Here is a 57671-nt window from a genome sequence, read left to right as displayed (position 1 = left end):
TCTGTTGCAGATAGACTGATGTTTGAGTAGGTTTTGGAGTCGATCTTTTGTTTCCCGTCAACTACTCCGCCGTCTAACTCAAGCTTTAAACTTTTCTTTGTTATCTCAACCATTTTCTCACCTCCCTATACTTTATATATATGAAAAGGGAGTTATATGTACTACGCTTAATCAGAAATTGGGCATAAAAAAACCTCGGAAAGCCCGAGGTTTTTTGTGGTGATTATTGTTGTGCTATTTATTTTGCATAAACAGTGATTTGTTTGTTAAGTCCATCTATGAATGCATGAACAACGAAACTATCGCCTGCTGCTAAACCAGTTGCTGTTAAAGTATTTCCGGATACAGTAACTTTATTGCTTCCTGTTACTGCAAAGCTAAATCCTGATGTCTTAGCTACTCCATATTGATCAGCAGCAACAAATTTTAATGCTGAACTTGTTGTTAAATCAATACTTACAGATCCAGGTGTTGCTATGCTTAATTCTACAGCGCCTTCAACTGTTACTCCGTTTGATTTAGCAGTGAGAGATTGTGCTTTTGGTGTAGCGTCACTGTATACAACTTCTTTTGTTAAAGTATAGCTGTTTGTACCAGCTTCTACCAAAACTGTAATAGTTGATTTTACATCTGCTCCACTAGTATTAATTACTTTTGCTGTATACAAACCTGTTCCGCTAATTTCTAATCCATTTGTAGCTGTAACTAATTTAATCATACTTTGAGGTACTGCTACCTTGTTGCCATTGACAAGTCCATAAATTTTTACTTGTTGATTATACTTAGTATCTGCTCCACCTGTATAGAATTTATTTAAATCTTCAATTCCAAATGATGTTATAGCAGCTTTATCCACTACTGTTATTGTTACATCCATTTCGTCTAGAACTTCAGCACTCTTGAACAATTTAACAGTATAAACATCAGATCCAGCTGTTGCTGTTGCAGAAATCACATCTGCTGCCATTGAAGTTGATGTTCCTGACTTTTTAGCTACTTCATATTTATATCCATTAGCATCAGCTGTAGTACCTACTTCTATTTCTTCACCATATTGGTCTAGGAATACTACATTTCCAACTATTTTTGTATTCATGGTTGTATCATTTGCTAACATTGATACGAAATCAGCACTCATCCCTTTTATCGATGCAGGAACAGGTTGTGCTACTGCTGTCAATGTTAGAGTTTGAGTTTTACCAGTACCAGTAACTACTATTACTGATATTGGTGATGCTGAAGGTGTTATTTGAATTGTTACAACACCAGTTGTATAATTTGTTTTTGTTGTTAAAGTTGCATTTGTTACAGATATAGTGGTGTTCCCATTTAATTTTAACTGAGTACTACCTGAACCAACAATTTGTACATCTTTAAGAGCAATCTCATTGCCATATGTGTCTATCACAGTTACAGGTAATGTTGTTGCCTTATTGATTTTTAATTCAGTATCAGGGCTTCCTACAGTAACTACATCTATCTTTGCATCAGGAAGTACATTTATAGTAGCACTTGCTGTCTTCCCTGTAGTTTGTGCAACTACTGTTAAAACAACTGTCCCTGATGATGCTGTTCCAGTAGCAGTTTGTAACTCAATTACAGTTCTACCATCTGCTAAATCCTTAAATCCTTTAGGATTTAATATTTGTGCATTTGAAGTGTAGATATTAACTCCTGTCAATTCATTTGCTTTTAATAAATTACCATATTGGTCTTTTATTTCAACAGGAACATAATATTTAGATAAATTGTTATTCAAGTTCGTTACATTTATTGGTTTAGCAGCTAATGTTGTATCATCAGTTTTAAGTTCACCAATCTTTATTTCAGCTACTTGTGCCCCTTGAGCAACTTTCATAGTCTTAGTAGCTATAACACCTGTTTGTGGATCAACTATAGTAACAACAACAGTTTCTCCAACTACAAATGTGCCAGAAGTTACATTTAATACCAACTGTCCTGAAACAATTGATCCAGTACCTTTAGATGAAGAAACATTTCCGCTAAATCCTGATATTTCTTCTCCGTATTGATTTAATGCTACAACTCCTGCTTTAACTTGAGTATTTGTAGGAGCATTAGAAATTACCAAAACATCTCCCTTAATTTCTACAGAAGTAAGTTTTGCAGCTTCTACTTTTAATGTAGCTGTTAAAGCTTCGTCGGTTAATCCAGTTACTTTTACAGTATAATCTCCAGCAACCATGTTAGTATTAAATTCAACTACTGCTGATTTATTATCATCTGCCCATGTAACAGATTTTACTGAAGGTTTTACTGTCCCTCTAGTAACTTCAATAACTGCTTTTGTCTTATCTACTGCTTTGTTAAATGTTACAGTGATTTTCTTAGCTCCTGTTGCTTTTGCTGTCATAGCAAATTCTGCAGGCATTTCAATTTCTAAAGTTTCAGCTAATGTCTTTTCACTGTCTTTAACTTTTGTATTAAGTGCTGTTACTGTCATAACTGACATGTTTCCTCTTGGCAATTTTGCTGTAGCTTCAAGAGTTACACCTTCTAATAGACCTAAGTCTTTAGCTTTTGTATAAGCATCTTTCCACTCAACATCTGTATAGCCAAGTGCTCTTAATAATACTTGAGCGTAATCTTGTACAGTTATTTCGTCAGTAAATCCAAATTTTGCATCGTTATACCCTTTGTAATATCCTTCTGCTTGTGCCCATCCTAGGAAAGGTTCATAATATTTGATTGTTACGTCTTTCCATGTTGGAGCTGTTGGATATTTTTCTGCTACCTCTTCTTCGCCTAGAAGTCTAGCTAGCATTACTACTGCGTCTCTTCTTAAAAGAGTCTTGTCTAGCATTAAATTGCCGTTTTGATCTCCTTTAAGAACGCCTAATTGCTCTAGAAGTTTCCCTGCTTCCTCTTGTGGAGTTGCAGCTTGTGCATACACAGGAATCATTCCTAGAACCATTACTAAAGCTAACACCAATGATAGGGTTCTCTTCATGTTCTAATTACCTCCTTATAATTTTGTTTAAATTTGTACTGTTAAGTACAGTAACTCGCACTTTACAGTTATTATAACATCTACTTTAGCTGCGGTCAATAAAATGTAAATATATTGCAGCATGTACTAAAGTAGTTACTATACTTTGATTATACACCAAATTTTAAGTTTTAGTATTACAAATTTGTTACATTTGAGTCATTCAGTTGTTTAAGTAATCAATCGCTTTCTCAAGCTGAATGTCAAAAGTTTCATTTTCTACTATTAAATCTGGTGTCACTCCCACTCTATCTATCTTTACCCACTTTGGGCTAAAATATTCAGCTACGGTTAATTTAATCGCATCCTCTTTTGGAAGTTGGACTATGTTTTGTACTGTGCCTTTTCCATAAGTCTTTGTTCCTATGATGTAGCCTGCTTTTGTGTCTTTGACTGCTGCTGCAACGATTTCTGAGGCACTAGCACTCTTTTCGTTTACTAATACTACGAGCTTATATTTGCTTTCTTCTAAATTAGAATAATGGCTTTGTACATTTCCATATTTATCTTTTATATGAACAATTGGTCCTTTTGGAACAAAAAGGCTAGCAACTTTTACTGCTTCATCTAAATATCCCCCAGGGTTATCTCTTAAGTCAAGTATTACTTTATTAGTTCCAACAGTATCTATATATTTAAGCGCTTCCTTTACTTTTTCACTCGCTTTGTCACTAAAGCTGTTTAATTTTATATAACCTACTCCTTTGAACACATCGTATTCTACTGGTGAGATCTCAATTTTTTCTCTTCTTACTTTAATGACCTTTAATTCATTTTCTCTTTTTATCTCAATTCGAACTATATTCCCAGCTTTCCCACGCAATAGAGAAGTTACTTCTTCCAAGCTAAGTCCTTCTACTTTTTGGTAGTTGACACTTATTATAACATCTCCTGCTTTTAGTCCTTGAGCTTTTGCAGGTGTATCATCTAAGACTCTATCAATTACAACATTGTTTTTTTCAAACTTTAAGACTATGCCTATTCCTGAAAATGATTGATTTAAACTGTTTATAAACTCTTCATACTCTTCTTTAGAGTAGTAGTCGCTGTACGGATCTAAGTTTTGCAGTAGACCTTTTAATATGTTGTTTTGGTGAGTTTCATAGTCTATGTCTTTAATGTAATAAGCATTTATATATTCAACTATAAAATCAACATATTCATAGTCTACTGATGTTTGAGCAAAACTAAAACTTGGCAGTAGAAGTGTTAGTGTGAGTAAAAGAACTAATATTTTATTTGTCTTCTTTTTCATTAATATCATCCCTTTATTTGATGTATTCCATGAAATAGTTATTTTTTAATATATAATCTGATAGATCTATCTCCCTTATACCCCTTGAGGTAACATCCATAAACTTATTTATGTCTTCTTCTCTTCTTGTAAATCTATTTATGACTTTACTGTTTTCATACACTCCATCTCTTGAGAATTGAAACATATAGTCCTGTGATATAAATGAACCCTTGTATAAATAGGTTTGAGGAAATACATAGTTTTCTCTGATTGGATTGTTTAAATCCATTCCAAAAGTTATTCCTTTTGTATTTTCATACCCCATGATATTTGCTATGGTTGGGTAAAAATCTAGTTGGCTGCCAACAGTCGTGATAGTTTTCCCCAAGTTTTCATTTGGTACATGTATGATAAGTGGTATATTCATCATCATGTCATAATCGTAGGGTCTACCTAATAAATAATTTAATATCTCTTCTTCTGTTTCAAGTCCTGCATTTATAGCAAAGTGATCTCCGTAAATCACTATAACTGAATCATCGTAAAGTCCGTTGTCTTTTAAGTTTTGAATGAATTCTGCGATAGCTTCATCTGTATAGTGAATGGATTGAAGGTAATTAGCTGTTAAAGAGTCTTTGTGCTCTTCTTTGATGTTTATTTTTTGGTATTCTTCTGGCATTTCATATGGGTTGTGACTTGTCAAGGTGACTAAAAATGCAAAGAATGGGTTTTCATCTTTTTGATCTAATTGGTTTAAATAAAACATTGATTGATTAAAAAAGTCTTTATCTGTTATTCCAAAGCCAATTTCTTCAGTAAAGTTAAAATTATCTTCTGCTATAAATCTTTCAAACCCTTGATTGATATAAGCTTCATCTCTATTCCAAAAATCTCTTTTGTATCCGTGAAATGCCCATGCAGTGTAGCCATTGTCCCTCATCAGCCAAGGCAGTCCGTAGAATTTATTGTCAGCGTATTGAAAATAAGTCGGTTTTTCCATGGATGGATAGAGTGAATTTAAAGATACAAATTCAGCATCTGAAGTATTTCCTTTGCCTATTAGTTGAAAATAGTTGTTGTAATATAAGCTGTGAGGCGATGATGCTAATTTATTCAGATTAGGTGTTATCTCTTGTCCGTCATAGTCCCTGAACATGACAAAATTTGCTAGAGATTCTACTTGTATGACGATGAGGTTTTTACCCTTTCCAATCCCATGATAGTTCTGCCCTTCATTTTTCATCCTTTTTTCGATTTGTTTGAGGCCATCTTCTATGGTCTGTTCCTCAGCTAGAGATTTTCTATCAGATTTTACTATGTGATAGAAATCCACAGCTTGGTGAGAGTAAAACTCTTGGTTGATAACTGATTTTAATTCACCTATGCCAAATAAATATATCAATATACTCAAGACAAATACTGATGATGTTTTAAATATGTTCTTATAATCCTCTGATTTTAATGCTCCTTTTCCCTTAAATACTTTTTCTTTCTTGTTTAAGTAATAGTAGACAAATGGTATGTCTAACAGCAATATTATCTTACTAAAATCCAAAAGATGTTTTATGCTGTTTTTTACTGTGTTTAACTGTCTTGCTTGAGACAATACATTTATTGATAGGAGTGTATTAAAATATGAAAAATACACTGCATTTGCAAACATCAATATTGAAATCAGACTATAAAATACCACTATATTTCTCTTCTTTTTATCCCCACTTTTCCATGATATAAGTGAAAAAATGGCACATGAGATAAAAAAGGTTAGCACGATAATATAAGTTTCATTATTATCTATTTTAATCGCATTTGCATAAATAATGGATTTTATCAACATCATCAACTCTAGCATTTAAATCCCTCCTCAAAAACCGTTAATCATCGAGCAATCTATCTATGTAGTTTGATTTTAAAACATAATTTGATAGATTGATTTCTTCCAAAGCTCTTTCACTTAGTTCTCTAAATTTTTCTATGTCTATTTCTTCTCTTGTCTTTCTATTAAATGCCCTGCTGTTTTCAAACAGAGCTTTATCTCTTACGAACATCTCATCTTTTAAAATTACTGATCCTTCTTTGATGTAGCCCATTGGAAAAACATAGCTTTCATCAGTTTTATTGTTTAAGTCCTTGCCAAACATTATCCCCTTTTCATTTTTTATACCCATTATATTTAATATGGTTGGCAAAAAATCTAATTGACTTCCAACAGTTGGTATGGTGTTATTTAAATCTTCCCCGGGCACATGGATTAACAGAGGTATGTTCATCATAGTGTCGTAGTCGTATCTTTCTTTTGTTATTTTTTCTGCATTTACTTTTTCTTCCTCATCATATGCTGCAATCCCAAAGTGGTCTCCGTAAATGGCTATTACTGAGTTTTCATATAAACCTTCTTCTTTTAAGTTTTCGATAAATCTGCCTAGTTCCATATCTGCATAGTGAATTGCATGAATGTAGTTTCCTGTGAGGCTACCTTCTAATTCACCTAAGTCTGTGTACTTCTCGTTTGGTGGCATCTTAAATGGAGTATGGCTTGTAAGTGTAATTAAAAATGCAAAAAATGGGTTTTCGTCTATGTTGTCTAGCTCTTTGATGTATTCCAGTGACTGCTTAAAAAATTCCCTATCGGGTATGCCAAATCCTATGTAGTTGTCAAATACAAAGTCATCTTGAGCAATAAATCTTTGAAAACCTTCTGCTTTATATGCTTTATCTCTGTTCCAAAAATCTCTTTCATATCCATGAAAGGCCCATGAAGTATACCCATTGTCTCTTAATATCCATGGCAGGCCATAGTATGAGTTGCTGTGATAAAGGTTGTTAGTTGGCTCTGTTAAAGATGGATATAGAGAATTTAAAGTAGCTACTTCTGCATCTGATGTATTTCCCTTCCCGACTAGTTGAAAGTAATTGTCATAATATAGAGTGCCAGCGTCTTTAACGAGCTTATTTAAGTTTGGAGTTATCTCAAAGCCGTCAATTTCTTTAAACAGCACAAAGTTTTGAAGGGCTTCTACTTGTATAACTATCAAGTTTTTTCCTTCCCCGATGCCAGTGTATTCATTTGTAGGATATTCTTTTTCTAATAGTTCTTTTAGTTTTTGCTCTTCTACAGATACATCTTGAACTTCATCGTCTTTTTTTATTAAGCTTATGGCATCATTAGCATAAAAAGAATAGATTTCATCAGCTACAACTGCTTTTATTTGCCCTTTTGAAAACATGTATACAAAAAGCATGACGACGATAACTGCAGAAATTCTCAAGAGTTTTTTTGTTCTGTTTTCGTTAATCGCAAAAACTTTATGTGGTAGTTTTTTCTTGTTTAAAAGCCACAAATATATACCTATAACCGGTATGTCAAGTAAAAGCGTTAATTTTTCAAAGCTAATTAATTGTTGAATACTTTCTTTAACTTCTACAACAAGCCCTACTTGTTTAAAGACATCTAAGGAAATAAGTCTATTAAAATAGCTAAAGTACATCGCATTTGCAAACAATATTATTGAAAATATAGTGTAAAACAAAAATAGCAATAAGTATTTTTTGTTAGTCTTTAAACTCAATATAGCATATATCAATGATAGTGTTATTAAAGATGTTAAAAGAACTATTATAACTCTATTATTATTAACCTTAATTATATTTGTATATAGAATTGTCTTAAAAATAACAAATAATTCTATCAATATTTCACCTCAAAAATTAAAAGAGTAATTGTGTTTCCAGTTACTCTTTAATAGTTTAGCACTAGGCTATATTTATTTCAAGTTTTTGAAATCTAAAGTTTTATTTTTGTGTCTTCTTCTAATAGGATGTGTTTCAACTTTATGGGTAAAGCTTTTTCATCATCGGCTTCATAGTAATTAATTAGAAATCGATTTTCTAAGCTTGAAACCGCTCCATGCTTAACATCGCTTAGTAAAATCAAAAATTTTTCATTCCTCCAAATTGTAAATACATCGCTTTTCCTAAAAGTTCTAGTAATTAGATTTGAAGTGAAATCCTGCCATATTTTCTTAAGTGAATCATATTTTTTAAAATCGTCGAGTTCTACAATCAAAAGATAATTCCCTTCATTTAGTGCTTTTCTTCTAATTTTAGTTACCTGATAAATAACTTTAAATTCTTCTTCATCTAATTTCATTGCACCTTCTAAATATTTTAATTTTTCAATCCCGATTGATTCATTATTTTTGTTTTCTTTTTGGTGCTTTTCAAAGATATCTTCCAAGCGATTTATGGTGTCTATGGTAAATATACCTGTGCCTTTCATAAATTCATTTTGTAGATATTTTATATGATCTACTGCTTGTTTTATTTCTCCATTAGCCAATAGGCTTTCGATAAGATACTGATGTAGCTTTTCTTCATATGCTTCCTTAGATAATGCTTTTTGGCAAATATTTATAATTTCATCATTCATTCTTGATTTTTTATATTGTTCCACTACATTTTCTACTGCATTTACATACAATTTTCTAAAATAATTTCTTATTGGCACTAACCATAGTTCATATCCAAAGTTATCTAAATACTGGTTTTCATATATCTTAAATGCTTTGTTGTACAATATGAAAGCTTCGTTGAAATCTTCAGTGAGATTTCTATTAGCTTCATCTATCAATTTTTCAAAAATATCACTATCTACTATAACATTTCCATTGGTCTTTAATGTGTAGTATCCATTTACAAAATCTATCGTCATAGTATCTTCATCTATTGAAGCTTCTTTAAGTCCTTTTTTTAATCTAAAAATCTGTCCTTTGATCACATTTTTAGTATCCATTGAGTCATATTCGTCCCACAGAGTTTCATAAATAGTTTCAGGCAATATTTTCTGATTTTTAAAAGTAATAAAATATTGAAGGAGCTTCATAATTTTATAGCTTCTTTTTAGATTATCTATGATTGATTTTTCATCAACTAATACATCAAACTCGCCAAAAGTTTTTATATAAAGCTCCATCAGTATCACCTCTGTTATTTTAATATACCCTTTTTTATTGAAAAACACTATCATTTTTAGTCGAAAATTTAGTCGAAAACAAAAAAACTTTCACATATAATCTGTGAAAGTTTTTTGGTCGTATTATTTATTTATTAAATTTCTCTTTACTATTTCATTTACTATAAATGTCGCTACATCTTCTGCATATGATCCACTGCCAAAACCTGCATCATAGCCGAGTTCTTTTGCAAGTTCATAAGTAATTCTTGGACCTCCACAGACGAGTACAACCTTGTCCCTAATGCCTTCTGCTTCTAAAAGTTCAACAAGTTCAGTTAAATTTGGAATATGAACTTCTTTCTGGGTTACTACTTGAGATACAAGGATTGCATCAGCATTTAGTTCTATGGCTTTAGCTACCAGTTCTTCATTTGGCACTTGGCTACCTAAATTGTATGCTTCAATGCCTTCGTATCTTTCAAGTCCATAGTGTCCAGCATAGCCTTTCATGTTCATGATGGCGTCTATTCCAACTGTATGAGCGTCTGTCCCTGTGCATGCTCCTACAACTACTATATTTCTCTTGATATTCTCTTTGATGAAGTTTTCTATGTCTTCTTTTTCCATGACCTCAACGTCTACTTTAGGAACTTCAATTGATGTAAAGTCCACAGTTTGCCTTGTCTTAGCATACATTATAAAATAAGTGTACTCTACCCCTAAGTCATGTGCATATACCACTGAGGCTTCTTCAAAACCCATTTTCAAGACGATTTGCCTAGCTGCTTCTTTAGCCTCATCTCCATATGGCACTGGAAGTGTAAAGCTTAGCTGCATAACTCCATCGTTTAAAGTGTCACCATAAGGCATTACTTTTGTTAAATCCACCTTTTGAGCTTCAGTCATTACTTGTCACCTCCAAGCATCAATTCAATGAATGGGTTAAAGTAGCCAGAGTCTTTTTTGCAAACTCCATCTAATCCTTTCCCACCATCTCTCATTCTCTTAACTCCGCCAAATTTACCCTGTTCTATTGTTTGGAACAATCCTTCTTTTTCAATTTGAGCCAATAAATCACAAGCTTTATCCAATACTTCACTAGCTCTTTGCTGGATTCTTCCATTTTCTTTAAACTCTATTTCTTCACTTAAATGTCTTGCGTTGTTGAAGATGTATTTAGCATTTTCAATTGAAAGATATCTATCATGCAAATGAGGTGTGTGTATTGCTTCAGTTAACATCCCAAGTAATTGTATACCTTGGTTAGTCATGATTGAAACCATGTTGAACATTGCATTTTGAACATGACCTTTAAAGATATTTCCTGTCATGAATTTAGTAGGTGGCATGTATTTTAATGGTGCATTAGGGAAAATCTCTCTTGCCATTTCAGCTTGTGCTAATTCAAGTAAAAATCCATCCTCTAGTGAAGGATCCATTTCAAATGCATGACCTAATCCCATTTGTTCTTCTTTTAAACCTGCTTTTAAAGCGAATTGTTCATTGATAAATTGGGATGCCAATACCGTATGAGCGGCTTCTACTGCATCATCTGTTGTTAGGTAATTGTCTTCTCCTGTGTTTATTATTATGCCAGCAAACCCATTGATTACCCTTGAGAAAAATTGATCTATTAGAGTTCTTTGCATATTTATATCTCTAAATAGTATTCCATATAGTGCATCATTTAGCATCATATCAAGTCTTTCTACTGCACCCATAGCTGCTATTTCTGGCATGCAAAGTCCTGAGCAGTAGTTAGTAAGCCTAATGTATCTGCCTATTTCTTCGCCAACTTCGTCTAATGCTCTTCTCATGAGCCTGAAGTTTTCTTGAGTTGCATATGTGCCTCCAAATCCTTCTGTTGTAGCTCCATATGGTACATAATCAAGCAATGACTGCCCTGTGGTTCTTATTACGGCGATTACATCTGCGCCTTGTTTTGCGGCTGCTTTAGCTTGAATGATGTCTTCATAAATATTACCTGTAGCTACTATTACATATAGGTATGGTTTTGGCCCTTCGCCGAGCGTATTTAGGAAGTGCTCCCTTGTCTTTCTTACATTTTTAATTTTTTCAACAGATTCTTTAGCGATCTTATATATTTCTTCTTTTATCTTTCCTTCATCTTTTGCAGGAAGTCTTGTAATGTCTAATTCTCCTTTGGAAATCTTTTCTGCTATTTCTTGGGGAGTTATTTGTAAATTAGCAATTGCATTTCCCATCCAGTAGGCTGCTCCTCTTTGGAGTCCTCCTCCTTCTTTGATATTGTCTACTACAACATTTGGCAATGGCTTTCCTATCTCATCTACTCCATCTACTCCAAGCAATCTCACTACTGTTCTTTCAGTTGCCACAGTAGTATGCTGATCTATGAACTTTTGAACTTCATCTGCTATGTTTTTAGCAGATTGTCTTGATTTATTAATCTTTTCTACATCAAGATTTAGTTTTCCCACTTTAACACTCCTTTCACGTACTTCGCTTTAAATTTTTCTCAGCTAAAGAAATTATCTCATCATCTAAGCCCATTATACGAGCTATATTTAATGCATCTTTTGGTATAGGGGTGTCTTTGTCCACTTTTCTTAGCCTATAATCCATGTATTTATTTATGATTTCGAAACCTTCTTCTGTACTAATTTCCTCTTTTAATTTTTTTATGTCTAAATTTGACAGTCCAACAACTTGTAAATGGACTACATCTTCTAAATCTGCTACGTTGTCATAATGCGTAGTTAAAATTGTTATCGCCTGTTTGTCTTTTAAATACTCAACTATGGCTTTAGATATGGCATAGCCTTCTTCTGGGTTTGTTCCTCTTGCCAATTCATCAATTAGTATTAGTCCTCTTTCGTCGGCTCTTGTTATTGCCTCTTTTACTACTTTTACTTCTCCACCAAAAGTAGATAAGCCGCTATCTGTTGATTGCATATCGCCAATAGATGACTTTATGTATTCGCTAAGTCCTAGAGTCATCTTTTTTGCTGTTACAAACAACCCATATTGAGCCATAGCAGAAAGCAGCCCAACAAGTTTTAAAGTGATGGTTTTTCCTCCCATGTTCGCACCTGTGATGCAAGTTACACCTTTTTTTAAGGAAATTGAAATCGGTGTGAATTTCAAGTTCTTTTTTAAAAGCATTTCCGCAACTTTGGGGTGAATCCCATCTTCTATTTCAATTATATGTTCCTTCACTATTTCAGGTTTTACACAATTGTAGTCAACAGCAAATTTAGCTTTTGCTATCAATAGATCCAATTTCCCTATGCTTGAGATATTTTTATAAATTTCCTTTTGATGTTTTTTGATTTCTTTTGTGAGGATTTCTCTAATCCTCATCTCCTCTAATTCTTCTTTTTTCCTAAGTAAATTTAAGTCCTTTTCTAATTCGTCTATCGTATCAGAAGCTTTTATGCTGAATTTAACATTTAAATAAGTTTCCGATACATAGTTTAGTTGAGGAGATTCTTTTATTCTATCTAGTACTTCTTTTTTGTCTTTAGAGATAATAACAGTATTGTCAGGTCTTACATCTACTTCTAATTCCTCTTTAATCTTATCTCTGATAGATTTTTGCTCTTTTTTTAATAGTTTATCTATCTCCCTTTTTTTATATCTGATTTTTCCAAGTTCTTCAGAGTATGAATCATATATATAAAAAGATGAGATTTTTGTATTTTCTGGGTCTAATAGTTTTTCCAGTGGCTCGATAGGTTTTATTTTAGTTTCAGCATATACAGGTATGTTGTTTTCATCTATGAATTCACTTAACTCTCTCAAGAAAAACAGCATTGATTTAATCTCAAAAAACTCAACATCATTTAATATAAAGCCGTCATTAGCTCTTTTAATGGATTGCCTCAAATCTTTAAAATGACTTAAAATATTGTTAAATCCACTTCTGATAGATGTGTTTTTAATATGAGGTATAAAAGACTCGAGCATCAAAAACTGCTGGGAAAGAGCTTCCTCTTCCCCAGGTTTATAGCAATGCATTCTAGATTTAAAAATATTTCCATAGGGAGTTATACAGTCTATTTTGTCATAAACATACTGAAAATCCAATGCATCAATTGTCTTTTGATCCATAAACATAGTTTAACCCCCGATCATAATATCTATAACTGGAATGTCTTTTATATAGCTTTTCATTTTTTTTAGCAGTTCTTCTGGTTCAAAGTAATAGCCATATGGAGAGTAAGGATTTACCGTTACTCCAATTAAATTGATCGGGTAAACTACTTCTAGCTTTAAACCCATTCTAAGAAAATGTAAATAATCCTTGGGGGGGATAAATATTTTAGTTCCATCTGATACTGCAATGGTCAAATTCTTATAATGGTGTGTCGAGCTTAGTAGTTCACTTATGGTCGATTTAACTAGAGAACCTGGTATCAAAAGGTATCTTGAATTTTCCTTTATGTGCTCTGATATTTCACGTCCCATCCCCAGAGCTGTTTTATACTTCAACCTTTCGATTTTAAAATCCTCATCTACTATTGCTATTGTACTTTCTTCCAAAAGACTCTTTAAAATATTTTCATATTTATTTTCTACTTTTTTAAGTCTTAATAGGCTAATAGTATGAAGTGTTTCTTCCACCACTCTGTTTAAATCTCTTGATATGGCAGCTCCAGTTGCTAGTATCGTAGCATCTGATATAGCAGGAGCTGCTTGAGATTTTCTGTCAAGGCTACCATCTATGATTACAAATTTAGCTCCTAAATTTAACATGTCCTCTGAAACTTTTTTCATTTCCTTTAGAGTCTGTGGTCCTGCTAGTTGAATGTACCCAGCAGATCTTACTTTTCCAATGACTACTTCTCCTAATGGCGTTCGATAGTTTGTAGTCATCATTATCTCCACATTTGCATCACTTAAGAGTAGAAGACTTTGAGCAGTCGCAACATAGGTGTTTTCAGATACCCAAATCTTTGGTTTTTCAGTTTCTGTGACTATGTCCAAACTTTCTCCGTCTCTGCCAATTGAGCTTATCCCTATTGGTATGTCTTCTTCGTAAGCTTCAGATATTATCTCGTTTAGAGTGGTAGTCTTTCCAGCATTTTTGCTCATTCCAATTATTGATATTATCTTGTATTGTTCTTTAATTAAATCTAATAGTTGCATGACTATTTGTTGTGTTTCTTACTTCTTTCATGTCTTTCTAAATAGCTTGGCTCGAGATTTTTTACTTCATTGCCTTCAAGAAGTCCAGCTACTCCAGTGGATTTAGATTCTTTTTTGCCTTGGCATACATCGCAGTGGCATTCTTCTTCAAGGTGATTTGGCTCAACATAAGTTGTGATTACTCCTTCGTAGTTTCTTAAAACTACTTTAGTTGGAGATTGAGAAATCAAGTATTGTGGCATTACTGGAATCTTTCCTCCTCCTCCAGGAGCATCAACTACAAATGTTGGTACAGCATAACCTGATGTATGTCCTCTTAAAGCTTCAATGATTTCGATTCCCTTTGATACTTTGGTTCTGAAGTGTTCAATTCCCATTGATAAATCACATTGATAAATGTAATAAGGTCTAACTCTCATCTTAACGAGCCCATGAACTAAGTCTTTCATGATATGTGGGCAGTCGTTTACACCTCTTAAAAGTACTGATTGGTTCCCTAAAGGTATGCCTGCATCTGCTAATTTTCTACAAGCTTCCATTGATTCAGGTGTAATCTCTTTTGGATGATTAAAGTGTGTATTTAACCATATTGGATGATATTTCTTCAACATGTTCACTAAATCATCAGTAATTCTTTGTGGCATAACAACTGGAACTCTACTACCAATTCTGATTATCTCAACATGAGGTATTTCTCTCAATTTGCTGATGATGTATTCAAGTCTATCATCTCCAATTAATAGTGCATCTCCACCTGATAACAATACATCTCTAACTTGTGGTGTATTTCTGATGTATTCAATGCTAGCATCTATTCTTTCCATTGAAGCTGGAGAGTCCTTTTGTCCTGCAAATCTTCTCCTTGTACAATGCCTGCAATACATTGAGCATTGGTCTGTTATTAGGAACAATACTCTGTCTGGATATCTATGTGTAAGCCCAGGAACTGGTGAATCAGCATCTTCATGAAGAGGATCTTCCATGTCTGCGCCTGATATGTGAGTTTCTGCTATTGTTGGCACAGCTTGCATTCTAACAGGACAATGTGGATCATCTGGATCCATTAATGATGCATAGTATGGAGTGATACCCATTCTGAATTTTTTAAGTACTTCATTTATGTCTTGTTTTTCTTGTTCAGTCAAATTTATGATTTGACTTAAAGTTTCAACATCAGAAACTCTATTTCTTACTTGCCATTTCCAGTCATTCCATTCATTTTCTGTTACATCTTTCCACAACGGAATCTCGTTGTATTTTCTCATTTTAATACCTCCAAATATTTTTACTAAGCATAAAGCTCTGTGAATATTTTTCTTAAGGTTTCTGATTCTCTCATTAAGTTAAGTGCTATTTCAGCATGTCCTTTAGTGTATCCGTTTCCAATGATCATAGTAACGTCTTTACCTACTCCTTCAGCTCCTAAAGCAGCTTTTGTAAAGCTTGTTGCCATTGAGAAGAAATATACTAACCCCTCATCTTTAGTTGCAAGGATTGATGACATTTCAGTGTTTGGAATGTTTACAGTATTTATTACTATGTCTGCCATTTCCCCATTTGTTGCTTCTGCAACTTTTTCCATGATTTCTACTGCATCTTGTGCATTAGCCTTGATGTATACATCAGCTAAATTTGCTTGTTTTACCCTGTTTATAGTTTCATCTCTACTGCCTATGCAGATAACTTTTCCAGTAACTCCTGCTCTTTTCTTTGCTTCATATAAGCAGAGCATTCCTGATTTACCTGTTCCGCCTAATACTACTACCGTATCTCCAGGTTTAACTAATTTTGCAGTTTGTGCTGGTGCTCCAGCAACGTCTAAAACTGAAAGTGCTAGATTTTCTGGTATGTCCTCTGGTAATTTTGCGTATATTCCTGATTCAAATAATATTGCTTTGCCTTTGATGTCAACTTGATCTATGTCTTTTCTCACTTCAAGTATTTCGTCTATCCTAAGAGGAGTAAGCGATAAAGAAACTAAAGTTGCGATTTTATCTCCTACTTTTAAATCGGTCTTACCTTCTAAAGCTGGTCCAATTTGTTCAACAGTACCAATTAACATTCCACCTGACCCTGTAACTGGATTTTGATGTTTCCCTCTCTCAGCAACTATACTCATCATGATTTTTTTGATTTCTTCGACATCACCTTTTGCTTGCTCTTCTATTTGAGTAAAGCTAGCTGAGTCAACATTTAAAGTTTTTACATCGATAAGTATCTCATTGTCATAAATTTCCATAGTATTGTCAATCTTTAATGCTGGTTGTGGTAGTACACCTTTTGGCTCAATAACTCTGTGTACTCCATATGGGCTTCCTTTTTTCATTGGCATCTCCTCCTCATATTTTTTTACACTATTATTTAATGCAATTTTCATGCCAATAAATCTTTGTTAAAAAAATAGCTATTTTGCTCACTTCGTATTTTAATAAATCAGGAAAAGGTTTTTATTGCCGAATTTTAGGCATTACGTATAAAAAAAAGAGCCTCAAAGGCTCATCTCAACTCAATGTTATACTTTTGGATTTTGTATTGTAGGGTTTGTCTTGGTATATTTAACGCTTCACTTGCTTTGGATATATTTCCATCTGTCGCTTGCAATGCTTCTAATATCAAATTTCTTTCTGTTTCACTTAGAACTTGGTTTAAATCCAATTCAAACTTTCTCTTATTCTTTTTGTTAGCAATCCTTTTCATCTTTTCAGGTAGGTGTTCTATATCTATTATATCTACATCGTAGATGCTCATGACTCCTTCAATGAGGTGTTCTAATTCACGCACATTGCCTTCCCAATCATAGCTTTTCAACAGATCTAAAGCCTTTTTAGATATGCCTTTAGTTTCCTTGTTTAAAAGCATATTGTACTTTTCTATAAAATGATTGGTTAGCGTTTCTATGTCATCTTTTCTTTCTCTTAGTGGCGGTATCTCTAAAGTGATTACATTTAGTCTATAAAAGAGGTCTTTTCTTAGCATCTTCTTTTCTATGGCTTCCTCAGGCTGAATATTTAGTGCTGTGATTATCCTAACATCTACATTTTTAACTTTTGTATCTCCAACTCTTCTTACATTGCCATCTTGAAGCACTCTCAAAAGTTTGGGTTGAAGTTCAAGGGGCATGGAATTTATTTCATCTAGGAACAATGTCCCGCCATTAGCTAATTCAAATAGTCCAGGTCTGTCCTCAGCACCCGTAAACCCACCCTTTGATGTTCCAAATAGTATTCCTTCCAAGAGGTTTGAAGGTAAAGCTGCACAGTTTTGAGCTATGAAAGGTCCATGTCTTCTCTTGCTCCCACTGTGAATAGAATGAACAAAGAGTTCCTTTCCAGTTCCAGTTTCTCCTGATATCATCACAGGTACGTCAGATTCAGAAGCTTTTTTAGCTAAAGCTTTTAACTTCAATATCTCTTTGTTGTTGCCTACAATATCATAAAACGTGTATTTTGCGTATTCATTGGTTGGGCTAATTTTATCGTTTTTCTTAAACAGTTGACTCTGCAAGTCTACCACTTTTTCTGAGAGTTCTCTAACTTGGGTTATATCTCTTGAAATCTCTATCGCTCCCAGTATTTTACCCTTGCTCTTAATTGGGATAGTCGAATTTATTGTAGTTATCTTCTCCCCCTTATAGTTTACAAAAGTTTGCTCTTTTCTGAGTATTGGTTCCCCAGTCCTAATCGCAGTAAGTAAAGTACTCGTTTCTTCATCTAGCGAAGGGTATATCTCTAATAAGTGCTTGCCAATGGCTTTTTTTAGTTCTACTCCGTCAATCATCTGAGCAAAAGCGTTGTAATATATGCTCTTACCAGAGGCATCTATGATGTGTATCCCTTCCTCTAAATAATCTAATACTTCAAAAATATTTTCCCTTAAAAACGTATCTTTCATAATATCCCTCCGTGCCGAATTTTAGGCATTTACCGCCGAATATTAGGCAGGTATTGCCTGCCCAAATAGTTGCAATTGCTATTACTTTTATGAATTTATACCGTCAAAGTATGGAAGCAATATGGATAAATTTTCTCCATTTTTCCCTTTGTGTATTCTAATTTTTCAACATCTTCGTATATAGCAAATACGCTCGCTCCACTTCCGCTCATCAAAGCCCCTATCGCTCCATTTTTAAGCATGTAATCTTTGATATCCCTGATAATCGGAAATTCCTTAAATACTACTTCTTCCATCTTGTTTTCTAACTTATTAGCTACACTAAATAAATCATCTGCCTCTATTGCTTTGATAAGTCCCTCTATGTCAATTCTTTTGTTATCGATCTTTATTTTGCTGTAAACATATGGTGTTGAAATCTCAAATCCCGGGTTTACAAGCAGTATGTGTTTATTTTTAAATGGTTTAACCTCTTTTAATTTTTCGCCTTTGCCTTCTGCTAGTTTTGTACCACCAACTAAGCAAAAAGCAACGTCTGAACCTAGTTCTTCTCCTATTTGCATGAGCTTTTCTATGGGTAAGTCTAGCTTCCAAATCTCATTTAGCATGAGTAAAGTAGCAGCTGCATTGGTACTTCCTCCAGCGAGTCCTGCAGAAAGAGGTATGTTTTTGATTATTTCTACTTCTACCCCTACATTTGTGTTAGCTATCTGAGCCATCTTTTCGTATGCTTTATAGACTAAATTGGATTTATCGACTGGCAAATTTTTATTGTTAGTGTGTAATTTAAATCCAGTTTTGATTTCTTTAAATATCAATTTATCGCAAAGTGATATCTCTTGCATTATCGATCGAATTTCATGATACCCATCTTCTCTTTTTTTCAATACATCAAGTGCAAGGTTAACTTTTGCGTGTGCATCTATCTCGTAAACCACTGTATCTCTCCTCGCATTGTTTTATATAATTATATCATATATTTTTATTTTTTAAAATGAAAAAGGGCCTGCTTTGAACAGGTCCTTATACTATATTTATGTCATTGAAACATTTTTAATCTTCTAAAATTGTGATTTCCACAGTAGATGTTAGCACATCAGAATAAGTGTAACTTACCATTCTGGTGTTGTCATAGTCATTATTGATTCTCACTACGAAAAGACTTGGATATGCAGATTCTAGTATTCCCTCTCTGATAGTTGTCTTCTTTCTACCTTTGTTTGCTTTAAGCCTTACTTTTTTCCCAATGCATTCCTCTAAATCTTCTCTGATTTTAGTTATACTATCCATACCTATCAAAACCACCTTCCAAAAAAATCTCCCTTAAATGGGGCAGAAGGAGTGTAGGGACACTCATCATAGGTATAGTATAACATGAAAATATAAAAATGTCAAACGTTTAATATTATACTATTTATACCCTGATGTTGTCAACAATAACCGTTGCTTATTTTGTTAAGAATTGTTAATAATTTAAATGTGCAAAATCAATTTTGCGAAGTAGAAGTATATTGTCAAACTTGTTGCATCAGCGATTGTTGTGATAAGTGGTCCAGCCATAATTGCTGGGTCAATTTTAAATTTCTTTGCTACTAAAGGCAATGTACCCCCTAATAGTTTTGAAATCACTATCGTCACAATCAGGGTTAATGAAACTAAAAGCGCTATATTAAAGTCAATTTTTACTAAATAATACAGTCTCAGGAAATTTACAAAAGCAAGAACAATGCCCACAACTATAGAAATCCTGAATTCTTTCCATAAGACTTTTAGAAAATCTCCCATCTCGATTTCACCTGTTGCCAGCCCTCTTATTACCAATGTAGATGATTGGCTCCCAGAATTACCAGCGGTATCCATAAGCATTGGGATAAATGAATTTAATACTATCATAGCTGTTAAGACTTCTTCTGCTCCACTTATTATACTTCCTGAAATGGTAGCTGATACCATTAAAATCAATAGCCAAAATATCCTGTGTCTTGCTAATTCAAACACACTTGACTCTAGATAAGCTTCGTCAGATGGTGCCATAGCTGCCATCTTTTGAAAGTCTTCAGTTGCTTCCTGCTCCATTACATCCATTATATCATCTACAGTTATAATCCCTGTGAGTCTATTTTCATTGTCAACTACCGGAAGTGCTAAAAATCCATATTTTCTAAATATATTGGCAACTGTCTCTTGATCGTCATGAGTGTTTACATAAATGACATCTCTTTCCATGATGTCCTCAATTATTTGATCTAGATCAGATGTAACCAGTTTTCTAAGGGAAATTATGCCTTCTAGCTTTCTATTTTCATCGGTTACATAGCATGTGTAAACCGTTTCTTTAGTAAGTCCTGTCTCTTTTATATGCTGTAAGGCTTCTTTTACCGTCATCTTTTTCTTTAAATCCACATATTCAATAGTCATTATGCTTCCCGCAGAATCTTCGGGATATTTCAAAAATTGATTTATCAAGTCTCTCTCATCTTTGTTGGACTGTAGAAGTATCTTATTTACTACATTTGCTGGCATCTCTTCTAAAAGGTCTATCATGTCGTCAAAGTACAATTCTTCTACGATGTATTTGAGTTCCTTGTCTGTTATGACATTGATAATTTCTTTTTGCCTTTCTATAGTTAGATGTGCAAATACATCAACAGCTAGGCCTTTAGGAAGCATTCTAAAAAGTAAAACCGCAGTCTGAGCTTCAATTTCATTTAAAATATCGGCTAGATCTACTTCATTCATATCTTTGAGAATTTCTTTTAGCTCTACGTATTTCTTACTCGCAACTAAGTCTAAAATCATCTCTAATTCTTTTTCTTTGTCCATAGTATTCCTCCTTATTCGAATTTTGAGGAACCACAGACAATGGCTGTGGTTCCAGTTATTAAGCTTTTACCTTCGGGCAGCGGACTAGAATCCACAGCCATCACTCCTTTCAAAATAAAATGCAACTATATTATAGCACAAAAAAAAGGTGGGGTACCCACCTTTTTTTGTTTAACAACTTGTTTGTTCTTTCAAACCATTTGGCAAAATACTAAAACCTCGTCTTAGCCAATTGTCACTATAGTCTATGGTGAATGAATCAAAATTTTCAAAAGCCAAATCCTCTATATAAAATTTAAATCCATCAGCCTCAACTTCTGTATCTTCTGCTTTTGGCTCGTCCAGAGCCATTCCAAAACTTGGACCACTTCAACCATAGCCTGCTAAAAAAATTCTCAATACTTTGTCTTTGTTTTTTCTACTTTCAAGGACTTTATTTAATTCCTCTTTAGCAGAATCTGTTAAAATAATTTCCATTTCATCACTCCTATACCCCTATATGGTATATTAATAATAAATCTTTATTTTTGTTTTGTCAAGTTATTTATACTCTTTTACCTGGAAGTACTGCATCTACTATGCCTAATACTAAAGCCCCAATGATAGCTCCAACTATAGTGATATTGTATCCATCAACAAAATATCTTGTTAGATATAAAACAACTGCTGTTACAACAAAACCTACTGCACCTGCCCCAAATGGAGAAGCATTAACTCCTACAATTTTTACAGTTAACCAGTTTAATATCCCAATTACTATAGCCGCAACTATTAAAGTCCCTATTCCAGATGTGCTAAACCCCGGTGTAAAAAATGCGGTTATCCCCAAGACTACAGCTGATACTATTATCTTAATAATTAAATCGAAAATACCTGTATTGTTTTTTGAATCGCTCATATTATCGCCTCCTAAGTATATTATTCCCATATATTGATTTTTGAAACAATTTCCATTTAAAAAAACACTAGCCAAAATTAAATTTATATGCTAGTATTATAGTATGAATTAAAGGGGGTTTTGTTTATGGAAATTAAAAAAGATATGCTAATTGGTGAAGTTATCAGGAAAAAACCTGAAGCAATAGAAATACTTCTAAGACATGGAATGGGCTGTATTGGTTGCCCTTCAAGCCAAATGGAAAGTCTTGAAGAAGCTGCTATGGTTCACGGACTAGATTTAAACAACTTAATGAAAGATTTGAATGCATAAAAATACGGGGTAGAATTTCTACCCCGTATTTTTATGCTCCTAAAAGAGAGTCTATTCTATCTTTGTCAAATCCTACGATTTCTTCCCCATCGATTATAACAACAGGTACTCCCATATGCCCCATTGACATAAGTTCTCTTCTAGCTTGATTATCAGTTGAAACATTTTTTTCAACATAGTCAACGCCTTTTTCTTTTAGATGATTTTTTACCATAGTACAATATGGGCATGTACTGCTTGTATATACTACAACATTTTTCATAATTATCTCCTCCAAAATATAATAAATACTTTTAACAATTATATTATACCCCTATGGGGTATACTTGTCAACACAGTCTTTTTTTACCCTGAAATCCTAATTTCAAACTCATATCCAATAATTTAGTCAAATTTAAATATTCTTCTATTGATAAATCCTCTGCTCTTCTGTTTTCATCTATATCAGCTAAAGTCAAGAGTTCTCTTATATCATCTTTCTGTACATTTAAGTCTTCATAACTCGATAGCGCATTTATTATAGTTTTTCTTCTCTTTGAAAAAGCAGCTTTTACAATTTTAAAGAAAAGTTCTCGATTTACATCGTATTTTTTATTTAATTCCATCTTTACTACAGCGCTGTCGACTTTAGGTTTAGGCATAAAAACAGTGTTAGGAACTTTAAACTCAATTTTCGGTTCAGAGTAAAACCTAATGAAAATAGACAATGAACTGTAATCCTTTGACCCAGGTTTTGCAGTCATTCTGAGTGCTACTTCTTTTTGAACCATTACAGTTATTAAATCTATTGGAAGATCATTTTCAAATAGCATTTCTAATATGGGCGTAGTAACATAATACGGAAGATTAGCAACCACAGAGATCCTCTCTCCATCGAATTCTCTTTCAATTATTTCTTTCAAGTCGAGTTTTAAAACATCAGAAAAAATAACTTTTATGTTTTCAAAGCCAGATAGAGTTTCTTCTAGTATAGGCTTTAATCTCTCGTCCATCTCAACAGCAACTACTCTTTTGGCATTCAGTGCTAACTCTTCAGTGAGTGTACCTACACCCGGTCCTATTTCAAGTACATTTGTATTTTTATCTACTCCTGCTGCAATGCTTATTTTTCTTACTATATTCCCATCGATTAAAAAGTTTTGTCCTAGTGCTTTTGAAAAATTAAACCCATGTCGTTCTAAAATATCTTTTATCTGATTAGGTGAATAAAGCCTTTTAGTCTGCATCGTTATCTATCCTTTTTAAAGCGTCTATGAATTCTTCTTGTGTTATCCCAAAAGCATTTAATCTTAAAAGAAATGTCTTTGAATTTGCATAGCCAATTCCTAATGTGTTCCCAAGTTTTTCTCTTCTTTTCTTTGCATTTTTTCCGTTTGATAGATTGTTTGCTATCATATCCTTTACTGTAAACCTATCTTTTTTTTCAATCAATGTTGGTCTTACTTTTTTTATAGCTTCTATGATGTCATCTTTATTAGCATTTTCTATACCGATATCTCCATCTTTTAAAGCTTTTTCTTGAGATAAAAATGCATGTTTTGCATTTGGAAATAATTCTTTTAATTCTCGCCTTATCTTTTCCCCTTGATAGTCAGGATCCGTAAAGATTATTATCCCTTTTTCTCTGTCTATTTTCTTTAATATGTTGATGAACTTTTTACCATACGCAAAGCCATTTGTAGCAATGCATTCACATTCGATTGCAGATTTAACTTTCGCTATGTCATCTTTTCCTTCTACTACGATGACTTCTTTAATCATTTATATCACCAATTTTTATATCAAATAACTTTTTAGCATTTGCGCTAGTAATCTTTGCTATTTCTTCTAAGTCAACCTCTTTAATTTTAGCTATTTCTTCTGCTGTGTATTTAATGTATTTGGGTTCATTTCTCTTACCTCTAAAAGGTTCAGGTGCTAAATATGGGCAGTCTGTTTCTATGAGCAGGCTTTCTAATGGCACGTATTTAGCTACCTCTTTTGTGACCCTCGCATTTTTAAACGTGACAACTCCCCCAATTGCTATATAAAATCCGAGTTTGACATACTCTTTTGCAATTTCTACGCTGCTTGAAAAGCAATGCATGACACCCCTTAAATTTGAGCTTTTTTCAGACTTTATTATGTCTAAAGTGTCTTTTACTGCTTCTCTTGAGTGAATGACTATTGGCAAATCAAGTTTTTTTGCCAATCTTATCTGTTCTATGAAATACTCTTTTTGAAGCTGCTTAGGAGAGTTTTCATAGTAATAGTCCAGACCTATTTCCCCAATAGCCACAGTTTTTTCGTGTCTAGCTAATTTCTCTATCTCATCTAGACCTACTCCTAGACCTACTCCAACAAGTTCACTGACCGAATGTGGATGAACCCCAACAACAGAGTATATGTTGTCATAGGTTTGAGCTAAGTTTAAAGTGCTTTTACTTGATGCTATATCTGCTCCGATATTTATTACTATGTCAATTTGATCTGTTTTTAAATTTTTTATTACTGTTTCTCTATCATCGTCAAATCTTTCATCGTCTAAATGTGCATGACTATCAATAAACATATTTCTTCTCCCTATTACGATATGCTCGCTCCATCTTCAATTTCTTCTAATGTTGAGAGCAAAGTTAAATTTCCTTTTTCATCTTCAGCTGCCAGTATCATTCCTTTTGATTCTATTCCTCTTAATTTAACTGGTTTTAAATTTGCTACGACTATCACTTTTTTACCTACTAGATCTTCAGGTTTATAATATTCTTTGATCCCTGAAACTACAGTTCTAGTCTCGTCACCAATCTTTAGAGTCAATACCAATAGTTTGTCAGCCTTTGGATGATTTGTACAATCTATTACTTTTGCGACCTTTAATTTTACTTTAGCAAAATCATCTATAGTTATAGTTTCTTCTTCGTTTTCTAGTATTTTTTCTTCTTTTTTTTCTTCTTTGATCTCTTTATTTTCTTCCATTTTTTTCTTCTCCTTTAAAGCTTTTCTTTTTTCTATTAAATCAGAGTTTGCTTTTTCAAGCTTTACTAATTCTTTTTCAATGTCTAATCTTGGAAACATTATCTGTTGTTTATTTATTTTTAAACCAGATTCTAGTTTCCCCCAAACGCTCGCATCTTCCCATACTAAGCTCTCTATTACTCCAAGTTGATTTAGGATTGTTTTCGAGGTATTTGTCATAAATGGATTTATGAGAATTGCAACAGTTCTTAAACTTTCAGCTAAATTGTATAGAACAGTGTCTAGCCTTTCTTTGTTGTTCTCCTTAGCTAATATCCATGGCATGGTTTCGTCTACGTATTTATTTGTCCTTCTTATGAGCTTCCATATTTCTTCAAGTGCATTCGAAAAATTAAATACTTCCATATATTCATCAACTTTTTTATACGTTTCTTTTGCCAAGTCTTTGAGTTCATTATCTATCCCATCTTCTAGTGATGGCTTTGGTATAAATGAATCATTGTATTTTTCTATCATCGCGATGGTTCTGCTGACGAGATTTCCTAAATCATTTGCCAGATCTGAATTGAGCCTTTGCAAAAATTTCTCCCTAGAAAATGAACCATCTTGTCCAAATGAAAATTCTCTTAATAAAAAATATTTAAATGCATCTACTCCATAAAGCTCTATGATTGGTTCAGGATAGATGACATTGCCCTTTGATTTTGACATCTTGTCATCATCAAACAAAATCCAACCGTGTCCAAATACTTTTTTAGGCAATGGCAAATCCAATGCCATCAGCAATGCTGGCCAAATTATGGTGTGAAATCTCACTATTTCTTTTCCAACAAGGTGAACATCAGCAGGCCAGAATTTTTTAAAGTTCTCATCGTTGTCAGTTCCATACCCTAAAGCTGTGATATAACAAGATAATGCATCTATCCATACGTATATTACATGCTTTTCGTCAAATGGTACTTTTATACCCCAGTCAAATGTGCTTCGAGATACGCTTAAGTCTTCGAGCCCATCTTTTAGAAAATTATTTATCATCTCATTTTTCCTAGATTCAGGCTGAATAAAATCTGGGTTTTCCTCATAGAGTTTCAAAAGTCTATCTCTGTATTTTGAAAGTCTGAAAAAGTAAGTTTCTTCTCTTTCTATATGAGTTTCTCTCCCACAATCAGGGCATTTATTTCCGTCTACTAATTGACTCTTTGACCAAAAGGACTCACATGGAGTGCAATAATAACCTTCATAGAAGGATTTATATATTTCATCTTTTTCGTATAATTTTGTAAATATTTTCTGCACGCTCTTTTCATGATCTGGATCAGTAGATCTTCTAAAGGAATCATAATCAATCTCAAGTAATTCCCAAAGTTTTTTTATGTCTTTTACTATGCCATCTACGTATTCCTTCGGACTGACTTCATTTTCTTTGGCTTTTTCTTGTATCTTTTGTCCGTGTTCATCAGTTCCTGTCGTAAAAAATACTTCATAACCTTTTAATTTTTTGTATTTCTTTATAGTATCTGCAGCAATAGTTGTATAAGTATGCCCTATATGAAGATTGTCGCTTGGATAATAAATCGGTGTAGTGAGATAATATTTATTCATTTCCATCTCCCTTTCTTAGCCTTAATAAAAAAACCTTCAATCTCAATAGAGACGAAGGATTCGCCATCGTATTAATATCTATAATTATAGCCAATTTATGAGCTTTGTCAAGATAATGAACAGTCTTATTCTTTAGAATATTACGTCTATTTCCTCAAAAATTTGACAAGTTTTGAATAATCGTTTAGAATACTAAAATAGTCTAAAAAAGTTACAAAAGGGTTACAAATTTTAATCTTTTTGTAAAAAAATAAAGGAGGAAAATATGGACAGATTGAAAACTGATTCTTTCAGTAAAATCACCGTCCTCGTACTCTTAGCTATAGCAATGTTTCTGTCTTTGGGAATGACATTTTTGCAAAGAAGTGATGTCACTCTAAATGTAGATGGTGAAGTTAGAACTTTATCCACTTACTCACAGACAGTAAAAGAGTTAATTGATGAAGAGGGAATTGTTGTTGAAGAAGGTGCTTATGTAAGTCCTTCACTAGACACAGAGCTTGAAAACAACTTAGAGATTATCATAAAAAATCCAAAGGATTATACAATTAGAGTAGATGGTAAGAGCATAAAAATAACGACCATTGAAACAATCACTAAAGACATCTTAAGAGAGGCTAATATAACTTTAAATCCGCAGGATGAAACCGATCCTGCACTAAATTCTATTGTTAAAGACAATGGAAATATCAACGTTTACAGAATAGAAGAGAAAATAATAACTACAGATACAAAATTACCTTTTGAAAAACAAGTTATCTCTAATTCTAAAATGGAGATGGGAGCCTTAAAAACACTTCAAAAGGGAAAAGAAGGTTTGAAGAGAACTCAAGTAAAGGAAAAATACGTAGATGGTATCCTCGTATCTAGTGTAATCATCAGTGACAAGATCATCGAAGAACCAGTGACTCAAGTCGTTGAAAAGGGTACAAAAAATGTCATTGCTACATCACGTGGCAGTACAAGATTTAAAAAGTCAATTGTTATGACTGCCACAGCATATGATAATTCATATGCAAGTACAGGAAAATATCCTGGTCAAGCCGGTTACGGTTTAACTGCTTCAGGCACTTATGCTCGTCCTGGAACAGTTGCTGTAGATCCAAGAGTAATCCCTCTAGGCACAAGGCTCTACATAGAGTCACTCGATGGATCGAAAGATTATGGATTTGCTATAGCTGAAGATGTAGGAGGAGCCATTAAAGGCAATAAGATAGATTTATTCTTTGAAACATCTTGGGAAGTTAAAAATTTTGGTAGAAGACAAGTAAAAGTTTATATTTTAGAGTAAAAAGTTCGGGATTTCTCCCGAGCTTTTTATTTAATTACATTTACTTTGTATACATATGTTGATATTCCTAGTGTTTGAACTCCATGAGGATGATTTAGTTTTGTTTTGTTTCTGACAATTCCATTTTCATCAAAGATTAAATCAACTGTCATATCTATAAATTCGTCTTTGTATTTTTCAATAATATGCTTTTTTAAAATTTGATAAGTGAGCAGACATGGGTTTAAGTTGCCATTGTGTACTACCAATATATAGTTTTGATCTTCTCTTATGGTGTAAGCAACTGTAGGACAGTACTCTACATGATCAAAAAACTTCAAGTTTTTTCTTATCTCCTCTGCATCATCTAATCTAAAAGCTATATGAGATTTTCTAAATTCAATTAAATCTTTTATATAATTAAATACGTCTATGTTCTTTACTTTAAGTGACCAGTCTATTGCATTGATGCTCAAGGGAGCATTGTAAGTGTTGTGATGCCCATTTTTACTTCTCAAAAATTCGTTTCCTTCGTGTATAAAAGGTATCCCTTGAGATAAAAAAAGTATGGAATGAATAAATTTGTTGTAGGTTTTTATCTCTTCTTCAGTCTTTTGCGGGAATACTTTTAAAAGTTTATCTTGTAAAATCAAGTTGTCATGAGAGTTTACATAGTTAATAGTTTCGCGAGCTTTTTGAGTAAAGCCTATTCGAGATGGGTCATAAAATATGTTTCCAGCAATACCTGTTTCTACATTTCTTTTTTCATCTAAATTTCCTTGTGCAAATCCCAGTAAATAACCGTCATTATCTCCCTTTATAGCATTTCTAAAATTGTCATTAAACAATGCGAAAGCTTTCCTTGACTGAGTTCCTTTAGATGTCGTCTTGTTTGATGGCAATGGAGTTCTATCAGCCATCCAAGGCTCACCGTAAATCAAAATGTCTGGTTTTAGTTTTCTCAACTCCTCTACTGCCATTTCAATAGTGTCAATGTCAATTAAAGCCATTAAATCGAATCTAAAGCCATCCACCCTAAACTCTTTTACCCAGTATTTTAGGCTGTCAATGATGAATTTCCTAGCCATAGGCTTTTGTGAATCAAATTCATTCCCACAACCTGATCCATTTGAAAAACTGCCATCAGGCCACTGCCTAAAATAATAGTTAGTAGCCAATACATTAAAATTTGAAGTCTTTCCCCTAAAAGTGTGATTGTATACTACATCTAAAACAACTTTAATCCCTTTTTTATGAAAAGCCATGACGGTTTCTTTCAATTCATAAATCCTTTTTTTAGGATCATCTGGATGAAGGGTAATACTCCCTTCCACTGTATTGTACAATTCAGGGTCATAGCCCCAATTGTAGTTATCATCATCAAATACAAAATCTCTTTCTTCTCTTACTGTGAGATAATCATATACAGGCATTAAATGGACATGGGTTATCCCAAGTTCTGCTAGATGGTCTAAGCCAGTTTTATAGCCATTGTAATTTGTGTTTTCCTCGGTCATCCCGTACAATGAGGCTTTGTGTTTTACATTTGAAGTTTCATGTGTGGTGAAATCTTTAACATGAAGTTCGTATATTATTGAATCCGTTGGTTTTGTTAACGGTGGTTCTTTGTGCTCTAAAAAACCTTCTGGATTTGTCTTTGATAAATCTATTACACATGATCTATTTGAATTAACACTTGAGGCAATCGAATAGGGATCAGTTACTTCAAATTCATTTTCGACAATATATGTGTAATAGTATCCATCTAAATCTCCTGAAACTTCGGTTTCAAAAACTCCGTCAAAATCTTTAATCATGCTGTAGTCGCTACTCTCTAAACTAAGTGCATCTTTAAAAAGTCTTAGTTTTATATTGTTTTTATCTGGAGCAAATACTCTAAAAATAGTGCTATCAGTGGTGTATATTGCTCCTAATTCTTTATTAGAAATCATTTCCAAACTGTGTTACTCCTTCCATGTTTAAAATATATCATCGAATTGGCTTTTTACTACTGCGTCCGAGGAATATTCTTTAATTAAAGCAATACTAGAAATTGTCTTAGAATACCATTTCCTTTTGTTCAAGAAATGATGATCGATTTCTTGCCTTGTTGATCTGTAATCTTCAAAGTCTTTTAAAACTAAATTTATATCGTTAAATTTAATCAATAAATCAAACAACTCTTTAAATTCGTCTGGTTTAAAAAGCCCATAAGCACCATTTAAAGTATCTATGCTCTTTCTTAAAGCGATGTTTTTATAGTAATATTCTTGAGAATTGTAGCTTCTATTCTCATATATTTCTTGCACTTCTCTTTCTTCAGTTCCAAAAATATAGATGATGTTTTTTGTTGAATCTAAAAAGTCTAAATTGTATTTGTTTTTTGAGCCAATTGCGAGGCTTCCATTGATCATACTTATGAGTTTAAAGGCGTTTACTTTCTCTTTAGTAGGCGTCGCAAGGGACTGCACTAAATCAATTCCTGTGTATAAAGTGCCAATGCTTTTCAATGCATAATCATCTAAGAAAAACAACTTCAACTTATCCTTAATTGTCAAATCCTTGTTGATTTTTAGTGATAATTTATATATTAGTTTTATAATAAGTTTCCCGACGACATCATTGGAGTCTGCTTTTCCTGCAATAAAGAACACTTTTGGTATAGTGTCTATATTTGGATTGTCTATTAGCCTCAAATATTCATTTATTATATAAATAGTTTCTAGTAATTGCCTGTTTTTTTCATCAATTTGAATGATATGAGCATCAAACAATGCATAAGGGTTAATCTTGATCCGATAATAATCAAATATTTTTTGCGATAATTTAAATTTATGATTTTGCTTTATTTTCCCGATTTCTTCAATAAAATCAGGTTCATCAACAAAATCCAAGATTGACTCTATTTTATTGATGTCTTTAGATAAATCCCCTTTTATTGACTCATTTATGAATTCAAAAAGTTCTGGGTTGGCGAATTGCAAATATTTTCTGTGAGATATAGCAATTATAGGGTTTATAGTATCTATCTTGGTGTTTGTGGCTTTTGCTAAATTTATGAGCCTTACCTCTCCGTCCCAGAGAATTGATTCTTTTTTTATCTCTCCATTGGGGTTATTGGTGGTGATTTTTTTAATGTACCTGTGATGAATTTCATCTAAAATCATCCAGACTCTGGGAAGTACTTTCATCAATAAATTTCCCTCTGCTTGCAAATAATCTTCTTTTAATTTGATGTAAGTGAAAGTATTTTGAGTTATCTCCCAAGCTTCATCCCACTCTAAGTTGTACTCATCTAATAATATCCTCATAAATTCTGGTAGAGCTATCAATAAATTTGAATCTGCTAACAATACCCTAAATTTTGATGAAAAATCGCCAATGTATTCATTTGTGGTCAAATATTCCCTTATAGCATCTTTTAAACTAGATGATACTAAAATATACCTTTGAATTAGCTTTTCTTCTCTATCTGATTGTGTAGTCGATTTAGGCAATAGCCTATTTGTATGATTCAAGTCATCAAATAGTCTTATCTTTAAGTAAAATTCACTGTCTTTAGATATATATGGCAAATCATAACTCCTGATATTTAATTTGCTTGTGTTTAGTTGATTAAATCGGTATTTCCCATCTTGAAACTTGGTTTCCACCTGCCCGTAGATGTCGACTGAGTATTTGTATTCTTTCTTATAAAGCCAATTCTTCCCCCTGCTCCACCAATCGTCTATCTCTTCGTGTTGTCCATTTTCGTCTACGAGCTGCTTAAAGTATCCATCTCTGTAAAGCAGTCCATAACCTATGCAATTTATTTTTAAGTTAGCAAAGCTATCCATCAATGAATCTGTGTATATTCCCATGTAGCTTTTCCCTAATTCTATGCTTTTATCTTCCTCTAATAGGGATTTGAGGTTTATAATTTCTTTAGATAATGCGTTTTGAATGTCACTTGAAACATTCATGTAGTTGATGTGCTTAAATAATAAATCTCCAGGAAAATACTCTAAGGATAGAAAGATATTGGTCTTTTTATCTATCATTTTCTTTTGAGTATCGTAGATGTTTTTACCTATTGTCTGCCTTAGATAATAGCATGTTGCTCTGTATATTTCAGCAATTGAAGCTTCTTCAATCATCGTTGCTTGGTGCTGATAGAGTATGTCTTGTATATCATTTCTTATAGTGTTTAAATCCTTTTGCATCCATTCACCTTCTATTTTTTTAGAAGAGATTCGAACAATTTGATGTACTCAATCGACGAATTCTCCCAATCATGTTTAGCAGTCATTGCTTGTACGACTAAGTTGTTCCAGTTTTCTTTATCTTTATATAAACTGATTGCTTCTTTTACTGAAAATAAAAGCTCATGAGCATTGTAATTTGCAAAACTGAATCCAGTTCCTTCTCCAGTGTATTTATTGTAAGGAATTACTGTGTCTTTTAGCCCGCCAGTTTCTCTTACTACAGGGATTGTCCCATATCTCATGGCTATTAGCTGTGATATGCCACAAGGCTCAAATAGAGATGGCATGAGAAAAATATCTGAACCTGCATATACTAAGTGAGATTCTCTCTGATTAAAATATATGTGTGCACTCAATTTTTTCTCGTATTTCCAAGCATACATTTTAAACATGTCTTCGTATTCTCTTTCTCCAGTTCCTAAAACTACAAACTGAACATCTTCTTTTAAAATTTCTTCTAATATATATCTAATTAGATCAAATCCTTTTGAACTTACCAATCTAGATACTATTGATATAAGAGGTATATTTTCGTCTTGAGGTAAATTATATAGCTTTTGCAATTCTAATTTATTTTTCTTCTTGTTTTCTAAATTGTTGATATTATAGTTAAAAGGAATATTTTTGTCAGTTTCAGGGTTATATATGTCATAGTCTATTCCATTTACTATGCCTACCAGTTTATGTTCGTGTTTTCTTATGATTCCTTGGAGATTTTCTCCATAAAAATCATATCTGATTTCTTCTGCATAAGTCTTTGATACAGTAGTCAGTGCATCAGAATAAACAATCCCTGCTTTCAAGAAATTTATTTTATCAAAGAACTCCACTCCATCCGTTGTAAAATACTCAAAACTTAATCCGGCTATTGAAAGCACTTCTTTGTCAAAAACTCCTTGGTATTTTAAATTGTGTATAGTAAACACACTTTTTATATCTTTGTAGTATGGATCTCCCTTGGCAAAGTCCTTGATATAAAGTGGAATTAATCCAGTATGCCAATCATTTGCATGCACGATATCTGGCTTTAAGTCTAGCTCTTTTAACATCTGACAAACTGCTTTGTTGAAAAATGTAAATCTCTCACCATCGTCAAAATACCCATAAATGCCATCTCTTTTAAAGTAATATTCATTATCTATAAAATACACATCTAGTTCATCATCTTCATATTTCAAGATGCCTGCATAAACATGCCTCCATTGTAAATCTACATAGAAGTGCTTTACTTTCACCATTTTTTCTCTGTATTTGTCATCTATTTGAGAATATAATGGTAGAACTAATGATATTTTTTGTCCTTTTTTTCTAATAGCTTTAGGTAAAGACCCTGCAACATCAGCTAACCCTCCAGTTTTTATAAACGGTGCTGCTTCTGATGATACATATACGATATTCATACTGCTTCAATCCCTTCCAATTATCTGATTTTTCTCAACTACATATGGTATGGATCTAGTGCCCGCTATCCTTATACCTTCTGTGATTATGACTTGTTTGTCTATGATTGAGTTTACTACGGAAGCATTCTCTAATATCTCTGATTTTTGCATGATGATAGAGTTCCTAACTATAGCATTTTTTGCTACTCTTACTCCTCTAAATATGACTGAGTTCTCAACTTTTCCCTCAATTATACATCCATTTGCAATTAATGAATTTTGTACCTGTGCACTTTCTGTGTATATAGTTGAGGGTTCATCTTTAGTCTTTGTAAGCACAACTCCATTTTCTTGAAAAACTGCGTTTGATATACTTCTTTTTAACAAATTCATATTTGCATCATAATATGTTTTTAGATTTCTAATATTTTCGACATGTCCTTTAAATTCGTAGCTATTTATCTTGTATTTGTGCCTGTTCTTAATGATCGCTTCTTGAATGTAGTCTGCATCTCCTTTTTCAATTGACTCTTTTACGAGTTTTATAAATACATCTTTTTTGATATACCCCATTCTCAAATACATGTTAAAGTCAATTTCCGTTCCAAGATTTAGTCCAATGTTGATCATATCCCCGTCTTCTGAAATACTCATTTTTTCACAATTTATATAATTTCCTAATGGATCGTGTATTTTCTTATAAAACAATGTTATGTCAGCATCAGTTTCTAGAAAATGCTCCATTGCATCGTCTAAATCTACTTTAGCTATAATATTGGGTTCATTTATCAGTATTACTTTTTCTTTAGAATATTCAATAAACTCTAAAGTACTGTAAAACTGTGGGATATCGCCATATCTACTTATAGTGTAACCTTGTGTTATAGGTGGCACAATGTATAGACCATTTATTCTCCTGTTTAAATCCCATGGTTTTCCGTCTCCTAAATGATCCATAGTGGATCTGATTTTCTCACCAGTGTATACCGCAACAGTTCTAATCCCGTGATTTACCATATTTGATAGGCTAAAGTCAATCAGTCTATATCTTCCACCATAAGGTAGCATATAAACTGGCCTGTGCTTACAGAGTACTCCGAAATTATTTTCTATGTTTGCAGTGCTTATAATACCTAGGCTTCTTACCATTTTTCCCCCTCCCTATTCTGCTACTACCTTGTCATTTGTTACCATGTAAATCTTATTTCCATTTTCCATACCTATTTCTTTGCCACTCTCAACTATTACACCTTCCATGACTACTGCATTGTAAACTTTTGCATCTCTTTTAATAACTGAATTAGATAGCACGACTGAATTTTTTACGACTGCTCCTTTTTCAACTATTACGTCTCCAAAAAGCACACTCTTTTCTACTGTACCTTCAATATAACATCCTTCATTTATCATAGAGTTTACAACTTTAGATGATTTGTGAATATATTGAGGAGGTAGATTTCTTGTTCTCGTATATATTCTCCAATCTCTATCATAAAGATTTAAAGTATTATCAGGATTTAATAAATCCATATTCGCTTCCCAATAGCTCTTTACTGTACCTACGTCTTTCCAATAACCTTTAAATTCCCATGTGTACATTTTTTTGTTATCTCTCAGCATAAGAGGAAGGACATTTTTCCCAAAATCGTTGTCTGAATTCTTGTCTTCATTGTCTTTAACTAAATATTCCCTAAGAGTTGGCCAATTGAACATGTATATTCCCATGCTTGCTAAATTGCTCTTTGCTTTTTTAGGTTTTTCTTCAAATTCGACTATTTTATTGTCCTCATCCACGTTTATGATTCCAAATCTCACTGTATCTTCCCATGGGACTGTAAGTACAGCGAGAGTAACATCAGCATCTTTTTGCTGATGAGCTTCTAATAAATCAATGTAATTCATCTTGTAGATATGGTCTCCTGAAAGAATTAAAACATATTCAGGGTCTAATTCATCAATAAAGTTCATGTTTTCATAAATTGCATTTGCTGTCCCTTTATACCATCTTCCACCTTTTTCTGACATAAATGGCTGAAGTATTCTTAAACCTCCTACATTTCTGTCATAGTCCCATGCTGATCCTATACCAATGTGAGAGTTTAATATAAATGGCTTATATTGAGTCAATACTCCGATATCTTCAATCCCAGAGTTTGCTGCATTGCTGAGTGCAAAGTCGATGATCCTATACTTTCCACCAAAAGGTACAGCTGGCTTTGCTAAGTTTTTAGTTAGTTCTTTTAATCTAGTGCCTTGTCCTCCTGCTAAAAGCATCGCAACGATTTTGCCTTTTTTCATAGTATCACTCCTCAGTTTTTTCTCTTAATTTCAAGTAGATTCCCCCAAGAGGAGGCAGGTCTACTCTTATGCTTTGATCTCTGCCGTGAAATGGCTCATTTTTAGTCCTGTAACTTTTTACCCTCTTAGTATTTCCTCCATACCTTTGGTGATCACTTGTGAATAATGTTTGATAAACTCCTTCTTCAAGCACTCCAATTGGGTAGTTTTCTCTTGGAACAGGTGTAAAGTTAAATATTGCGATAAGCCTCTCCCCTTTTTTATTTATTCTTTCAAACGAGATTATACTCTCTAAATAATTTTCGTGTTCAATCCATGTAAAGCCTTCATAACTATCATCTATGTCATAAAGACAGGATTCCTCTTTATATAGTTTGTTTAAATCTTGTACAAATTTCTGTAGTTTTTGGTGTTTTTCATAACCCAACAGATGCCACTCTAGGCTCTCGTAAAATCTCCATTCAATGAACTGTCCGAATTCTCCTCCCATAAACAAGAGTTTTTTACCTGGATGAGCGTACATGTATTGATATAAAAGTCTTAGATTTGCAAATTTATCTTCATAATAACCTGGCATTCTATCGATTAAAGACTTCTTCCCATGGACAACTTCATCATGACTTAAAGGCAGAATGTAGTTTTCTGAAAATGCATACATCATGCTAAAAGTGAGAGCATTGTGATGGTCTTTTCTAAAGAGAGGATCAAGTTCCATGTATTTTAATATGTCATTCATCCAGCCCATGTTCCATTTGAAATTAAATCCAAGTCCACCTTCATCGACTGGATATGTAACTTTTGGCCACGCAGTCGATTCCTCTGCGATCATCATTGTATCTGGGTAGTACTTGAAAACTGAAGAATTTAATTTCTTTATAAATTCTATAGCTTCTAAATTTTCCCTTCCTCCATAAATGTTTTTTAAATCCTTTCCTCCAAAGTCTAAGTAGAGCATATATGCAACAGCATCTATCCTAATCCCATCTATGTGATAATAGTCATGCCAGTAGATAGCATTGGATATCAAAAATGAATGGACTTCAGGTTTAGTGTAATCAAAGTTCAGAGTACCCCATTGTTCGTTTTCTGCTTTAGCTCTATCTAATGATTCATATAGATATGTCCCGTCAAATCTAGCCAATCCAAAATCATCTTTGCAAAAGTGAGCAGGTACCCAGTCTAATATAACGCCTATGTCGTTTTTGTGACATTCGTCAACAAAATACATAAAATCTTTAGGTGTTCCAAAGCGACTTGTTGGTGCGAAATACCCTGTGGTCTGATACCCCCACGAAGCATCGAGAGGGTGTTCTGTTATAGGCAATAACTCTATATGTGTATAGCCCATTTTTTTAACATAATTCACTAACTCTTTAGCCAACTCTCTGTAAGAGTAAACTACCCCTCCTTCTTTTTGTTTCCAAGATAGTAAATGGACTTCATAGATCGAAATGGGTCTGTTGTATAAATTTTTCCCTCTGTTTTTTAGCCATTGTCTATCATTCCATTTGTATCCTTTTATATCAAATACTTTTGAGTCAGTAAATGGTCTTGTATCTGAATGAAAAGCAAAGGGATCAGCTTTATATCTTACCTCTCCTTGCTCTGTTATAATTCTGTATTTGTATTTGTCATATTCTTCTACTCCTTCAACTGCTATATGCCAAAGACCGCTGTTACTTATTCTCTGCATTGGAAGGGAGGTTTCGTCCCAATCGTTAAAATCTCCAGTCAAATATATTTCTCTCGCTCTAGGTGCCCACACTACAAATCGGTATCCATGAAAATACCTCTTATTATATGGGTGTGCTCCCATAAATTCATAAGCTTTGTAAAAGGTACCTTCGTGAAATAAATAGGCGTCCAGTTCCCCTTCTTTAGGATAGTGATATTTTAAATCCCTCATTTTTCACAGCCTCCTTAGTGACAATTAAAATTAAAGTTTGGTATACATATACCCAAAAGGAGTGTTTTCTCTTCCTATTAGGTTGTTTTTATAAAGATTTTCTAACTTTTGTATTAATTCATCTTGTGTAAAAGTGATTTTTTCATCTCTTTCTATTTCAATGATTGTATTTAAAAGATCTGTTCCCAAGATAGGGAGTTTATCTGATATTATTCTCATAAATTTTTCGTCACCTTCATTTTTTTTCTGTTTTAATTCATCAAATGGGTTTTGAGTATGAGGGCTTATTGTATATGCAGCTCTTATTCTTGCAAAAATCGTACGTCCCACAACCGCTGAAGATATAAAAACATCGCCTGTCCTTAAATAGGGTAATCTTTTAGCTTCTTCACTTGTTATATCAGTTTCTTCTTTTATCGTATCTATGTCCGATGCACGCACAGTCCTGAAAATGAGTTTTGTGTTTAATTGTGCAGTAATAGTCTCATCTAAAAGCGTAGGTCTTTGAGTAGCAAGAGCTAAAAACACACCGTATTTTCTTCCTTCTTGAGAGATTTCTTTCAATATAGATTTTGAAGGGGACTCATATCCCTTTGGTGCAAAATTATGTGCTTCATCAGTTACCACAATGAATGGCGGAAAATAATCTGCTGCAGCTTTTTTATATTGAGCATCTTTGTATTCTCTTCTCTTATGGTAGATATTGTTTAATATATATGTGCTATATACTTGTAAAATTCTCGTGCTCCCTTGTATGATAACTAAGAATCCTTCCTTTAAATAATTCTCTATATCTCTTGAATCTTTTGAAAATATCCCCTCATTGTATAACCTTCTCAATCTCCATAAAATGCCTTTTACAGAGTTATATGGACAAGTTTTGTCATATTGTATGAAAAGGTCTTTCCTTACTTCCCAAGCCTCTTTTTCATCATTATTTTTAGCATTTTCTATTCTTTGTTGTATCCTCTGGACAGAGCCTTCTTCCTGTGCTTCTGTGAGTGCTTGTAATCTGTTAGAAAAACTCAAGTATGAATCTTTGTTTTTAAATAGTACATCCACGACATTGTTCATGGCATCTGATAAAGGACTTGAAGCATCTAGTAAATTTTTTAAATCTCCAGCAGTTAAATCTTCAAATTTAACTCCTACGTGTACTCCTACTTGAAGGCATTTAAAGCTGCCATTAAAATCTCTTTTCTCATCTTTAAAATAATCTGGGCAGTCCGAAAAATCCATTTCGTAGTGAGGGTCTAATACAATTGTCGGAATTTCTTTTTGCATAAGTTCTTCTAATAGCACTCTAAGCCCAAAAGATTTTCCCGATCCAGAACCGCCAAACACCCCGATGTGTGGGTACTGATGCATTGATTTTAAATCCATTATAAAGGGAATTTCTCGTTGTTTTACTAGCCCTCTTTCTTCAAAAGTGTAGAGAAGATCTTTAAATTCATCTTCGCATTCGTCATATAGACTGTCTGTATTTCTGATAACCCCTAAGACTAGTCCTTCTTCTTTTTTAGTTCTAAGCATCAAGTTTTTTATTTCGCTAAATTTAGGTATTCGCACATCAGAACCAGTTTCAACAGGGTATAGCGCTTCTTCTAGTAACCTCAGTTTAGCAATATATATTGTTTCTTCATCCACATCGTATCCAAGCGCTTTCATGCTTTCTATAACTGAGGCATCTACGAAATCCCCATACACATTTAGTGGTATATATCTGTTAAAAGTCTGAGCTTCTACTACCTCAGCTATTAGATCTCCTTGTTTATCTTCCACCACTAAAAACTCATTTATCCTGAAATTTCTATCCTTTGAGCCCACATAAAATTCTTGCTGTGTTGTTATGCCCAATACTTTCATTATTTCACCCCTTAAAGATTTCTCTTGTCTCTTTCTGACACAAACAATCTCTCGTATATATCTTTATCTAAGTATCTCTCTAGAAGAGCTTCAATTAGATCATCGGTTATTTTTACTTCTTTATCTACAATATCAAGAAATAGTGGAACCCCTCTCGAATTTTCCGGAGTTAAAGTTAGTATGAGCTTTGCCATATCAAATAAGAGATTTTTTTGTTCCTCTATTATATCAATTCCGACAACGTTAGGGCTTAATGAACTCCTTATAAATCCAGAGCTAAATCCACTTTGTTCCTTCTTGTTTAATTCGTCGTATATAGTTAACATCTCTTTGTATTGGAGAAGGCCAAAAAGTATTTCTCTATCATATAATGGCCCCTTTAAGTCTTTATACTTACTTTTTAACTCTTCACCTATTATTTTAGTTTTGATATCTTTTATCGTTCCAAATAAAATCACATCATTTAATAAGCAATATTCAACTAACTCTTTCCAAAGCTCTTTTGCGTAGATCGTATATCGTATAAGTCCCCCATCCATCACTAAAGCGTAAGGTGCCCTTTTTTTTACGCTTTGAAGTGCTGTTTTTACTTCGATTTGAGCTAATCTCCTATTCTTTTCATCGGTTTCTTCTTCATCTTGAAGTGGATTTTCCTTTATTTCTGATAATATAGGCGTGTATATATCAGTGAGATACACATCTTCTACATCTTGGTTTGTCGATTTAGCGAGTCCTTGATATAACTCTATGTAGTGAGGAAAACTACCCCCTTTTCTATTTGTAGAGCCATCTACAGCGACTATTCCACCTTTGTCTTTTATTTTAGACAATTCTCTGTCACTGAGTTTTTCTAATTTTATTATTGAACCAATATTTTCTTCTAAAAAAGTTTTCATATCAAAGTCATTATTTAATATTGGAGAATATTTTCTTGCGATAGCCCCATTTAAGTCTGTAAGTTTTGTTTTTAACTCATTGTTTATAGAAAACATATCCACACCTACTTTAATATATTATTACGAAAAAGCATTGACTTTATTTTACAAATATGTTAATATTATAGTAAGAAGTTATGTAAATCCACAGGAGGTGGTAATATGAAATCAACAGGTATAGTTAGAAAAGTTGATGAGCTCGGCAGAATTGTAATTCCAATAGAGCTGAGAAGAACTTTAGACATAGCCGTCAAGGATTCTTTGGAAATCTTTGTAGAAGATGACAAAATAATCTTAAGAAAATTCTCTCCTTCTTGTGTTTTCTGTAATGAAACTAAAGATGTCATCGAGTATAGAGGCAAAAATGTATGCCCAAATTGCATTAAAGAATTATCCAAAAAGTAGGTCATAAAGCACTTAGAAATAAGTGCTCTTTTTTTATTTGTCTAAACTCACTTTATACACTTTATTTTTTGGCAAGTTGAATTCCTTGGCTACCATTTCAACCGCTTTTTTGTTTGATACACCTTCTGCTCTTAACTTTTCTAATTCAGCTTTTATATCGATTTCTTTTGCTTCACTTTTATAGCCTTCTACTACTACTACTATTTCACCTTTTAATTCTCTGTCTTTAATATCTAAGAGAATTTCACTTATTTTACCCCTTAGTGTTTCTTCGTACACTTTAGTCAACTCTCTCGATAAAGAAATCGATCTGTCCCCAAATATTTCTTTCATGTCTTCTAAAAATTCAATTATCCTATGCGGTGCCTCATAAAACACTGTTGTCCTTTGTTCTTCTTTTATTTCTATTAGTCTTTTCTTTCTCTCATTGGCCTTTGATGGTAAAAAACCTTCAAAGCAAAATCTATTTGTAGGTAATCCAGATTTTACTAATGCCAATAGAAATGCACTTGGTCCGGGTAACACGATCACATTTATATTTTCTTCAATGGCTAGCCTTATGAGTTCTTCGCCTGGGTCAGATATACCAGGCATACCTGCATCTGAAATTAGAGCAATATCTAAGCCCTCTTTTAATTTATTGATTAAATAATCACTTTTTTGTGTGATATTGTACTTGTGGTAGCTAGTCATTGGTTTTTTTATTTCAAAATGATTTAATAGCTTTATAGAATGTCTCGTATCCTCTGCTGCTATCAAGTCAACTTTTTTCAAAGTATCTATTATTCTAAATGTCATGTCTGTTAAGTTCCCAATAGGGGTTGGACAAATATATAATGTTCCTGCCATTTTTATCTCCTATTTATACATTTCCAGTAATTCTTTAGTGTATTTCCCATCCTCATCATATACTGATAATTCATTTAATATTTTTAATTCTTTATTGCCTCCTTTTACGCCTTCAACTAAGAAAAGGTTTGGGCTTAAAGAGGGCTTTGGTTTTACCATTCTCATGCACTTAGGTTCAATTTTATAATGCCTCATAAAGTAAATCACATCTACCATTCTATTTGGTCTATGTATCATAAAAATTTTTCCGTTTGGTTTTAATAAATAATTAGCGATTTCAATTAGTTTTTCCAGTGATATGTAAATCTCATGTCTAGCTACTGCATGATTTTTACTTTCATTTATCAAAGCATTCCCCAATTTCATATAAGGCGGATTAGTGATTATGGTGTCAGCACATGATTTAGGAAATAGACTGGGTAAATTGTTGATATCTTCATTTATCAATTCTATTTTATCAGTTAAGTTGTTAATCTCAATGCTCTTTTTTGCGAGTTCATAAACTTCTTTTTGTATTTCTATCCCATATATCTTTTCTATTTCAATTTTGTTTGCAATTCTCAATGGTATAATACCATTTCCTGTGCCTAAGTCAAATACTACCCCTTTTGGCTTTGAAAAGCTTGAAAGAATTATGGAGTCAACTCCAAATGAGAAACTATCTCTATCTTGATATATCTTATGATTTGTTCCTGGCACATAATCCAATTGTATATTTCTTAAATCTTTTTTTAAATTCATATTTCTCTCCTATACACAAAAAGACCCAAACGGGTCTTTTAGTTTAATAAGTACTACTCTGGTTGTGGTGCATCAACTGGGCAAACACTAGCACAAGTTCCACAATCAGTGCATTTTGCTGGGTCTATAACATAGATGTCGCCAGGGCTTATTGCTCCTTCTGGGCATTCTGGTTCGCATGCCCCACAAGCGATGCAGTCTTCATTAATTACATATGCCATTTTTTTACACCTCCAAAATGATTTATTATCTGACTATATTCTAACAGAAAAGCAATAAAATTAAAAGTATATTATTCTTCTAATAATTTAATTTCTTCATCTGTTTTCTCATCTGCTTTCCTATAACTTTGATCAAATTTATCAGTGATTTCAATATCTTTTAAATCAAAATGTAATAAATCTTCTGTGCCATCTTCTAATTTCACTTTGGCCTTTACTTTACTTTGTATGGTTTGCCTATCTACTACTACTCCTTCACCTAGTTCGGTTTTTATGATTTGGCCGATTTCAGGCATACCTTTCAGTATATCTTTATATGCTTCTTCTTCATACTTTAAGCAGCACATAAGTCTCCCACATAGTCCTGATATCTTTGTAGGATTCAAAGACAAGCTCTGCTCTTTAGCCATATTAATTGAAACCGGTGTAAATTCAGATAAAAATCTAGAGCAGCATACAGGTTGTCCACATGGCCCGAGTCCACCTACCATCTTAGATTCATCTCTGACTCCAATTTGTCTTAGTTCAATTCTCATCCTGAAAATAGAAGCTAAATCTTTAACTAATTCCCTAAAATCTACTCTTCCATCAGCCGTAAAATAGAATATAACTTTATTTTCATCAAAAGTGAACTCAGCGTCTATCAATTTCATATCTAAACCATGTTCTTTTGACTTCTCTTCGCATATCTTCAAAGCTTCTTTGGCTTTTTGTCTGTTCTCTCTATATTTTTCGAAGTCCTCATCTGTTGCAATTCTGAGTACTTTTTTAAGCGGTGCTACTATTTCAGATTCATCAACCATCTTTGAGCCAATAACAGCTAGTCCAAATTCTATTCCTCGAGCTGTTTCAACTATGACAAAATCATTCATTTTTATATCTAAATCATCTGGATCGAAATAATAAATCTTGCCAGATTTTTTAAATCGAACTCCAACTACTTTTACCATCAATACTCCTCCTGTATGTTAAAAAATAATGTCTCTATCAAGAGCTCTCTATTTACATTTAAATCAATGCTCTCTTTGGCATAATATATCTTCTCTATTATATCATTTATTTTCCCAAATTCCAAAATTGAATGTTTTTTAATGAACTCTAATTTGTCTTTATTTATCAAAAGTTTGTCATCTTGAGTAAATTTGTAAAAATAAATATCCCTAAGGTGTAAAAGAAGTATTAATAGTACATCATTTGCAATTTCTTTTGTTTTAGTGAATCTTTCGCTCAACTCAAACACCATGTATTCTCGTCCAAAAATACAGTTATCTACTAAGTTTATTACATCATCCCTTAGCTTAATGAACTCCTCTGATTTAATAAGCTCAAAAGCTCTGCCAATAGACCCTTGAGAGAAGTCTGCTATAAGCTTAGCTCTTTCTAGAGGAACATTTTCTCTTTTTATCAGATATTCTACCATGTCATTAACATTGATAGATTTAAAATGAATTTTCTCGGCTCGAGATAGTATTGTGTTTAAGAGCAGTTTAGAGTTGGAGCTTACAAGTATTAGATTTATGTAAGTTGGCGGTTCTTCTAAAGTCTTTAGAAGTGCATTTTGACTTTCTTTATTCATCTTTTCAGCATCGTCAATTAAAATGACTTTTTTAGCTGATTCAAATGGACTAAAGGAAATCTCTTTAATCAAATTTTCTATTTCATTTTTTCTTATCATGCCATTTGTAGGAGAAATCTCCAAATAATCAGGGTGAGACCCAGATTCAAATTTTCTGCAAGAGCTGCAAACTTCGCATGGTCCTTCATATTTTTTACTCTTACATAATATATGTTTTGCAAATACCTTTGCAGTGGTCTTTTTGCCTATTCCTTTTTCGCCTTCAAAGAGGTAAAAATGGCTTACATGATCATTTTTTATAGCTCTTTGAAGGCTTTCTATCTCTATTTTATGCCCAACAATATCATCGTAATTCATTCTCTCACCATTAAAACTTTCTATAGTCCTCAACAGGTATGATAAATAAATTTGCGGCTACTTTTACTTCTCCTTTGTCTGATTTTACATTGTTTTTATTAGAGTGCTTTCTGAATATCTCCTCTACAAAATCGACTTTGTCATCTTCAGAGCCAATCAAAAGTGTGGTGTTCCCTGATTTTAAAAATCCTCCCGTGGATGCTAATTTTGTAACTCTAAATTTATTATCTGTTAACTCCCTTATTACTTTATTTGCATGTTCATCCTGTATTATAGCTATGATTAGTTTCATAATATTCCTCCTAGACTCGCATGTATTTTTCCACTTCCACTATAAATACAGTTGCTCCTCCTACTCTAACTTCCAGTGGGTAAGGCATATAAGTGTCTCCTGGCATAGTCACAGTGAGAAGTGATGTGGTTATATCGCGTGTCTTGCAATTATCTTCTATTATCTTTAATACTTCATCTACTTTATCATCTTCTACTCCACTTAAAAGTGTTGTATTTCCTGCTTTTAAAAACCCTCCTGTGGATGCTAGTTTTGTAACCCTAAAGTCTTTATCCATGAGCTCTTCTATTAAGCTAGGTGCATCTTGATCTTGAACTATGGCGATTATAAGTTTCATTCTAATCCCTTCCTTTCCTTAAGAAGTGTATCTATAAGTTTTACTACATCCTCATACACCTCTTTGATTGGTTTTTTAGCATCAATTATCTCGACATTCTCGGGATACATTTTGATTATCTCTTTATAGCCTTCATAAACTCTTTGATGAAATTCATTCCCTAATAGTTCCAACCTGTCCCCACCGCTTTTTGTCTTTCTAATAATGGTAAGAGTCGGATTGCAATCAAAAAATATGATTAAATCAGGTTTTATTCCTCTGAGTCCAAATTCATTTATCATCTTCACTCTTTCTACTCCAAGTCCTCTGCCTATACCTTGGTATGCTAGACTTGAAAATAAAAATCTATCGCACACAACAACTTTTCCTTCTTCTAAGCTTGGTAATATCTTTTCATGTACATGTTGAGCACGAGAGGCTGCAAATAGAAGAGCTTCTGTTTCTGCACCCATTGCCGAATTTTTATTGTCAACTATTATATCCCGAATTTTCTCACCAATTTGAGTTCCGCCAGGTTCTCTGGTTATGGTATAATTTGTACCCAGTTTTTTAAAATACTCTCCAAGTAAATTGGCAATAGTTGACTTTCCTGAGCCATCTGGTCCTTCAAGTGTAATAAATAAGCCTTCCATTTAAACAGCTCCTATTCTACAACCACTATGCTATCCTTGTTTTCTCCCATAAGTCCGACTACTTCTATGCCGTTTTCCATCAAGAAATATAGATGTTCTGATATCTCTTTAGTTATTTCTTCTCCTGGAACCATCAATGGAATCCCAGGTGGATATGGGATAACAGGAGCTGCAGCAATCTTACCAACTGCATCTTCTATTTTTAATTGTTGTTTTGAACTAAAGTATGCTTCATAAGGTAATGTCCTAACCTTAGGAGTTGGCATTTTTATGCTTACTCTGTTGATTTCTTGATATGGTTCATTTTTAGCTATTTCTTCAATGGCCTTTATTGCTTTTTCAAAATCCTCTTCTGTATTCATAGCACTTGTTAATATTAATGCATAGTAATAGTCTGCCATCTCTAGCCTTATATTATGCTCCTTGTACATCTTCTTTTTTAAATTTGCTCCAGTCATTCCATCTATACTTATGAGTAGTTTGGTATTGTCCTTAGCATAGATTGTTTCATCATTTATATCGCCAGTAAATACATTTACTCTGTCTATTTTCTTTAATCTTTCTATTGTCTCATCAATTTTTCTTATCGTATAATCAAGCTTTTGTCTTCCTTCGCCGTCCATATACGCAATTGATATCTCATTTGACAATGTGAATAAATACGATGGGCTAGTAGTTGTAAACAATTGAAATCTATCTCTTAATTTATTTAAATCTATCCTATCAGATCCAACATGAATTAATGAGGTTTGCGTAAAGCTTGGTAAGGTCTTATGAGTGCTCTGAATTACTATATCAGCTCCTGATTCCAACGCTGACATAGGCAATTTATCTGAAAATGTTAGATGTGGCCCATGGGCTTCATCAACCATCAATATCCTGTTGTGTTTATGCACTATTTCTGCTATTGTCTTTAAATCTGAGCAAACTCCATAGTAATTAGGGTATGTCAAAACAACAGCTTTGATTGTTTTATCATTAGCCAAAGCTTCATCAATATCTTCTGGATATACTCCTGTCAACACATTGTAATCTTTATTGTAATTTGGATAAACATAAACAGGGTTTAATCTATTTATAATCAAAGCATTGTAAACTGCTTTGTGACAATTCCTCTGAATTAAAACTTTATCTCCAGGTTTTGTTATTGCGGCAAGGCTTATGTGTATACTCCCAGTAGAACCATTTACTGCATATATAGTCGATTTTGCCCCGAATACTTTTGCAGCATACTCTTGTGATTCTTTAATTACTCCCCTTGGTTCAAGTAAATTGTCCATTCCTTCCGTTTCTGTTGTGTCAATGTAAGGAATGTATTTGCCCCACTCAATAAGTGAATTTCTGCCCTTATGTCCTGGCATGTGGAAAGACACACTATTTTCTTCCATTAGTTTTGTTAATGCTTCCAATACAGGTGTTTTCATCTCTAATTATCAACCTCCTAAAATATGAGTTACTAAACAACGTTTTAATTATAACTTATGTCTTACTAAAATTAAATAAAAATTTTACTATTTCTAAACTTTTTTTAATAGATGATAGGAATCTCTTGCCCACAATGAGAACACCTGTTTTTTTCAATCCCAACTATTTGTGTTTTAAAGTTCCTGTCAATTAATTTAGAATTACAATAAGGGCAATAAGTGGAGTTGTCAAATCCAAATACATTCCCTATGTACACATAATTTAGATGCTTTTTAGCTATCTCTTTTGCCTTTGTGAGTGTGCTTAAGTTTGTAGCAGGATTGTTCATCTTGTGTTTTGGAAAATATCGTGAAAAATGTAAGACGATGTCTTTGTCTATATTTGAGAGGAAATATGATAGCCTTTCGATTTCTTCTTCACTTGTATTGTACTCATCAATTAAAAGAGTTGTAACTTCTACGTGAGTTTTAGTTGCTGAAAGTTTAATTGTCTCAAGTACTGGGTCTAACTTTCCCTTGCATATTTTTTTGTAAAAATCGTCACTCATCGCTTTTAAGTCTATATTCATAGCATCAATGAGTGGTAGAAGGTGTGTAAGTGGCTCTTTATTTATAAACCCATTTGTCACAAGTACATTTTTCTTTCCTCTATTTCTCATCTCTTTAGCTAAATCTTCTACCATTTCGTAAAAAATAGTAGGTTCATTGTAAGTAAATGCCATGCCAATTGAATTAGTTTCTTCTTCTAATTGAATTATTTTTTCTATGCTCAAGTCTATTGCCAATGCTTCGCCTTCAACTATCTCGTAATTTTGACAATAGTCACATCTGAAATTACACCCGAAACTTCCTATTGAAAAAATCTTTGTACCTGGATAGAAGTGATAAAGTGGCTTTTTCTCAATTGGGTCGAGTCCGATTGAAGTTATTTTTTCATAGTTTGTGCTGTAAAGTACACCATCGATGTTTTTTCTGACTTTGCATATTCCAGTTGAGCCATTTTTAATTTTGCAGTTATGTGGGCAAAGCTTACAAATTACATAATCGCCTTTGTTTTCATAAAACTTAGCTTCTTTCATATAAAACACCTCTACCCATGTCTTATGACTTCAAATTTGGATATCTCGTATTTTTCATGTTCACCAATACCGGCTTTATTCAAAGCTATTCTTATTTGATCTCTTACAGTGTCAACCCCTTCAATATTTGGAAGTAGCAGCCCTTTTCTAAATCCACTTTCAACGATTACCCCATATTTTTTAGGATCAAGCTCACTTAGTGATTTCACTTTTTGAGCTGGCATGAGTACATCTACTGAGTAAGATAAAAATGGAAGCTCTTCTTCTGTGACAGATGAAAATCTTGGATCTTTTGTTCCAGCTTCTACTGCAAAATATATTATCTCTTCAGCAAGATTATTTTTAATTGGAGAAGTGGAGCCTATACAACCTCTGAGTTCACCAAATTTTTTAATTGAAACAAAAACTGGCATTCTCAAAGACAACATCTCACTGTCTACGTATGCAGGAACTTTCATGTATTTGCCATTTTTAATATAGTATTCTAAACTCTCTCTAGCTAGTCTTTGATAATTGTCTTCATTTGATCTTTTTTTCTTGATCATTTCGTCCACTTCATCATTTATCTCATCTGTGTAATCTTTGTTGCTTTCTCCTAATATTTCAAATTTTGCTGTCATATACCCTACCCCAAAAGGTCCTTCATATGAAAGTATGTGAGATTTAAATTCATACGCGCTTAACGCTCCTGAAAGTATCATAAAAGATCTCAATCCACATTCTCCAGCTTCTTTTGCTAGATCAAGATCAAAACTCACTATACCAGCTAGGTCTTTGTTTTCAAATAGAGAAACAATTTTTTTGTCGAATTCTTCTCCTTTTGGACTATAACTATACGGCCCCCTGTCTGACAATCTATGTGACAAATCTCCACTCGCTACGATAGAGATATTTCCTTTTTCCTTAGCTATTTTCCCTATTATCTTGCCAAATTCATATAATTCTACTGGAGACAAAAGCCCATATGTTATATGAACCAATTTAAAATCTTGGTATCTTTGAGTTATAAAATGCATTGGCACTAATACTCCATGATCAACAGTATCTTCTAGTCCATACATCTCATACATTTCTTTATTCATCAGGGCAAGTTGAATTTTCTCTTTCTTTGACATCTCATATATGTCTTTTACTAACCCTAGGTCGTTCTTAAAATGATATCTAAGTTCACTATGTCCGAAGTCTCCAAAATCTCCATACAGATCTTCTTCTATAGATAAAGCTATGGCATCTGAAAATAGTGGCCCGTGAGGTGTTATGACAATTATTGTTTCAGGCTTTTTAATCTCTATGTCTTTGGCTATTTCCTTTAAGCCATTTATAGTATTTATGCAATTTTTCTCCTCACCTCTACCTATTTCCTCTACTATTATGGGAGGATGAGGAGAAATATAGGCACTTACCAAGCCTTTCATCTTATTTATCACCTCCAAAATATTAAAGCAGACCATTCGGTCTGCCCATTATTTTTCTTCATCTTTAACTAGTTCAGGTTCAGACCCTTCGGTCTCTTCTTCTAACTCTTCTTTATAGTCCGTTGGTCTATTGAGTACACATATTGTCATGTCATGATCTGTGATTACCCTTACATTTGGATTGTTTATAATATCCAAATTCTTAACTTTTATCGGCTCATTGAAGTCCAAATCTTCAACATCTATTTCTATAGCTTCAGGCATATCTCCTGGTAAACACTCAATTTCAAGGCTTTCAATCATCTGCATCAATACTGATGGTTGATTCTTTATTTTGTCTCTATTGTGAAGAATTATCGGAACTTCAACTTTAATTTTTTCTTTCATATCCAGTCTTTGCAAATCGACATGAATGACATTCCCTTTAATTGGATCTTTTTGTACAGATTTTATGATAACAGGCGTTGTTTCATTTTCAAGGCTTAAATCAATTAGATTTGAAGTGCCAGCCTCTCTAAATACTTTCATAAATTCTATGCCGTCTATTTTCACAGGTATGGATTCTCTATTCCTCTCATATATTATTGCTGGAATTTCATTTTCCTTTCTTATTTTCTTAGCTTTGTTTTTACCTATTTCTTCTCTCGTTTCAGCATTTAATTTGTAACTCACATTTACTACCCCCTCGTAACATTTTAGTACATATTATTACTACCCTATTTACAAAAACACAAACTCATTAATGAATTATTCTTATCTTATATTAATTTTACATACTTTGGCAATCCATTCTCATATTCAATCTCAGGCTGCCCTTGAATTAAAGGAGTTAAATACTCTACTAATTCTTCTTTTACAAAATTGTCGGTCATCCATTCTCTTGGTATTTCTTTTACTTTATTTGCAACTAATGAAGGATCTATTTCGACTATTTCTGTTTCAAAAGGTAGCATCGATTTTATTTTTATCCCTGCCATAAATCCTGATTTACCTTCAAATCTCATCTCATATGCTCTAAATCCACAAAGATGTGATATGTTTACATCAGTTAGACTAGCACAGTGCATTGCCGCTCTTTGTGCAGTGCCTAATTCAAGCACCTTTATCCTATGTGTTATATTTGCTTGTTCAATTATGCTCTTTAAATAGCTTCCCACTCCCCCTAATTGAGCGTGGGCAAATTTATCGTGAACTTCAATTGTCTTTGATTTGAACACATAATCCCCATTAGCATCTTTTAACCCCTCAGAAGCTACGATATAGACTTGCTTTTTGTCTTCATAACATTTCTTAACATCAGCTAAAAACTTCTCTTTGTCAAATGGATTTTCAGGCAAATAAATAAAATCAACTACTGGCTTACCATCAATCTTTGCTAATACACTTGAACTTGCAAGCCATCCAGCATCTCTGCCCATTGTCTCAACTATAAATACTCCATTATCTTTATAAACACTAGCGTCTAAGTATGTTTCTAAAACTGTCGTTGCAATATATTTAGCAGCTGATCCAAAGCCAGGTGTAAAATCCGTTTCCATCAGATCATTATCTATCGTCTTGGGTATGCCGATGATTTTTTTATCAATGCCTTTTTGTTTTACATATAGGCTCAATTTATGGACAGTGTCCATGGAGTCGTTTCCTCCGATATAGAAAAATGTGTCTATGTTGTATTTTTCTAAAGTTTCTAAAATCATTTCATACTCTTTCTCATCTTCATTGAAGTCTTTCATCTTGTGCCTACATGATCCTAATGCACTAGCTGGAGTTAATTTAAGTAAATCTATTTCTTCTTTTGTAAGGTTAGAAAGATCAATTAATTTGCCATCCATGACCCCTTCTATACCATTTTTTGCTCCATATATTTTTTCAAATTCTTTGTATTTAATATTTGCATCTAATATCCCACTTATGCTAGCATTTATTACGGCAGTAGGCCCGCCGGATTGAGCAACTAAACAGTTTTTTGACATAAGAATCCTCCTAAAAATAATTTTTTTATATATACCCACAATTATGTTGAAATACTCACCTTCATATGCTATCATTGTAATATGCGGGTGGTTAGTTCAGCTGGCAGAGCGCCACGTTGACATCGTGGAGGTCGTTGGTTCGAGTCCAATACCACCCACCAAAAGTTAAAGCACCTATTTAGGTGCTTTAACTTTCTTTGTTTATGATTTCTTTAACTTTCATAAGTCTTACTATAGTACTTCTCTCGTTTTCATCTAATTTCATTCTGATAAATCTAATCGTTTCTTCAAGTTCAGGAATAGTCCTATATTCAAGCGCATTTACTCTTCTTCTTGTTTTTTCTATTTCATCAGCCATTAGCTGACAAGATTTTTCAACTTCTGCTAATTCCAATAATTTTGGCATTATACTGTATAGTTTAGAAATTGCTTCGTCTAATTCTGGAGATGTTTGAGCGAAACCATAAGGGTAAATACTTCCCTCATCATTTTCTAAACTTCTAATAAAATTCATCACTGGAACTCTAACGCTCATGACATTTTTCTTTTTTATATCTACTGAAATACTTTCCTTTGGGAAAGCTATGGCTTCCTCTAGCATCTCAGGACTCATTACTGCACTTGCCAAGAAAAAAGCTTCAAAGGCTTCTTTTAAGTCTTTTTCTACTTCTTCCCTGAGTCTTTTATTTTCTCTTATGAGTTCAATGAACCTCCTCATGAGTTCATCTTGTTTGTCCTTTAAGAGCTTATGGCCTCTAGTGGCTGTTTTTAGCCTATCTTTAAGCCTTGTCAGCTCCATTCGGGTAGGGTTAACCTCTAGTATGGCCATCTACTCATCCCCTTTTTCTTCAGCAGGCAAATACTTGTCTAAGTATTCCTCTCTTATCCTCTTTAACTCTGATCTTGGGATTAGTTTTAAAAGTTCCCAGCCTAAATCTAGTGTTTCTTCAATAGTTCTATTGTTGTGATAACCTTGATTTACATATTTTTCATCAAAAGCTTCAGCAAATTTTGCAAATGCTTTGTCGGCATCAGATAGTGCTGATTCGCCAAGTATGGTTGCTAGTTCTCTAGCCTCAATACCTGAAGTGTAAGCTGCATAGATTTGATTCATGGTATCTGCATGATCTTCTCTAGTCTTGCCTTTCCCTATCCCTTTGTCTTTAAGTCTTGAAAGTGAAGGTACTATATTTATTGGTGGTTCAATCCCTCTTTTATAGAGTTGTCTTGAAAGTATTATTTGTCCTTCTGTAATATATCCTGTAAGGTCGGGTATAGGGTGAGTGATGTCATCTTCTGGCATCGTTAAGATAGGTATTTGTGTAATAGAACCTTTTCTACCCCTAATTCTTCCTGCTCTTTCATAAATAGTTGATAAGTCTGTATAAAGGTAGCCAGGGTATCCCCTTCTTCCTGGTACTTCCTTTCTCGCTGCAGATGTCTCTCTTAGAGCCTCAGCGTAGTTTGTCATATCCGTTAAAATTACTAAGACGTGCATATCTTTTTCGTATGCTAAATATTCAGCACAGGTAAGTGCCATTCTAGGAGTTGCAATCCTCTCAATAACTGGGTCGTTTGCTAAATTCATAAACAAAACTGCCCTGTCAATAGAGCCTGTTGATGTGAAGTCGTCAATGAAAAACTGGGCTTCTTCAAATGTTATACCCATGGCAGCAAATACTACCGCAAATTTCTCATCAGTTCCCAACACTTTCGCTTGTCTTGCAATCTGAGCAGCTACCTCTCCATGAGGAAGTCCAGAACCCGAAAATATAGGCAGTTTTTGCCCTCTAACAAGTGTGTTTAAACCATCTATACAAGATATACCTGTTTGAATGAATTCCTCTGGGTAATCCCTTGCAACAGGGTTTATTGGTGAACCATTTATATCAAGCCTTTTTTCTGGGATTATCTTAGGCCCGTTGTCTTTTGGTCTACCAAGGCCGTCAAATATTCTACCTATCATGTCTTCAGAAACCCCAAGTTCAAGTGGTCTTCCAAGAAATTTAACTTTTGTAGAATTTAAGTTGATTCCAGCAGAGCCTTCAAACAACTGAACCATGGCTCTATCACCATTTAATTCCAGAACTCTTCCTCTTCTTTTTTCTCCATTTTTAAGTTCGATGTCTACTAGTTCATCAAACTTAACACCTTCAACGCCTTCTACAATCATCAATGGGCCTACTACTTCTTTTACTGTATTGTATTCTTTACGCATCTAGAAGGCCTCCTTCCTCAATGAGTTTTGCAATCTCTGCTTCAAGCTCTTTTTCAATAGCTACTAATTGATCTAATTTATCTTCTTCGATGTATTTTGCTCTTGCTATTTTCTCTCTTACAGCCATGTTTTCAATGTCTTTTAAATATACTCCTTTATCTAAAGCATCTAAACTCAAGTCATAGAATTTCAAAATCAATTTTAGCATTAAATTTTGTTTTTCTAGTGAGCAATAAGTGTCAACATCGTGGAATGCATTCTGCTGTAAATAATCTTCTCTAATGGATTTCGATGCTTCAAGTTTAAGTTGATCTTCAGGCGATAGAGAATCTCTCCCTACAAGCCTTACAATTTCTTGTAATGAAGCTTCTTCTTGGAGAAGTGTCATCGCTTTAACTCTGTTTTTTGAAAACTCTTTATCTACGTTTTCGTTCATCCATTTGTCAATGCTAGGTTGATAAAGAGTGTATGAGTTCAGCCAATTTATAGCTGGAAAATGTCTTTTATATGAAAGCGAGTGGTCTAATCCCCAGAAAACTTTAACTATCCTAAGAGTTGCCTGTGAAACTGGTTCGGATATATCTCCCCCTGGAGGTGATACAGCGCCTATTACAGTGATTGCTCCTTCTCTATCGTCACTACCCTTGCATATTACTTTACCAGCTCTTTCGTAAAATTCCGCTGCTCTTGATGCAAGATATGCAGGATATCCTTCATCTCCTGGCATCTCTTCAAGTCTTCCTGACATCTCCCTTAAAGCCTCAGCCCATCTTGATGTAGAATCCGCCATCAACGCAACTGAGTAGCCCATGTCTCTAAAGTATTCAGCGATTGTTATACCAGTGTATATTGAAGCCTCTCTGGCTGCAACCGGCATATTTGATGTATTTGCAATTAGAACAGTTCTCTTCATAAGAGATTCACCAGTAGCAGGGTCTATGATTTCAGGAAATTCCATGAGTACATCAGTCATCTCATTTCCTCTTTCACCACAGCCTACATATACAACTATCTCTGTATCAGCCCATTTCGCTAATTGATGTTGTACTACAGTCTTACCTGAACCGAATGGTCCAGGAATCGCTGCTGTTCCACCCTTAGCAACAGGGAAAAATGTATCAATTACCCTTTGCCCTGTAACTAGTGGGACTGTTGGATTTAATTTTCTCTTAAAGCCTCTAGATCTTCTGACTGGCCATTTTTGCATCATAGTAAGTTTTATTTCATCGTTTAATTCGCAAACTACTTCTGTAATTGTAAACTCGCCTTCTTCAATCTTTGTCACTACTCCTTCTATATTAGAAGGTACCATTATTTTGTGTAAGATCAAAGGTGTTTCTTGAACGGTTCCGATTACATCGCCTTCTGAGACATTGTCTCCTACTTTTACAGTTGGAGTAAAATGCCACTTTTTATTTCTATCGAGATTTTCTACTTTTGTACCTTTTACTAGAAAATCACCTGAAGCATCTCGGAACGCTTCAAGGGGTCTTTGAATACCATCAAACATGGTTTCCAATAGCCCAGGCCCTAGTTCTACTGACAATGGTTCCCCTGTAGAATAAACAGGGTCCCCAGGCCCAATTCCTGTGGTTTCTTCATAAACTTGTATTGAGGCTCTATCGCCTCTCATTTCAATTATTTCACCGATCAATCTATTTTCAGAAACTTCAACAACGTCGTAAACATTAGCTTCATCCATTCCCTCTGCAACAACAAGAGGTCCGGATACTTTTATGATCTTTCCTACTTTCAAGTTAAGCCCTCTCTTTCTATAAAATATTTGAGCCTACGGCTTTCTCAACATTTTCATTGATTCTATCCATACCAATATTAAGCGTGCCTTGATTGCTAGGTATGAGTATTACCGCAGGTACTATCTCTTTGTCATATCTAGATACAGTATCTGGAATAAGACTTGCGATTTGTTCTGTAACAAAAATAATTCCGTATTTATCCCTAGCAGCATTGTCCAAAGCTTTTCTAGCACTGTCTTTGTCAGAAACTGTAAATACATCGACTCCAAGGGCTTTAAAAGCCAATACTGAATCTTTATCCCCTATTACTCCAATTTTATACATATAGCTCACGCAGCCTTTCTCTAATAGCCTGTGGTGATATGTTGTTTAACTTTGAGACCATGATTATCCTCAATACTTTAATCTCCATTTCTTTAGCCACAAGATACGCAAATATCGGTTCTGGTCCAAAAACTACAGATTTGGACTCTTTTATCAATTCCATCAAGTGATCGTCCATGCTCTTTTCAAAAGCTGAAATCCTCCCTGTAGAGTTGTATAAATCAAGGCCAGCCTTTAGAGCTTTTGTAATATTGGAAGTTCTAAACCTATTTATGATGGCATCAATGGAATCAGCATAGGACACGAGAATCTGATCTAGTTCGATGTTTCCATTTGGCAATAGCACTTCTTCTACAAATGGTAACCCTTTGTTTTGTTTTTTTAATCTTAAGACCGCTATGATATTTGTAAAGTCGATCAAGTCTTTAACGTAATTTATAAATAATTCTATACCTGTGTCTTTAGCTATATCATACATATGATTAAAATATGCTTTGTCAACTAAAATATCTATCCTTTGAGGATCGCTGTTTTTTTCAAAGTCACTTAAGACTTCTTGTATTACTGAGCTAAATCTTACATCGATATCTCTAAAATCAGATGTTTCAAATGAATTTTTAAAGATATTAAAATCTGTAGTGCCTATTGGAATATAAAGGCTAGACAGATCCTCTCCTTTTAGCCTTTCTTTTAACATGACCTTAATATTGTGATAATCATATTTTAATGCCATCAAATCTGATATTGCTTTGTATGGAGTGATTTCTCTAACTAACTCATAGACTCTATTAAGCTCATTGTAAAGAATTTCTTCGTAATTTTTAGAATCCTTCACTTTAGATATCGAACTTGCATATTCAGTGGTTTCAAGTATTTTGATTACTTCTTCTATGTCATTAGCATCCACTAGTTTATCAATCGTAATGTTATCTAAAAGTCTTTTCTCCATAACCTTAATTCTAACAACCGATTGGGTAAAATCCATTCTATCCATCAGCTCACCTCTATTCCTTAAATAAGTAAGAGGCTATCTCTGTTTCCAATTCTTCTCTCATCTCATCTAATATATCTCTAAAAGAAAAGTTGTAAATGACATTACCATCTACTATTATGAACCCACTGTCTAACGATGGCTCCTCAATTATTTTTCCCTCATTTAATAGGCCCTTAACAATTTCTTCTTTACCTACTGGTACTTTCAACACTTTTTCTTTAGATAAGTCCTCATTCTCTAACATCTTCTTTACGAGTTTTAAATAATCTTCATCTTTTAAATCATTTAAACTCATATAAGCAATTTCAAAGACTTTATCAATTACCTCTTGTTTTGCAGAGAGTTCTTGATTTCTAACATTTCT

General features: G+C 33.6%; 53 protein-coding genes and 1 tRNA gene (2 of these 54 running past the window's edge). 4 read left to right on the top strand and 50 right to left on the bottom strand.

What is annotated here, in order from left to right; genetic code table 11:
- The 18 genes from E4100_RS02395 to E4100_RS02310 form a co-directional block, all read right to left on the bottom strand.
- Nucleotides 1–113, bottom strand: the 5' portion of a protein-coding gene (locus tag E4100_RS02395; protein WP_135270436.1) for a DUF1659 domain-containing protein. The gene continues 97 nt to the left of window position 1, outside the view; the window shows 113 of its 210 coding nt (coding positions 1–113); it begins with the start codon at nucleotides 111–113; its stop codon lies off the left edge, out of view.
- 125 nt (nucleotides 114–238) lie between these two features.
- Nucleotides 239–2971, bottom strand: a complete 2733-nt coding sequence (locus E4100_RS02390) for an autotransporter outer membrane beta-barrel domain-containing protein (RefSeq protein ID WP_135270435.1) — start codon at nucleotides 2969–2971, stop codon at nucleotides 239–241.
- 202 nt (nucleotides 2972–3173) lie between these two features.
- Complete coding sequence (locus E4100_RS02385; protein ID WP_167792050.1) at nucleotides 3174–4265, bottom strand: S41 family peptidase; 1092 nt, start codon at nucleotides 4263–4265, stop codon at nucleotides 3174–3176.
- Between the two features lie 13 nt (nucleotides 4266–4278).
- Nucleotides 4279–6099 carry an LTA synthase family protein gene (locus tag E4100_RS02380; RefSeq protein ID WP_135270433.1) on the bottom strand — a complete coding sequence of 607 codons (1821 nt, stop codon included), beginning with the start codon at nucleotides 6097–6099 and terminating at the stop codon, nucleotides 4279–4281.
- A 22-nt stretch (nucleotides 6100–6121) separates the two neighbouring features.
- Entirely contained in the window at nucleotides 6122–7939 is a 1818-nt protein-coding gene (locus E4100_RS02375) for an LTA synthase family protein (RefSeq protein ID WP_135270432.1), read from the bottom strand.
- Nucleotides 7940–8031: 92 nt separating this feature from the next.
- Nucleotides 8032–9219: a bacterial transcriptional activator domain-containing protein gene (locus E4100_RS02370; protein WP_167792049.1), complete on the bottom strand. Its 1188-nt coding sequence runs from the start codon at nucleotides 9217–9219 to the stop codon at nucleotides 8032–8034.
- A 123-nt stretch (nucleotides 9220–9342) separates the two neighbouring features.
- Complete coding sequence (gene kamE, locus E4100_RS02365) at nucleotides 9343–10107, bottom strand: lysine 5,6-aminomutase subunit beta (RefSeq protein ID WP_135270430.1); 765 nt, start codon at nucleotides 10105–10107, stop codon at nucleotides 9343–9345.
- Nucleotides 10107–11660, bottom strand: a complete 1554-nt coding sequence (gene kamD, locus E4100_RS02360) for a lysine 5,6-aminomutase subunit alpha (RefSeq protein WP_135270429.1) — start codon at nucleotides 11658–11660, stop codon at nucleotides 10107–10109. The genes kamE and kamD overlap by 1 nt, the downstream gene beginning before the upstream one ends.
- 13 nt (nucleotides 11661–11673) lie before the next feature.
- The gene (gene kamC / locus E4100_RS02355; RefSeq protein WP_135270428.1) at nucleotides 11674–13299 is read right to left on the bottom strand and encodes a lysine 5,6-aminomutase reactivase ATPase KamC; all 1626 of its coding nucleotides are present in this window, start codon (nucleotides 13297–13299) and stop codon (nucleotides 11674–11676) included.
- A 3-nt stretch (nucleotides 13300–13302) separates the two neighbouring features.
- Nucleotides 13303–14331, bottom strand: coding sequence for a lysine 5,6-aminomutase reactivase subunit KamB (kamB, locus tag E4100_RS02350; RefSeq protein ID WP_135270427.1), 1029 nt, complete (start codon nucleotides 14329–14331; stop codon nucleotides 13303–13305).
- 2 nt (nucleotides 14332–14333) lie between these two features.
- Nucleotides 14334–15596: a lysine 2,3-aminomutase gene (gene kamA / locus E4100_RS02345; RefSeq protein WP_135270426.1), complete on the bottom strand. Its 1263-nt coding sequence runs from the start codon at nucleotides 15594–15596 to the stop codon at nucleotides 14334–14336.
- Between the two features lie 23 nt (nucleotides 15597–15619).
- The gene (kdd, locus tag E4100_RS02340; protein WP_135270425.1) at nucleotides 15620–16657 is read right to left on the bottom strand and encodes an L-erythro-3,5-diaminohexanoate dehydrogenase; all 1038 of its coding nucleotides are present in this window, start codon (nucleotides 16655–16657) and stop codon (nucleotides 15620–15622) included.
- A gap of 170 nt (nucleotides 16658–16827) precedes the next feature.
- Complete coding sequence (locus tag E4100_RS02335) at nucleotides 16828–18222, bottom strand: sigma-54 interaction domain-containing protein (RefSeq protein ID WP_135270424.1); 1395 nt, start codon at nucleotides 18220–18222, stop codon at nucleotides 16828–16830.
- A gap of 95 nt (nucleotides 18223–18317) precedes the next feature.
- Nucleotides 18318–19160 carry a 4-(cytidine 5'-diphospho)-2-C-methyl-D-erythritol kinase gene (gene ispE, locus E4100_RS02330; RefSeq protein WP_135270423.1) on the bottom strand — a complete coding sequence of 281 codons (843 nt, stop codon included), beginning with the start codon at nucleotides 19158–19160 and terminating at the stop codon, nucleotides 18318–18320.
- A gap of 115 nt (nucleotides 19161–19275) precedes the next feature.
- Nucleotides 19276–19512, bottom strand: coding sequence for a Veg family protein (locus E4100_RS02325; protein ID WP_135270422.1), 237 nt, complete (start codon nucleotides 19510–19512; stop codon nucleotides 19276–19278).
- Between the two features lie 183 nt (nucleotides 19513–19695).
- On the bottom strand, nucleotides 19696–21045 hold the full coding sequence (mgtE, locus tag E4100_RS02320) for a magnesium transporter (RefSeq protein WP_135270421.1): 1350 nt from the start codon (nucleotides 21043–21045) through the stop codon (nucleotides 19696–19698).
- A 171-nt stretch (nucleotides 21046–21216) separates the two neighbouring features.
- Nucleotides 21217–21522 carry a HesB/IscA family protein gene (locus tag E4100_RS09550; RefSeq protein WP_345702326.1) on the bottom strand — a complete coding sequence of 102 codons (306 nt, stop codon included), beginning with the start codon at nucleotides 21520–21522 and terminating at the stop codon, nucleotides 21217–21219.
- 67 nt (nucleotides 21523–21589) lie between these two features.
- A complete protein-coding gene (locus E4100_RS02310) occupies nucleotides 21590–21943 on the bottom strand; it encodes a phage holin family protein (protein WP_135270419.1) in 354 nt (117 codons plus the stop codon).
- Nucleotides 21944–22069: 126 nt separating this feature from the next.
- Here E4100_RS02310 and E4100_RS02305 point away from each other — a divergent pair, with 126 nt between their 5' ends.
- Complete coding sequence (locus E4100_RS02305) at nucleotides 22070–22255, top strand: DUF1858 domain-containing protein (protein WP_135270418.1); 186 nt, start codon at nucleotides 22070–22072, stop codon at nucleotides 22253–22255.
- Nucleotides 22256–22286: 31 nt separating this feature from the next.
- Here the strand turns inward: E4100_RS02305 and E4100_RS02300 are convergent, their stop codons facing one another.
- From E4100_RS02300 to metG, 5 genes are all read right to left on the bottom strand, one after another.
- Nucleotides 22287–22517: a glutaredoxin family protein gene (locus tag E4100_RS02300; RefSeq protein WP_135270417.1), complete on the bottom strand. Its 231-nt coding sequence runs from the start codon at nucleotides 22515–22517 to the stop codon at nucleotides 22287–22289.
- 67 nt (nucleotides 22518–22584) lie between these two features.
- Nucleotides 22585–23481: a 16S rRNA (adenine(1518)-N(6)/adenine(1519)-N(6))-dimethyltransferase RsmA gene (gene rsmA, locus E4100_RS02295; protein ID WP_135270416.1), complete on the bottom strand. Its 897-nt coding sequence runs from the start codon at nucleotides 23479–23481 to the stop codon at nucleotides 22585–22587.
- Complete coding sequence (gene rnmV, locus E4100_RS02290; protein WP_135270415.1) at nucleotides 23471–24016, bottom strand: ribonuclease M5; 546 nt, start codon at nucleotides 24014–24016, stop codon at nucleotides 23471–23473. Before rnmV ends, rsmA begins: the two co-directional genes overlap by 11 nt.
- Entirely contained in the window at nucleotides 24009–24806 is a 798-nt protein-coding gene (locus tag E4100_RS02285) for a TatD family hydrolase (protein WP_135270414.1), read from the bottom strand. Before E4100_RS02285 ends, rnmV begins: the two co-directional genes overlap by 8 nt.
- Nucleotides 24807–24820: 14 nt before the next feature.
- The gene (gene metG / locus E4100_RS02280; protein ID WP_135270413.1) at nucleotides 24821–26818 is read right to left on the bottom strand and encodes a methionine--tRNA ligase; all 1998 of its coding nucleotides are present in this window, start codon (nucleotides 26816–26818) and stop codon (nucleotides 24821–24823) included.
- A 259-nt stretch (nucleotides 26819–27077) separates the two neighbouring features.
- Here metG and E4100_RS02275 point away from each other — a divergent pair, with 259 nt between their 5' ends.
- Nucleotides 27078–28103, top strand: a complete 1026-nt coding sequence (locus E4100_RS02275; protein ID WP_135270412.1) for a resuscitation-promoting factor — start codon at nucleotides 27078–27080, stop codon at nucleotides 28101–28103.
- 26 nt (nucleotides 28104–28129) lie between these two features.
- On the opposite strand, the gene pulA is transcribed toward E4100_RS02275, so the two are convergent.
- From pulA to E4100_RS02235, 8 genes are read right to left on the bottom strand one after another with little or no spacing between them, the layout of a single operon-like run.
- Nucleotides 28130–30034 carry a type I pullulanase gene (gene pulA, locus E4100_RS02270; RefSeq protein WP_135270411.1) on the bottom strand — a complete coding sequence of 635 codons (1905 nt, stop codon included), beginning with the start codon at nucleotides 30032–30034 and terminating at the stop codon, nucleotides 28130–28132.
- A 27-nt stretch (nucleotides 30035–30061) separates the two neighbouring features.
- Nucleotides 30062–32284 (bottom strand): glycogen/starch/alpha-glucan phosphorylase, encoded by a 2223-nt coding sequence (locus E4100_RS02265; RefSeq protein WP_135270410.1) that lies wholly within the window; start codon nucleotides 32282–32284, stop codon nucleotides 30062–30064.
- Between the two features lie 11 nt (nucleotides 32285–32295).
- A complete protein-coding gene (glgA, locus tag E4100_RS02260) occupies nucleotides 32296–33726 on the bottom strand; it encodes a glycogen synthase GlgA (protein WP_135270409.1) in 1431 nt (476 codons plus the stop codon).
- Between the two features lie 6 nt (nucleotides 33727–33732).
- Complete coding sequence (gene glgD / locus E4100_RS02255; RefSeq protein ID WP_135270408.1) at nucleotides 33733–34857, bottom strand: glucose-1-phosphate adenylyltransferase subunit GlgD; 1125 nt, start codon at nucleotides 34855–34857, stop codon at nucleotides 33733–33735.
- 12 nt (nucleotides 34858–34869) lie between these two features.
- Nucleotides 34870–36006 carry a glucose-1-phosphate adenylyltransferase gene (locus tag E4100_RS02250; RefSeq protein WP_135270407.1) on the bottom strand — a complete coding sequence of 379 codons (1137 nt, stop codon included), beginning with the start codon at nucleotides 36004–36006 and terminating at the stop codon, nucleotides 34870–34872.
- Nucleotides 36007–36010: 4 nt separating this feature from the next.
- Nucleotides 36011–37912, bottom strand: coding sequence for a 1,4-alpha-glucan branching protein GlgB (glgB, locus tag E4100_RS02245; protein ID WP_135270406.1), 1902 nt, complete (start codon nucleotides 37910–37912; stop codon nucleotides 36011–36013).
- 30 nt (nucleotides 37913–37942) lie between these two features.
- A complete protein-coding gene (locus E4100_RS02240) occupies nucleotides 37943–39778 on the bottom strand; it encodes an ATP-binding protein (RefSeq protein WP_135270405.1) in 1836 nt (611 codons plus the stop codon).
- Nucleotides 39779–39789: 11 nt separating this feature from the next.
- Entirely contained in the window at nucleotides 39790–40770 is a 981-nt protein-coding gene (locus E4100_RS02235) for a DNA double-strand break repair nuclease NurA (RefSeq protein ID WP_135270404.1), read from the bottom strand.
- Nucleotides 40771–40875: 105 nt separating this feature from the next.
- On the opposite strand from E4100_RS02235, the gene E4100_RS09510 reads away from it, so the two are divergent.
- Nucleotides 40876–41118 carry an AbrB/MazE/SpoVT family DNA-binding domain-containing protein gene (locus E4100_RS09510; RefSeq protein ID WP_135270403.1) on the top strand — a complete coding sequence of 81 codons (243 nt, stop codon included), beginning with the start codon at nucleotides 40876–40878 and terminating at the stop codon, nucleotides 41116–41118.
- Between the two features lie 33 nt (nucleotides 41119–41151).
- Here E4100_RS09510 and rsmI read toward each other — a convergent pair whose 3' ends face one another.
- From rsmI to E4100_RS02165, 13 genes are all read right to left on the bottom strand, one after another.
- A complete protein-coding gene (rsmI, locus tag E4100_RS02225; RefSeq protein ID WP_135270402.1) occupies nucleotides 41152–41967 on the bottom strand; it encodes a 16S rRNA (cytidine(1402)-2'-O)-methyltransferase in 816 nt (271 codons plus the stop codon).
- A 9-nt stretch (nucleotides 41968–41976) separates the two neighbouring features.
- A complete protein-coding gene (locus E4100_RS02220; RefSeq protein WP_135270401.1) occupies nucleotides 41977–42708 on the bottom strand; it encodes a tRNA1(Val) (adenine(37)-N6)-methyltransferase in 732 nt (243 codons plus the stop codon).
- A 53-nt stretch (nucleotides 42709–42761) separates the two neighbouring features.
- The gene (locus E4100_RS02215; RefSeq protein ID WP_135270400.1) at nucleotides 42762–42929 is read right to left on the bottom strand and encodes a 4Fe-4S binding protein; all 168 of its coding nucleotides are present in this window, start codon (nucleotides 42927–42929) and stop codon (nucleotides 42762–42764) included.
- Between the two features lie 71 nt (nucleotides 42930–43000).
- Complete coding sequence (locus E4100_RS02210; protein WP_135270399.1) at nucleotides 43001–43879, bottom strand: PSP1 domain-containing protein; 879 nt, start codon at nucleotides 43877–43879, stop codon at nucleotides 43001–43003.
- Nucleotides 43879–44862, bottom strand: coding sequence for a DNA polymerase III subunit delta' (gene holB / locus E4100_RS02205; protein WP_135270398.1), 984 nt, complete (start codon nucleotides 44860–44862; stop codon nucleotides 43879–43881). The genes E4100_RS02210 and holB overlap by 1 nt, the downstream gene beginning before the upstream one ends.
- A gap of 10 nt (nucleotides 44863–44872) precedes the next feature.
- Nucleotides 44873–45154 (bottom strand): cyclic-di-AMP receptor, encoded by a 282-nt coding sequence (locus E4100_RS02200; protein ID WP_135270397.1) that lies wholly within the window; start codon nucleotides 45152–45154, stop codon nucleotides 44873–44875.
- Nucleotides 45155–45164: 10 nt separating this feature from the next.
- A complete protein-coding gene (locus tag E4100_RS02195) occupies nucleotides 45165–45491 on the bottom strand; it encodes a cyclic-di-AMP receptor (RefSeq protein ID WP_135270396.1) in 327 nt (108 codons plus the stop codon).
- Nucleotides 45488–46123, bottom strand: coding sequence for a dTMP kinase (gene tmk, locus E4100_RS02190; RefSeq protein WP_135270395.1), 636 nt, complete (start codon nucleotides 46121–46123; stop codon nucleotides 45488–45490). The genes E4100_RS02195 and tmk overlap by 4 nt, the downstream gene beginning before the upstream one ends.
- An 11-nt stretch (nucleotides 46124–46134) precedes the next feature.
- Complete coding sequence (locus tag E4100_RS02185; RefSeq protein ID WP_135270394.1) at nucleotides 46135–47547, bottom strand: aminotransferase class I/II-fold pyridoxal phosphate-dependent enzyme; 1413 nt, start codon at nucleotides 47545–47547, stop codon at nucleotides 46135–46137.
- Between the two features lie 104 nt (nucleotides 47548–47651).
- Nucleotides 47652–48626: an AmmeMemoRadiSam system radical SAM enzyme gene (amrS, locus tag E4100_RS02180; protein ID WP_135270393.1), complete on the bottom strand. Its 975-nt coding sequence runs from the start codon at nucleotides 48624–48626 to the stop codon at nucleotides 47652–47654.
- Nucleotides 48627–48637: 11 nt separating this feature from the next.
- Nucleotides 48638–50041 carry an AmmeMemoRadiSam system protein A gene (gene amrA / locus E4100_RS02175; protein WP_135270392.1) on the bottom strand — a complete coding sequence of 468 codons (1404 nt, stop codon included), beginning with the start codon at nucleotides 50039–50041 and terminating at the stop codon, nucleotides 48638–48640.
- A gap of 48 nt (nucleotides 50042–50089) precedes the next feature.
- The gene (locus E4100_RS02170; RefSeq protein ID WP_135270391.1) at nucleotides 50090–50713 is read right to left on the bottom strand and encodes a 50S ribosomal protein L25; all 624 of its coding nucleotides are present in this window, start codon (nucleotides 50711–50713) and stop codon (nucleotides 50090–50092) included.
- 86 nt (nucleotides 50714–50799) lie between these two features.
- Nucleotides 50800–52014, bottom strand: a complete 1215-nt coding sequence (locus tag E4100_RS02165) for a 6-phosphofructokinase (RefSeq protein ID WP_135270390.1) — start codon at nucleotides 52012–52014, stop codon at nucleotides 50800–50802.
- Between the two features lie 85 nt (nucleotides 52015–52099).
- Between E4100_RS02165 and E4100_RS02160 the strand changes: the two genes are divergently transcribed.
- Nucleotides 52100–52175, top strand: a tRNA-Val gene (locus tag E4100_RS02160).
- Between the two features lie 26 nt (nucleotides 52176–52201).
- Here E4100_RS02160 and E4100_RS02155 read toward each other — a convergent pair.
- The 6 genes in view from E4100_RS02155 to E4100_RS02130 are tightly spaced (at most 16 nt apart) and all read right to left on the bottom strand, a layout consistent with a single transcriptional unit that may run on beyond the window.
- A complete protein-coding gene (locus E4100_RS02155; protein WP_135270389.1) occupies nucleotides 52202–52843 on the bottom strand; it encodes a V-type ATP synthase subunit D in 642 nt (213 codons plus the stop codon).
- On the bottom strand, nucleotides 52844–54232 hold the full coding sequence (locus E4100_RS02150; RefSeq protein ID WP_135270388.1) for a V-type ATP synthase subunit B: 1389 nt from the start codon (nucleotides 54230–54232) through the stop codon (nucleotides 52844–52846).
- The gene (locus E4100_RS02145; protein ID WP_135270387.1) at nucleotides 54225–55988 is read right to left on the bottom strand and encodes a V-type ATP synthase subunit A; all 1764 of its coding nucleotides are present in this window, start codon (nucleotides 55986–55988) and stop codon (nucleotides 54225–54227) included. Before E4100_RS02145 ends, E4100_RS02150 begins: the two co-directional genes overlap by 8 nt.
- Before the next feature lie 16 nt (nucleotides 55989–56004).
- Nucleotides 56005–56313 (bottom strand): V-type ATP synthase subunit F, encoded by a 309-nt coding sequence (locus E4100_RS02140; RefSeq protein ID WP_135270386.1) that lies wholly within the window; start codon nucleotides 56311–56313, stop codon nucleotides 56005–56007.
- Nucleotides 56306–57307 carry a V-type ATP synthase subunit C gene (locus E4100_RS02135; RefSeq protein WP_135270384.1) on the bottom strand — a complete coding sequence of 334 codons (1002 nt, stop codon included), beginning with the start codon at nucleotides 57305–57307 and terminating at the stop codon, nucleotides 56306–56308. The genes E4100_RS02140 and E4100_RS02135 overlap by 8 nt, the downstream gene beginning before the upstream one ends.
- 10 nt (nucleotides 57308–57317) lie before the next feature.
- A protein-coding gene (locus E4100_RS02130) for a V-type ATP synthase subunit E (protein WP_135270382.1) crosses the window boundary here: on the bottom strand, nucleotides 57318–57671 show its 3' portion. 204 nt of this gene lie beyond the right edge of the window; the window shows 354 of its 558 coding nt (coding positions 205–558); its start codon lies beyond the right edge, outside the window — the gene reads right to left on this strand; it ends in the stop codon at nucleotides 57318–57320.

This window comes from Soehngenia longivitae (assembly GCF_004684055.1).
Classification (GTDB): domain Bacteria; phylum Bacillota; class Clostridia; order Tissierellales; family Tissierellaceae; genus Soehngenia; species Soehngenia longivitae.
Note: the sequence above shows the minus strand (reverse complement) of the source record. Positions and strands in the feature narration are given on the sequence as shown.

What these genes read in the sequence shown, in the direction of transcription:
- rsmA (WP_135270416.1), bottom strand. Translation starts at nt 23,481, where the DNA reads ATGCAGACTAAAAGGCTTTATTCACCTAATCAGATAAAAGATATTTTA.
- E4100_RS02305 (WP_135270418.1), top strand. Translation starts at nt 22,070, where the DNA reads ATGGAAATTAAAAAAGATATGCTAATTGGTGAAGTTATCAGGAAAAAA.
- E4100_RS02265 (WP_135270410.1), bottom strand. Translation starts at nt 32,284, where the DNA reads ATGCAAAAGGATTTAAACACTATAAGAAATGATATACAAGACATACTC.
- E4100_RS02390 (WP_135270435.1), bottom strand. Translation starts at nt 2,971, where the DNA reads ATGAAGAGAACCCTATCATTGGTGTTAGCTTTAGTAATGGTTCTAGGA.
- tmk (WP_135270395.1), bottom strand. Translation starts at nt 46,123, where the DNA reads ATGGAAGGCTTATTTATTACACTTGAAGGACCAGATGGCTCAGGAAAG.
- E4100_RS02325 (WP_135270422.1), bottom strand. Translation starts at nt 19,512, where the DNA reads ATGGATAGTATAACTAAAATCAGAGAAGATTTAGAGGAATGCATTGGG.
- kamC (WP_135270428.1), bottom strand. Translation starts at nt 13,299, where the DNA reads ATGTTTATGGATCAAAAGACAATTGATGCATTGGATTTTCAGTATGTT.
- E4100_RS02185 (WP_135270394.1), bottom strand. Translation starts at nt 47,547, where the DNA reads ATGAAAACACCTGTATTGGAAGCATTAACAAAACTAATGGAAGAAAAT.
- E4100_RS02235 (WP_135270404.1), bottom strand. Translation starts at nt 40,770, where the DNA reads ATGTTTTCTATAAACAATGAGTTAAAAACAAAACTTACAGACTTAAAT.
- E4100_RS02210 (WP_135270399.1), bottom strand. Translation starts at nt 43,879, where the DNA reads ATGGTAAAAGTAGTTGGAGTTCGATTTAAAAAATCTGGCAAGATTTAT.
- E4100_RS02200 (WP_135270397.1), bottom strand. Translation starts at nt 45,154, where the DNA reads ATGAAACTAATCATAGCTATAATACAGGATGAACATGCAAATAAAGTA.
- E4100_RS02385 (WP_167792050.1), bottom strand. Translation starts at nt 4,265, where the DNA reads ATGAAAAAGAAGACAAATAAAATATTAGTTCTTTTACTCACACTAACA.
- kamB (WP_135270427.1), bottom strand. Translation starts at nt 14,331, where the DNA reads ATGCAACTATTAGATTTAATTAAAGAACAATACAAGATAATATCAATA.
- E4100_RS02215 (WP_135270400.1), bottom strand. Translation starts at nt 42,929, where the DNA reads ATGGCATATGTAATTAATGAAGACTGCATCGCTTGTGGGGCATGCGAA.
- mgtE (WP_135270421.1), bottom strand. Translation starts at nt 21,045, where the DNA reads ATGGACAAAGAAAAAGAATTAGAGATGATTTTAGACTTAGTTGCGAGT.
- E4100_RS02250 (WP_135270407.1), bottom strand. Translation starts at nt 36,006, where the DNA reads ATGAAAAAAGGCAAAATCGTTGCGATGCTTTTAGCAGGAGGACAAGGC.
- E4100_RS02140 (WP_135270386.1), bottom strand. Translation starts at nt 56,313, where the DNA reads ATGTATAAAATTGGAGTAATAGGGGATAAAGATTCAGTATTGGCTTTT.
- rnmV (WP_135270415.1), bottom strand. Translation starts at nt 24,016, where the DNA reads ATGATTAAAGAAGTCATCGTAGTAGAAGGAAAAGATGACATAGCGAAA.
- kamA (WP_135270426.1), bottom strand. Translation starts at nt 15,596, where the DNA reads ATGAGAAAATACAACGAGATTCCGTTGTGGAAAGATGTAACAGAAAAT.
- E4100_RS02220 (WP_135270401.1), bottom strand. Translation starts at nt 42,708, where the DNA reads ATGAATTTAAAAAAAGATTTAAGAAATATACAATTGGATTATGTGCCA.
- E4100_RS02300 (WP_135270417.1), bottom strand. Translation starts at nt 22,517, where the DNA reads ATGAAAAATGTTGTAGTATATACAAGCAGTACATGCCCATATTGTACT.
- kdd (WP_135270425.1), bottom strand. Translation starts at nt 16,657, where the DNA reads ATGAAAAAAGGAAGCCCATATGGAGTACACAGAGTTATTGAGCCAAAA.
- kamE (WP_135270430.1), bottom strand. Translation starts at nt 10,107, where the DNA reads ATGACTGAAGCTCAAAAGGTGGATTTAACAAAAGTAATGCCTTATGGT.
- glgB (WP_135270406.1), bottom strand. Translation starts at nt 37,912, where the DNA reads ATGAGGGATTTAAAATATCACTATCCTAAAGAAGGGGAACTGGACGCC.
- amrS (WP_135270393.1), bottom strand. Translation starts at nt 48,626, where the DNA reads ATGAAAGAAGCTAAGTTTTATGAAAACAAAGGCGATTATGTAATTTGT.
- rsmI (WP_135270402.1), bottom strand. Translation starts at nt 41,967, where the DNA reads ATGGCAGGAACATTATATATTTGTCCAACCCCTATTGGGAACTTAACA.
- glgD (WP_135270408.1), bottom strand. Translation starts at nt 34,857, where the DNA reads ATGGTAAGAAGCCTAGGTATTATAAGCACTGCAAACATAGAAAATAAT.
- holB (WP_135270398.1), bottom strand. Translation starts at nt 44,862, where the DNA reads ATGAATTACGATGATATTGTTGGGCATAAAATAGAGATAGAAAGCCTT.
- metG (WP_135270413.1), bottom strand. Translation starts at nt 26,818, where the DNA reads ATGGAAATGAATAAATATTATCTCACTACACCGATTTATTATCCAAGC.
- pulA (WP_135270411.1), bottom strand. Translation starts at nt 30,034, where the DNA reads ATGATTTCTAATAAAGAATTAGGAGCAATATACACCACTGATAGCACT.
- E4100_RS02155 (WP_135270389.1), bottom strand. Translation starts at nt 52,843, where the DNA reads ATGGCCATACTAGAGGTTAACCCTACCCGAATGGAGCTGACAAGGCTT.
- glgA (WP_135270409.1), bottom strand. Translation starts at nt 33,726, where the DNA reads ATGAATATCGTATATGTATCATCAGAAGCAGCACCGTTTATAAAAACT.
- amrA (WP_135270392.1), bottom strand. Translation starts at nt 50,041, where the DNA reads ATGAAAGGCTTGGTAAGTGCCTATATTTCTCCTCATCCTCCCATAATA.
- E4100_RS02275 (WP_135270412.1), top strand. Translation starts at nt 27,078, where the DNA reads ATGGACAGATTGAAAACTGATTCTTTCAGTAAAATCACCGTCCTCGTA.
- E4100_RS02285 (WP_135270414.1), bottom strand. Translation starts at nt 24,806, where the DNA reads ATGTTTATTGATAGTCATGCACATTTAGACGATGAAAGATTTGACGAT.
- E4100_RS02380 (WP_135270433.1), bottom strand. Translation starts at nt 6,099, where the DNA reads ATGCTAGAGTTGATGATGTTGATAAAATCCATTATTTATGCAAATGCG.
- E4100_RS02370 (WP_167792049.1), bottom strand. Translation starts at nt 9,219, where the DNA reads ATGGAGCTTTATATAAAAACTTTTGGCGAGTTTGATGTATTAGTTGAT.
- E4100_RS02135 (WP_135270384.1), bottom strand. Translation starts at nt 57,307, where the DNA reads ATGGATAGAATGGATTTTACCCAATCGGTTGTTAGAATTAAGGTTATG.
- E4100_RS02165 (WP_135270390.1), bottom strand. Translation starts at nt 52,014, where the DNA reads ATGTCAAAAAACTGTTTAGTTGCTCAATCCGGCGGGCCTACTGCCGTA.
- E4100_RS02335 (WP_135270424.1), bottom strand. Translation starts at nt 18,222, where the DNA reads ATGAAAGATACGTTTTTAAGGGAAAATATTTTTGAAGTATTAGATTAT.
- E4100_RS09510 (WP_135270403.1), top strand. Translation starts at nt 40,876, where the DNA reads ATGAAATCAACAGGTATAGTTAGAAAAGTTGATGAGCTCGGCAGAATT.
- E4100_RS02150 (WP_135270388.1), bottom strand. Translation starts at nt 54,232, where the DNA reads ATGCGTAAAGAATACAATACAGTAAAAGAAGTAGTAGGCCCATTGATG.
- E4100_RS02310 (WP_135270419.1), bottom strand. Translation starts at nt 21,943, where the DNA reads ATGAGCGATTCAAAAAACAATACAGGTATTTTCGATTTAATTATTAAG.
- E4100_RS02240 (WP_135270405.1), bottom strand. Translation starts at nt 39,778, where the DNA reads ATGAAAGTATTGGGCATAACAACACAGCAAGAATTTTATGTGGGCTCA.
- E4100_RS02195 (WP_135270396.1), bottom strand. Translation starts at nt 45,491, where the DNA reads ATGAAACTTATAATCGCCATAGTTCAAGATCAAGATGCACCTAGCTTA.